Raw genomic sequence first — 57,402 nt, forward strand, 5'->3', positions numbered from 1 at the left:
CTGCACTGGTGCGCTTTCTGATCGCAGAAACCGAACATCAGGTGGTGGTGGTCGATAAACTCAGCTACGCCGGAAATCTGGCGTCACTCGCCAGCGTTGCCGACTCGCCCCGCTTTCATTTTGAGCAGGTCGATATCTGCGATCGCCCGGCACTTGATCAGGTGTTTACCCGTCATCAGCCAGACTGTGTGATGCATCTTGCGGCTGAAAGCCATGTGGATCGTTCGATTGACGGGCCGGTAGCCTTTATCGAGACCAATATTGTCGGGACTTATCAGTTGCTGGAAGCCGCGCGTTTTTACTGGCAAAACCTGGATAACGCGCGCAAAACCGCCTTTCTGTTCCACCATATCTCGACAGATGAAGTCTTTGGCGATCTGCACGACAGCCAGGCTTACTTCACCGAAACCACACCCTATGCGCCAAGCAGTCCTTACGCCGCCAGCAAGGCCAGCAGCGACCATTTAGTGCGAGCCTGGCTGCGCACTTACGGTCTGCCCACGCTGGTCACCAACTGTTCAAATAACTACGGCCTCTGCCATTTCCCGGAGAAGCTGATCCCGCTGACCATCATCAATGCGCTGGCCGGAAAAGCCTTACCGGTTTACGGCAACGGACAGCAGATTCGTGACTGGCTCTACGTCGAAGATCACGCCCGCGCACTCTATCAGGTGGTCAGCCATGGCAAGCCAGGCGAAACTTATAATATTGGCGGCCATAACGAGCGACGCAATATTGAGGTGGTTGAAACTATCTGCAGCCTGCTTGAAGAGCTGGCCGCAGAGCAGAAACCTGCCGGGCTGGCGCATTACCGCGACCTGATTACCTATGTCACTGACCGCCCCGGTCACGATCAGCGCTATGCCATTGATGCCAGTAAAATCGCGCATGAACTTGGCTGGGTACCTCAGGAAACCTTTGAAAGCGGCATGCGTAAAACCGTGGCATGGTATCTGGCCAATCCCACCTGGTGGCAGGCTATTCTGGATGGCCGCTATCAGGGCGAACGCCTTGGCTTATCGCAATAAACCCGCGTAAGGAGCAGCGATGAAAGGCATCATTTTAGCGGGAGGGTCGGGCACGCGGTTACACCCGATAACCCGTGCAGTATCAAAGCAACTTCTGCCGGTTTACGACAAACCGATGATCTACTATCCGCTCTCCGTGCTGATGCTGGCGGGTATTCGCGACATCCTGTTAATTACCACGCCGGAAGATCGGGCGCAGTTTGAACGGCTGCTGGGCGATGGCAGTGAATTTGGGATACGCCTCAGCTATGCGGTGCAGCCAAGTCCCGATGGGCTGGCGCAGGCCTTTATCATCGGCGAATCCTTTATCGGCGAGGATAATTGCTGCCTGGTTCTGGGTGATAACCTCTATTTTGGCCAGGGCTTCAGCCCCAAGCTCCGCAAAGTTGTTGAACAGAATCGTGGCGCAACGGTGTTCGGCTATCAGGTCATGGACCCGGAACGTTTCGGCGTGGTGGAGTTTGACGATAACTTCAAGGCGATCTCGATTGAAGAGAAACCACAGCAGCCGAAATCGCGCTGGGCAGTAACCGGGCTCTATTTTTATGACAATCAGGTTATTGAATTCGCGAAACAGGTGAAACCCTCAGCGCGGGGCGAGCTGGAAATCACGGCCATTAACCAGATGTATCTGGAGCGTGGTGAGCTGACGGTCGAACTGCTGGGACGAGGTTTTGCCTGGCTGGATACCGGCACGCACGACAGCCTGGTGGAAGCCAGCATGTTTGTGCAGACGGTGGAAAAACGTCAGGGCTTTAAAATTGCCTGCCTGGAAGAGATTGCCTGGCGCAACAGCTGGCTGAGTGATGACCAGCTGCGGGCCGCGGGTGAAGCGCTGACAAAAACCGGCTACGGCCAATACCTGCTGGATTTATTACATGCCCGTCCACGTCAATATTAATCCCCTTAGCTGGGAGAGCGCATTCTTCGGTGTTGATACCGTGCGGCTGGAGCCGCAAGGTGACATTCCGCTGGAACAGGCGCTGCGTCATCCCTGTGCGCTGATGCAGATAAAAGTCGCTGCCAGCGAGACGGCACTGATTGATACGCTGCAGCAGCATCAGTTCCGGCTGGCAGAAGGCGAAGCAGATCTGACGCTGGCGCTGAAACAGACTGAACGGCAGGCGGGAATTCGCATTGCGCGCGAAGCCCAGATCCCGCTACTGCGCGATGCTGCCTCACAGCTCTTCAGCCAGAGTCGTTTTCGCGCGCCCTGGTATGCGCCGGACGCCAGCGGACGCTTCTATGCGCAGTGGATTGAAAATGCGGTACGCGGGGCGTTTGACGATCAGTGTCTGGTGGCAAGCGATGCCGCGGGTCAGCTGCAGGGATTTGTTTCGCTGCGCGCGGTGGATGGCGATGCCCGCATTGGCCTGCTGGGCGTACTGCCCGACGCGCAGGGCCAGGGGCTGGGTCAGCGACTGATGCTGGCAGCAGCAGACTGGGCGCGGGTACGACAGCTGGCTCAGCTTCGGGTTGCTACCCAGCTCAGCAATCTCACGGCGATGCGCCTCTATTTACGCAGCGGTGCCCGGCTCGACAGCACCGCGTACTGGTTTTACAGGAAAGGTCATGATTCCATTTAATGCGCCCCCGATTGTGGGCACAGAAATTGAGTATATGCAGTCGGCGATGAACAGCGGCAAGCTGTGCGGCGATGGTGGATTTACCCGTCGCTGTCAGCAGTGGATGGAGCAGCGTTTTGGCAGCAAAAAAGTGCTGCTGACCCCCTCCTGTACCGCTTCGCTGGAGATGGCGGCGCTGTTAATCGATCTGCAGCCCGGCGATGAAGTGATTATGCCGAGCTACACCTTTGTCTCTACCGCCAACGCCTTTGTGCTGCGCGGCGCCCGCATTGTGTTTGTCGATGTACGCCCGGACACCATGAACATTGATGAAACGCTGATCGAAGCGGCCATCACTGAAAAAACCCGCGCCATTGTGCCGGTCCATTACGCAGGCGTGGCCTGTGAAATGGACACCATTATGGCGGTGGCGGCAAAGCATAAGCTGTTTGTGATTGAAGATGCGGCGCAGGGCGTGATGTCACGCTACAAAGGTCGTGCGCTCGGCACCATCGGTCATATTGGCTGCTTCAGTTTCCACGAAACCAAGAACTACACCGCCGGCGGCGAAGGTGGCGCGACGCTCATTAACGACGCCAGCCTGGTCGAGCGCGCCGAGATCGTGCGGGAAAAAGGCACCAACCGCAGCCAGTTCTTCCGGGGTCAGGTCGATAAATACACGTGGCGCGATATGGGATCGAGCTATCTGATGGCCGATCTGCAGGCAGCCTATCTCTGGGCGCAGCTGGAAGCCGCTGAACGTATTAACCAGCAGCGGTTACGCATCTGGCAGCGTTATTACGATGCGCTGCAGCCGCTGGCGGCTCAGGGACGCATCAGCCTGCCGGTGATCCCCGCCAGCTGTGAACACAATGCGCACATGTTCTACATCAAACTGCGCGATCAGGACGATCGTCAGGCGCTGATAAACTGGATGAAAGAAGCCGAGATACTGACGGTGTTTCACTATATTCCGCTGCACAGTTCGCCCGCCGGTGAGCGGTTCTCGCAGTTTGTCGGCGACGATCGCTTTACCACGCGGGAAAGTGAACGCCTGCTGCGTCTGCCGCTGTTTTATAACCTGTCGGATAATAACCAGAGCACGGTTATCAGCTCACTGCTGAGCTTCTTTTCCTGATGTCATTAGCCAGAGCCTCAGTGTGGACCGCATCGTCCACGCTGGTAAAAATTGTGGCCGGCCTGCTGGTCGTCAAACTGCTGGCGGTCAGCTTCGGACCCGAGGGTGTCGGCCAGGCGGGGAACTTCCGTCAGTTGATCACCGTGCTGGGTGTGCTGGCGGGCGCAGGCATCTTTAATGGCGTCACCACCTATGTGGCGCAGTATCAGCAGCAGCCCGAGCAATTGCGGGCGATGGTGGGCACGGCATCAACCATGGTACTGGGCTTTTCCGGTGTGCTGGCGCTGCTGTTTCTGCTGGCGGCGGCACCCATCAGCATCGCGCTGTTTGGTCACGACCGCTATCAGGGCGTCATCCGCGTGGTGGCCTTTCTTCAGCTCGGCATCGCCTGGGCCAACTTTACCCTTGCACTGCTGAAGGGCTATCGCGACGCGCGCGGTAATGCGCTGGCGCTGATTCTCGGCAGCCTGATTGGCGTGGCGGGCTATCTGCTCTGCTGGTGGCTGGGCGGCTATCAGGGTGCGCTGACCGGGCTGGCGCTGGTACCGGCTTTGCTGCTGCTGCCTGCACTCCTGATGCTGAAACGCCGTGCGCCGCTGCCGCTTAGCTGGCTGCGTCCGCAATGGCATCCTGAGCTGGCCCGTAATCTGGCAAAATATACGCTGATGGCGCTGATCACTGCCGTGACCCTGCCGGTCGCCTGGGTGCTGATGCGTAATCTGCTGGCGGAGCAGCAGGGCTGGGCACAGGTCGGATTGTGGCAGGGCGTCACCAGCATTTCCGATGCCTATCTGCAGTTTATTACCGCGACGTTTAGCGTCTGGCTGCTGCCGACGCTGGCGCGGCTGGATAACAAACGCGACATCGCGCGCGAGATTGGCCGTGCACTGCGCTTTGTCCTGCCCGCCGTGGCGGTTGCCAGCCTGGGTGTCTGGGTACTGCGCGATTTCGCCATCAGCCTGCTGTTCTCTGAAGCGTTTCGCGGGATGCGCGATCTCTTTGTCTGGCAGCTGTGCGGCGATGTTTTTAAGGTCGGCGCCTATGTTTTCGGATATCTGGTTATCGCCAAAGCCTCGCTGCGCTTTTATGTTCTGACTGAGATCAGCCAGTTCCTGTTGCTGACCCTGTTTTCACGCTGGTTGATCCCGTTACATGGCGCGACGGGTGCGGCGCAGGCCTATATGTTTACCTATATGGCTTACTTTGCCCTGTGTTGTGGCGCTTTTATTGTTTACTGCCGGAAAAAATGACTTTAATTCACGTTTTGGGATCGGACATTCCCCACCACAATCTTACGGTGCTGCGCTTTTTCAACGACGTACTCAGCGTTGAGCAGCCTGCGGCTGCGCCACGTCATTTTATGGTGGTGACGCAGCAGCCTGAGAGCCTGGCGCCGTTCAGTGCGTTGCAGATCGAGTGCTTTACCAGCAAGAAAGTGCTGGCGCAGGCGGTACTGCAACGGGCCAGAAATCGTCAGCAGCGTTTTTTCTGCCACGGACAGTTTAACCCGTGGATCTGGCTGGCGTTACTCAGCGGTAAGCTGCGTCGTTCACAGCTCTTCTGGCACGTCTGGGGCGCCGATCTTTATGAAGATTCGCGCAGCCTGAAGTTCCGTCTGTTCTATCTGGTCCGCCGGATAGCGCAGGGGCGGGTTGCACAGGTTTTTGCGACCCGGGGCGACCTGCATCACTATCAGCAGCGCCATCGGCGCGTACCCGGTTCACTGCTCTATTTTCCCACCAGAATGCCCGCCGCAGCCGTTGAATCTGTCCCGTCGGAGCCTTTTACGCTGTTGCTGGGCAACTCGGGCGATCCGAGTAACCGGCATATCGAAGGTTTAAAAGCGATTCACGCGCAGTTTGGCGAGCAGGTGCGTATCGAGGTCCCTTTGGGCTATCCGCCAGGTAATGAGGCTTATATCAGCCAGATTCAGGCCGCTGCCGATGCGCTGTTCCCGAACGGGCAGGTGAGTCTGATGCGTGAAAACCTGGCGTTTGATGATTACTTAGCCCTGCTGGCGCGCTGCCATGTCGGCTATTTTATGTTTGAACGTCAGCAAGGGGTGGGAACACTCTGCCTGCTGATTCAGGCCAACGTGCCGTTTGTCCTGACCCGCAAAAATCCATTCTGGCGTGATGTGGCAGAGCAGCAGCTTCCGGTATTGTTCAGTGAAGATACGCTGTCGCCTGCGGTGATCGCCGAGGCACGTCGTCAGCTGATGAGCTGTGATAAACAGGCTATCGCCTTTTTTGCGCCGGGTTATCTGGCGGGCTGGCGGGCCGCGTTACAGCTCAGCGAAGGGGAGTTGTCATGAGTCTTATGCAGTTTGGCGGCCTGCTGGTGGTCTATTTGCTGTCGCTGGTTTTTATCCTGACCCTGACCTGGCGGGAGTTTAAGCGCGTCCGTTTTAACTTTCATCTGTTCTTCACGCTGCTGTTCTTACTGACCTTTTACTTCGGCTTCCCGCTGACCTCCGTGCTGGTGTTTCGCTTTAATGTCGAAGTGGTGCCGGTTGAGAACCTGCTGGAGGCGCTGCTGTCGGCCACGGCGTTTTACGCCATTTATTACGTCAGCTATAAAGTGCGGCTGAAACCCGCCAGCGCGTCTCCGGCGAAGCCCTGGCTGCAGATGAATCGCGTCGAAACCCATCTGACCTGCGTGATCCTGGCGCTGGTGGCGCTGGGTACGGTGACGGTGTTCTTCATAAATAACGGTTTTCTGCTGTTCCGCCTGACTGCCTATAACCAGATTTTCTCCAGTGAAGTGTCGGGTGTAGCGCTTAAGCGCTTCTTCTATTTCTTTATTCCGGCGATGCTGATCCCCTACTTTTTGAGCCCGACGCGCCGCAACTGGCTGCTGTTCCTGGTGGTGACCGTTGCCTTTGGTTTACTGACCTACGCGCTGGTGGGCGGTACCCGCGCCAATATCATTATTGCGTTTGCCCTGTTCCTGTTTATCGGGATTACCCGTGGCTGGATCACTTTGTGGATGCTGGCAACGGCGGGCGTGCTGGCGATTGCAGGAATGTTCTGGCTGGCACTGCGCCGCTATAACCTCGACGTTATGGGCGATGAAGCATTTTATACTTTCCTCTATCTGACGCGTGATACCTTCTCGCCGTGGGAGAATCTCGCCTTGCTGCTGGATAACTACGCCAGAATTGAGTTTCAGGGGCTGGCACCGCTGTGGCGTGATTTCTACGTTTTCATTCCGACCTGGCTCTGGCCGGATCGGCCGCTGGCAGTGTTAAACAGTGCTAACTACTTCACCTGGGAAGTGCTGAACAACCATTCTGGCCTGGCAATTTCACCCACGCTGATAGGGTCGCTGGTGGTGATGGGCGGCGTCTGGGCGATTCCGATCGGTGCGGTCGCGGTAGGGATGATTATAAAAGCCTTTGATGCGATCTATCAGCGTGGCTGCCTTGAGACCAACCGTTACACCGGCGCCATCCTGCAAAGCTTCTGTTTTGGCGCGGTCTTTAACATGATCGTGCTGGCACGCGAAGGCCTTGATGCGTTCGGTTCACGCGTGGTGTTTTTCTGCATCATTTTTGCTGCCTGTCTGGGCATGGCTAAATTACTTTTCTGGTTACTGGATCGCGCAGGTTTGATTCGCGACCGCAGCAGGCGGGTGTTGCACAGCCCGCTCTGAGTAGCCTCTGGGATTGACGGAAGATATGACAAAGTTAACTGAGACGCCGCAGTACCGGATCCGCGGCGTTGAGTTGTATGGCTTCGAAAACATGCCGTCGGCGGTGAATTTTCTGATGCCGCCGCAGAGCGTACGCAGCGGTATTTTAGTGGCGATTAATGCGGAGAAGATCCTGACCGCTGAGCGGGATGAGGGATTACGCACGCTGTTAGCGCAGGCGGAGTATGCGTACGCCGATGGCATCAGCATTGTGCGCTCGATTCGTAAAAAGTATCCACACGCGTCGGTGCAGCGCATTGCGGGTGCTGATTTATGGGAAGCGCTGATGGAACGCGCCGGGCGGGAAGGGACGCCTGTATTTCTTATCGGCGGTCGTCAGCAGGTGCTGGATGAAACCTGCGATAAGCTACGTCGTCAGTGGAATGTGAATATTGTCGGGGCGCAGGACGGCTATTTTGCGCCAGCCGATCAGGATGCGCTTTTTGCCCGGATTGCGGCCAGCGGCGCGAAGCTGGTGACTGTAGCGCTGGGGTCGCCCCGTCAGGAGCTGTTGATGCTGGCGTGCCGTGCGCACTGGCCTGATGCGCTCTATATGGGCGTGGGTGGAACGTACGATGTTTTCACCGGCCATGTGAAGCGAGCGCCTGAGATCTGGCAGCGGTTGGGGCTGGAGTGGCTCTATCGTCTGATTCGGCAGCCTGGCCGCCTGCGCCGGCAATTAAAACTGCTTAAATATTTGCGCTATCACTGGCGTGGCGATCTCTGATATTGCTGATAAATGCCGCATTTTTACGCGTTGTGAGAGTGGAAATGCACTATTTGTCGACAAAATGCACAAAGCGTAATCAAACGCGTCTTTTTATTTAAAAAGCACTAGACACGATGGGCGCTTATCTCTAGTATGCACATCCGCAACGGCGCTACGCGCCCGTAGCTCAGCTGGATAGAGCGCTGCCCTCCGGAGGCAGAGGTCTCAGGTTCGAATCCTGTCGGGCGCGCCATATCGTTTGTGCGCATGAGCTTCGGTGGTTGATTTACCGCGGTTGGCAGTAGAGATTTAAATGCTGCAGGTTTTTAACTTGTGACATTAAGTATTGTGGTGGCTATAGCTCAGTTGGTAGAGCCCTGGATTGTGATTCCAGTTGTCGTGGGTTCGAGTCCCATTAGCCACCCCAGATTTTGCTGGGAAACGCGAAGGTGGCGGAATTGGTAGACGCGCTAGCTTCAGGTGTTAGTGTCTTAACGGACGTGAGGGTTCAAGTCCCTCTCTTCGCACCAGGCAAAACAGTTAAAAAAATCGGCGAGTAGCGCAGCTTGGTAGCGCAACTGGTTTGGGACCAGTGGGTCGGAGGTTCGAATCCTCTCTCGCCGACCATTTTAGAAACCTGTCTGAAAAGACAGGTTTTTTTTCGTCTGCAGAAAAGAGGATGAGGACCTCGGAAGGAGGTTTAGGTGGGTACAGCTAAATAAGTTTGCTGTAAATCCGAGCCTGCGAAGGGAACATGGTCAGATCGGAAAGTCGCTTAAGCCATCCATGGCCGCTCGGCCCACGCCGTCCCTGGCGTGGGACGCTTTCCTCTTCTGACCATGCTCCCTGCGCGTTGAGCTTATGCGCTGTGGTCAGATGCATCCGGGTTTAGATCTGTCATTTGTCTGAAGCGTCCTTGTAAGTATCAGATGCGTCTGCCATACGTGAAGCGAAGGGAGCATACGCCTGTAGCAAAGCATCGCGCCGCCCGGATAAAAACGCCAGGAGCGTTTTTGAACAACGCAAAGCGTTGGCCCGACTACGGGCGCACCTCAGGGATGAGGTGCGTAATCGCCCGCGCTGAGGATGGCGTCTTTTGACGTCTTTGCGTAAGGCGTATGCCTCCCTGAAGCCCGCACAGCAGTGAGAGCGGGCTGCTTGTTAGCTAATCCTTTGATGCCAGCTCACCCTTGATTTCGCCAGTTGTCAGATAAAGTTGCTTAAACAGGAGCAACAGCGTCGTGAATTGCCGACAAATAAGTCATTGTTATTGTTGATTTCACAGAGAGATTTGCCTTGCTGTCTCCATTCAGAGACAGAGAAAATGCCAGCTGTCGCTGGATACCGACATTTCCCGAAAGGCCTGTTGAATGAAGTTTTGAGCTAATTATTTAACCTGCTGATTTATTGTGATTTTAAAAATAATCATAAACCTGGCACGGTTTGTGCAATACTTCTGCTGTAGATGCTCATTCCACCTCTTATGTCTGCTGATGCTACATAAACCTGGGAATGATGCAGAGCCAATTTTAGGTACCTGTTGTCTGCCTGCCTGTATCGCGAAAGCCTTACAGGGTTAACAGACACCACGTTGAGTCAGGTACCTCCCGGTTGTCTTACCGACCTGATCTTACACCTGCCACTGGCAGGTGTTTTTTTTTGCCTGCGAAAGCGTGCTGGCAGATTGCGGGCACAAAAAAGCCGGGCAAGCCCGGCTTTATCAGGTATGAAAAGAGGATCAGGCGTTGGGATTGTTCTTCAAGGTGAGCAACAACCCTTCACGACGCATCTTCGCCGCTTCTTCCGGGCGACGCAGACGATCATAAACATCCGCCAGCCATGCATAATCAAACGCGTCAGGACGCTGTGCCAGCGCCTGCTGCAGTGACTCAGCAGCCTGCTGCCATTCACCATGACGCATCAGCAACTGCCCCAGCGTACTGTGCAGCAGCGGTGTTGCGCCGTGTTGTTTGATTTGCTGGCGCAATACTTTCTCCAGCGCTTCCGGATTACCGCTTTTGATGCGAGGCATCAACAGTACCAGACGATCGTCATAATGACGCTTGAGGCCCTCCAGCACGATCGATTGCGCGGTGTCGTGATCGTTGCATTCAATCAAATGATCCGCCATGGCCACCTGCAGCGTCGTTTCCTGACGGGTTTTGCGGCTCAGATCGTTCCACCAGCGCTTCAGCCCATCGCTGCCCTGGTCGGCCATCGCCTGATTCATCAGACCCAGCCAGGCCTGCTGCTGTAATGCATCACGATGCAGCTCATCGCCGACCTGCGCCTTCTGCATGGCGGGCAGAATATCCAGCAATGCACTCCAGGCACCAGTACGGACATACGCCTGTTCGGCCAGGCGCAGCACTTCAGGATGACGCGGTGCCACTTCCAGCAGACGGTCAATGCTATGACGCGCAGCATGATCTTCGTTACGTGCCAGCTGAATACGTGCGCGGGCAATTTCTACCGGAATGGTGTTGCTCTCCGACAGCTCTGCAGCACGTTCAAGATGCTGATTGGCACGGATTTCATCACCACGCTGTTGCGCAGCTTCTGCTGCCAGCAGGTAGTTCGCCACTGGCACATCAGCGTGATCGGCATCTTTAGAAAGCAGTTTTTCCACCTGACGGTGATCGCCTTCTGCCAGCTTCATCAGTGCCGACTGAGTATGACGCTGGGCGCGACGGCGTTTACGTCCGGTAAACCAGCCACGGGTACGCGCGCCGGTGTGCAGCACGCGGCGCAGCAGCCATTCCACGGCCAGAATCACCAGCAGGCTGAGGATGAGGATAATGACCAGGCCGGTGACGCTGGTTTCGATGTTCCAGTTATCGGTCTGAATCAGCACGTAACCCTGATGACCGGCAATCATCGGTCCCAGCACCACGCCAGCAATCAGCAGGATAAAGAGGATAAATACCTTAAGCATGCTTAGCCTCCCTGCTGATTAGCAGCGGCAGAAGGTTGCGCTAACAGGTTCCGGACGCGGGTCTGCATCAGCTGTTCCAGCAACGGCTGACTTTCCAGGTTATCCGGCAGATCCATATTGATGTTCTGCTGGCTCAGCTCATCCAACTGGGCAAGGAAGGCTTTGGTAGCGGCATCATTGGTGTCGTACCAGGCGCGAACCCACGCGGACACGGTGTCGATAGATTGTTTATAAATCTCATCCTGATGACGCGGTACCGCCTGAGCAGCAATCAGCAGACGCGAGCGGATATTCTCACGCAGGTAAACATCCTGATTAGGTGCCAGCAGCGGCTGGGCGGTGTTATCGCGGCGGCGGATGGTAATAAAATCATCCATAAAGTTATGCCAGCTTTTCACCAGATTCTGACGCCATTCGCGCACGGAACCTGACAGTTCACCGCCATCGCTGTCCATCGGCGCATCATCGCTGTCATTATCGGCCAGACGCAGATTATCAACGTTGTTCGACAGCTGGTTCAGTTTGAGGATCACGCCGTCATAATCGACCTGCGTAACCGAAGAGAGGTTACTGATATCCTGGGTCAGCGCACGACGCACATTCATGACGCTGGGATCGTTCATGTCGGCCAGGCTGGCATCGGCGCTTTTCAGCAGTGCAGCGGCGGTGGTGACATCCTGGTCGCTCCAGAGTTTGCGGCCAGCCAGTTTCACCAGATAGTCCGCCTGTGCCAGCAACCAGCTGCGCACGTCGTTGCCAGAAATCACGGCCACTTTTTCACGCAGGGTTTCCAGCTCTTTTGCTGACGCGTTCTGCTGTGTCTGGGCTGTCTGCAACGCGGTTTCAGCGCCGCTCAGTTGCTGAGTCAGCTGCTGTTTGTCGCTGCTGGCCTGCTGTTGCAACGCGCTTAATTGTTCGCTCAGCTTCTGATTGGTTTGTGCCTGTAAATCAGCCTGATGTTTCCCGTTAAGGTATAAACCCGCACCAATCGCCAGCGCAATGACAATCGCAACTGCACCCAGCACCATGCCACCATTTTTCGCATTACGCGGTGGTGTGCTGTTGCTGGAAGGAGAGCGGTCGACCGCTGGGGTGGTTTCTTCAACCATGGCGGAGGAGTCTTTTTGTTCCGTCATATGTGGCACATCCCATTGTTAAAGTTCAGCGTAACGCGCGCAGCAGCGCATCGTTATCGGCACCATAGGCTACCTGAATATCCTGCCAACCCAATCCTGCGGCCAGGGTAGCCAAACGTTCACTGACGACAACCAGTCGGCAGTTGAGCAGCCATTCCTCGCGATCAACTGCGGGGAACAGCGAAAAAAGCTGTTGTAACATTTCACCGCTGGTCACCACCAGCACGGAGACACCGCGATCGCGCCAGCGGCGTCCTTCAACGGGTCCATCATAATACTTCTGGCAGCGCTGATAACAGGCTGCAAACGACACCTCAGCACCTCGCCAGGTTAGCGTCTGAGCCAGCAACTCGCGTCCAGGATCGCCACGCAGGATCAGCGCACGTTTACCCGCAACCTGCTGAAGGGTATTCAGCTGGATCAATTCTTCACTGGTTTCATGTGCATGAGGCCAGGTTACCTGCTGTCCGCTGGCGGTATGAAACGCCAGGGCGGTGCTGCGACCAATTGCATAATAGTCCAGCTCAGCGGGCCATGCTGTGACGGTGTGTTGTGCGTAATGTATAACCTGCTGAGAAAGGATAAAAACCAGGTCGCCAGGGCGAAGTGCGGCGAGCTTTTGTGGCAGAGAGGTGAGATCAGCGCCCGGCGCAAATTCGATCAGCGGCAGGCTCCACGCCTGTTTGCCAAGGGCATGCAGGCGTGACACCAGCTCTGCCGCTGCGGGTTCCGGGCGCGTCACCAGAATGGTCATGCCGGCGGCTGCCCCTGGTAAACTTCTTTCAGGATTTCACGCGCGCCGCCATTCAGCAGTTCATCGGCCAGTGAAATACCCATCTGTTCAGCCTGAGCGCGGGGACCACGGCGTTCGCCGCTGACCATGACCCGGCCATCCGGTGCGCCGACCATGCCGCGCAGCCAGAGGTCATCGCCTTCCAGCACCGCGAAACTGCCGATTGGCACCTGGCAGCCACCCTCTAAACGGGTATTCATGGCGCGCTCCGCTCGGACACAGACTTCGGTGTCATCGTGATTCAGCGCCTGCAACAGGCCAATTAAGGTGGTGTCGTCCAGACGGCATTCAATGCCGACCGCACCCTGACCCACGGCGGGCAGGGAAACTTCGGCAGGCATCGCCTGACGAATGCGATCTTCCAGTCCCAGGCGTTTCAGCCCGGCGACAGCAAGAATAATCGCGTCATACTCTCCGGCATCAAGCTTGCCGAGGCGGGTGCCGACATTGCCCCGCAGCGAGCGGATCACCAGGTCCGGACGGCGCGCACTAATCTGGCACTGACGGCGCAGGCTGGACGTGCCGACAATGGCACCCTGTGGCAGCGCGTCGATGGAGTCATAATGATGAGAAACGAACGCATCGCGCGGATCGTCGCGCTCGCAGATGGTTACCAGGCCCAGACCTTCCGGGAAATTGACCGGCACATCCTTCATCGAGTGCACCGCCATATCGGCACGGCCATCCTGCATCGCCAGCTCAAGCTCTTTGACAAACAGCCCTTTGCCACCCACTTTTGCCAGCGGCGTATCAAGGATGATGTCACCTTTCGTGACCATAGGCACCAGCTCAACGCGCAGTCCCGGATGGGCACTCATGAGTCGTTGCTGTACATAATGTGCCTGCCATAATGCGAGCGGGCTTTGTCTTGTAGCAATTCTGAAAATTTTGTCTAACATGCTGTTAACCATTTTTATCGTTCACTGAATATCCTATCATCTCTGGGTGAAGACTGTCAGTTTCAACGGATTGAAAACGGCCTGCGTGCGGTTTCAGGCCGGTTTATTAAGCCATAACGTGGGAACCAGAGCTGAAAAGGCGGGAAGCTGGTAAGAACGTGCTAAACTGTCAGGTAGCGCAACTTTCTTTACGGTCAATCTGCAGGGTGTTAGATTGATCACGTTTCCAGCAATTATCTGCCCACTTTTTTACTTTATAAGCGGCAGAGTGTGGAAACAGGGTGCTTAAACACTGGGACAATCAGGCGAAACGTCTTGTACCTCTACATTGAGACACTGAAACAGAGACTGGATGCAATCAACCAGCTGCGCGTTGATCGTGCGCTGGCTGCTATGGGACCCGCTTTTCAGCGCGTCTACAGTCTGCTGCCAACCTTATTACATTATCAACATCCGCAGATGCCGGGTTACCTTGAAGGTAGCGTTCCACATGGCATCAGCTTCTTCACGCCTGATGAAAATCAGCGTCAGCTGCTGGCCGATCTCACCGGCGACAGCGATCTGCGTCATGCCGATGCGCCGAAAGGCGAAATGCCGATTACGGCGATCTATTCTATGGGCAGCACCTCATCTGTCGGCCAGAACAGCGTCTCGGATCTCGATATCTGGGTCTGCCATCAATCCTGGCTTGATAATGAAGAGCGTCTGAATCTGCAGCGCAAATGTACGCTGCTGCAGAAGTGGTGCGTTTCAATGGGCGTAGAGGTGAGTTTCTTTCTGATTGATGAAAACCGCTTCCGCCACAACGAAAGCGGCAGTCTGGGCGGTGAAGATTGCGGTTCAACACAACACATTTTACTGCTGGATGAGTTCTACCGTACGGCAGTTCGTATGGCGGGTAAACGCATCCTGTGGAATATGGTGCCGGGCGAAGAAGAGCACAATTACGACGACTACGTAATGTCGCTCTACGCCAAAGGCGTGCTGACCCCTAATGAGTGGCTCGATCTTGGCGGCCTCGGCACGCTGTCGGCGGAAGAGTATTTCGGCGCCAGCCTGTGGCAGCTCTATAAAAGCATCGACTCCCCGTATAAAGCCGTACTGAAAACGCTGCTGCTGGAAGCCTACAGCTGGGAATACCCGAATACGCAGCTACTGGCGATGGATATCAAACAGCGCCTGCATGACGGTGAAATCATCTGCTTCGGGCTTGATCCTTACTGCATGATGCTGGAGCGCGTTACGCACTATCTCACCAGCGTTGACGATCAGCCGCGTCTCGACCTGGTGCGTCGCTGTTTCTACCTCAAAGTGTGTGAAAAGCTCAGCACCGAAGATCATCAGCACCGCACCGGCTGGCGTCGCGAAATTTTATCGCAGCTGGTCAAAGAGTGGGGCTGGAACGAAGAGAAGATTGCCATTCTGGATAATCGCGCTGAGTGGAAAATCGAGCGGGTGCGCGAAGCCCATAATGAATTGCTGGATGCGATGATGCAGAGTTATCGCAATCTGATCCGCTTTGCCCGTCGCAATAACTTAAGCGTCAGCGCCAGCCCGCAGGATATCGGTGTGTTGACCCGTAAACTGTATGCCGCGTTTGAAGCGCTGCCGGGCAAAGTGACGCTGGTGAATCCGCAGATTTCGCCCGATCTCTCCGAACCCAATCTGACCTTTATTCATGTGCCGCCTGGCCGTGCCAACCGTTCCGGCTGGTATCTCTATAACCAGGCGCCGGACATGGATTCGATTATCAGCCATCAGCCGCTGGAATATAACCGCTACCTGAACAAGCTGGTGGCGTGGGCGTGGTTCAATGGACTGCTGACCCGTAAAACCCGGCTGCATATTAAAGGCAATGAGGTTTGCGATCTGGCGCGTCTGCAGGAGCTGGTTAACGATGTTTCCAGCCACTTCCCGCTGCGTCTGCCCTCGCCGACGCCAAAAGCGCTCTACAGTCCATGCGAAATCCGGCACCTTGCGATTATTGTTAACCTTGAACACGATCCGACGGCGGCCTTCCGCAATCAGGTGGTGCACTTCGACTTCCGTAAGCTGGATGTCTTTAGTTTTGGTCAGCAGCAGCAGTGCCTGATTGGCAGCATCGATCTGCTCTATCGCAACTCCTGGAATGAGGTGCGTACGCTGCACTTCAGCGGCGAACAGGCGATGATCGAAGGGCTGAAAACCATTCTCGGCAAGATGCATCAGGATGCTGCACCGCCCGATACGGTGGAAGTGTTCTGCTACAGCCAGCATCTGCGCGGTCTGATCCGGACGCGGGTACAGCAGCTGGTCTCAGAATGCATTGAGCTTCGCCTCTCCAGCACACGTCAGGAGCCGGGTCGCTTTAAAGCGCTGCGTATGGCGGGCGAGACCTGGGGCCTGTTCTTTGAACGCATGAGCGTTTCAGTGCAGAAGCTGGAAAACGCGGTTGAGTTTTATGGCGCGATCTCCAACAACAAGCTGCACGGACTGTCGATCAAAGTCGAAACGAATCAGACGCCGCTGCCACCGGTGGTCAATGGGTATGCCAGCGAAGGCATTATTCAGTTCTTCTTTGAAAACACCACCGATGAGCGCGGCTTCAATATCTACATCCTCGATGAGACCAATCGGGTTGAGGTCTATCATCACTGTGAAGGCAGTAAAGAGGAGCTGGTGCGCGATGTCAGCCGGTTCTACTCCTCATCGCACGATCGCTTTACCTATGGTTCAAGCTTTATCAACTTCAACCTGCCGCAGTTCTACCAGATTGTGAACACCGGTGAGCGATTCCAGGTGATTCCGTTCCGTAGCCAGACGCTGACGCAGCTGTGTACCTCGCAGCCTGACAACGACAACAGCGACTATCAGCCACGCTATCAGGTGCACTGATGCTGACGGGCTGCCTGCGCTCTGCAGGTGGCCGTTATCTTCCCGGCTTGTCACCCGCTTCACGCTATTTGCGGGCATTTCCTGTTGCTTTTCCACCTTCAACTGCGATGATAAGCATCCAGGTAAAGGACATGAAGAGCATAAAGAATGAAGAAAGTAATAAGCCTGTTGGCCATGACACTGGCAGTAATCAGCCTTGCAGGTTGTGGTCTGAAAGGACCGCTCTACTTCCCGCCGAAGGATCAGCCGAAGAAACAACAAGCCCCAACCGACCGCCAGAAAGCGGATGCCTCTAAAGCCGATGTCGGCGGGCTGGTTACCGGCAATTCAGGCGTAAAAGCGAACTAATCTGATGGCTTATCCGGCGGAGCAAAAAATGCAGTTCTCCAAAATGCACGGTCTCGGCAACGATTTTATGGTTGTGGATGCGGTGACACAAAACGTCTTCTTTTCGCCGGAATTGATCCGCCGGCTGGCCGATCGTCATCTGGGGATCGGTTTTGATCAACTGCTGATTGTTGAACCGCCTTACGATCCCGATCTCGATTTCCACTATCGCATTTTCAACGCTGACGGCAGTGAAGTCGCACAGTGCGGCAACGGCGCGCGCTGCTTTGCCCGCTTTGTTCAGCTGAAAGGGCTGACCAACAAAAGTGACATCCGGGTCAGTACGCAGAATGGCCGCATGGTGTTGACCGTCACGCCTGACGACCAGGTGCGCGTGAACATGGGCGAGCCAAACTTTGAGCCTCAGCAGGTGCCGTTCCGCGCCAACAAGGCCGAAAATCTCTATCTGCTGCGCGTGGCCGAACAGACGGTGATGCTGGGTGCGGTGTCGATGGGCAACCCGCACTGCGTTATCCAGGTCGAAAGTGTCAAAACCGCGCAGGTTGAACTGCTGGGTCCGATTCTGGAGAGTCATGAACGCTTCCCGGATCGCGTCAATGTCGGTTTTATGGAGATCATCAATCCCGAACATATCCGCCTGCGCGTCTACGAACGCGGAGCGGGTGAAACGCAGGCGTGCGGCAGCGGCGCCTGTGCTGCCGTTGCATGTGGCATTCAGCAGGGCATTCTGGCACCCAAAGTCCGTGTCGACCTGCCTGGCGGAACGCTGCACATCACCTGGAAAGGCGCCGGTCAGCCGCTCTATATGACCGGGCCTGCGACACACGTCTACGATGGGTTTATTCATCTATGAAAAATATCGAAGAGCAGGCTGACAGTTCGGTTCTGCTGGACGATCAGGCCGTCAGTGATTATCTGCGGCAGAATCCCGATTTCTTTATCCGCAATGCCCGTGCAGTTGAACAGATGGCCGTGCCGCATCCGGTGCGTGGCAGCGTCTCTCTGGTCGAATGGCATATGGCGCGGCAACGCAACCATATTCAGCGGCTGGAAGAAGAGATCACGCTGCTGATGGAGCAGGCCAGCGCTAACCACGAACTGTTTGACCGTCTGCTGTCGCTGGAGAGCCATCTGGCCGCGGCTGACTCGCTGCAGGATATGCTCAACCGTCTGCATCGCTGGGCGCGTGAGCTGGGCCTGGCGGGTGCCAATGTGCGGCTGTTCAGTGATAAATGGCTGCTGGGCGCGCCCTCCGATTTCTTTCAGCTGAGCCTCTCGCGTCAGGCGTTTGAACCGCTGCGTATTCAGCGCTTCGGTAACCAGCATCACTATCTTGGCAACATTAACGGGCCGGAACTGCTGCTGCTGTTGCCGCAGGCCAAAGCGATCGGGTCGGTTGCCATGTCGCTGATGGGTGAGGAGGGCGATCTCGGCGTGCTGGTGTTCAGCAGTCGTGACAGCCAGCACTATCAATCGGGCATGGGGACACTGCTGTTGCAGCATCTGTCGCAGATGATGCCTGATCTGCTCTCCCGCTGGGTTGAACGCGCATGAGCAGCGCGCTGCAGGAGGCCGTCGACGGATTTCTGCGCTACCTGAAAGTGGAGCGCCAGCTCAGTCCGTTAACCCAGAGCAGCTATGCGCGACAGCTTGCCGCGCTGGTGGCGATTGCTGATGAGATGAAGCTCAGCAGCTGGGCACAGCTGGAACCGGCGCAGGTGCGCAGCATGGCGGCGCGCAGCCGTCGCGCCGGACTGGCCGCCAGCAGCCTCGCGTTGCGGCTCTCCGCCCTGCGCAGTTTTCTCGACTGGCAGGTGAGCCAGGGTTTGCTTTCTGCCAACCCGGCCAAAGGGGTGATGACGCCGCGTAAAGCACGCCATCTGCCTAAAAACATTGATGTTGATGAAGTAAATCAGCTGCTGGAGATCGACCTTAGCGATCCGCTGGCGGTGCGCGATCGGGCGATGCTGGAAGTGATGTATGGCGGCGGTTTGCGTCTCTCTGAACTGGTGAATATGGATTGTCGCCACGTCGATCTCGATTCAGGCGAAGTGTGGGTAGTCGGTAAGGGCAGCAAAGAGCGCCGGATACCGATTGGTCGCACGGCGGTCGCCTGGATCCAGCACTGGCTGCCGCTGCGTGAAACCTTTGGCGGCCAGGATGATGCGCTGTTTCTTTCGACGCGCGGCAACCGCATCTCGCCACGCAACGTGCAGAAACGCTTTGCCGAATGGGGCATCCGACAGGGCGTGGCCAGCCATATCCATCCGCATAAGCTACGACACTCATTTGCCACGCATCTGCTGGAATCCAGCGGTGACCTGCGCGCCGTGCAGGAGTTGCTGGGCCATGCAAACCTGTCGACGACCCAGATCTATACCCATCTCGATTTCCAGCATCTGGCTTCGGTGTATGACGCTGCGCATCCCCGCGCCAAACGAGGAAAGAACGAATGAAGTTTTATCGTCCGCTGTCGGCCATAAAAGCCATGACCTTCGACCTTGATGACACACTCTACGATAACTACCCGGTCATCCGTCGTACCACCCTGGAGTCCCATGCCGCGTTACAGGCTTTTCATCCGGCGCTGCGTGACTTCACGCCGCAGGATTATCAGCAGTTGCGCGATGAGCTGCTGCAGCGCGAACCTGATATCTATCATGATGTTTCGGAGTGGCGACGCCGTTCGGTTGAGCTGGCGATGCTGAATATCGGCCTCTCTGCCGCTGAAGCCTCCGCGGGTGCGGCAGAAGTAATGGCGGTCTTCCATCAGTGGCGGAGTCAGGTCGAGATGCCGGATGAGACGCACCAGACGCTGAAAGCCCTGGCGGAGAAAATCCCGCTGGTGGCGGTCACCAACGGCAACGCCTGCCCGGAAAAAATGGGCATTGCCGAATACTTCCGCTTCACACTGCGGGCCGGCCCGGACGGGCGCGCCAAGCCGTGGCAGGATATGTATCAGCTTGCCGCGCAACGCCTTGATATCGCGCCACACCATATTGTGCACGTGGGTGATGACCTGACCACCGACGTGGCGGGCTCACTGCGCTGCGGGCTGCAGGCCTGCTGGATTAACCTGCGGCAGGGCAATCTGATGCATATCCCGGATGCGCGCCTGTTGCCGCATGTCGAAATTTCGCGGTTGGCATCACTCACCTCACTGCTATAATGGCTGTAAATTTATCCAGTCGTCTCCACTTTTGTTTTGCCGCCGTCCCTTATCCGGCGTCTGTGGCGCCGCCTGACTGGCAGCGATAATGCCCTGCGGCAGGCGGAATAATCAGTGTGACGACGGCGTTTTTTTCTTTGGTAATCGGTGCTTATGGACGTTTCTGAACTGCTCGATGGTTTGAATGACAATCAGCGCGCTGCCGTTGCGGCACCGCGCAGTAACCTGCTGGTGCTGGCAGGCGCGGGCAGTGGTAAAACGCGGGTGCTGGTGCATCGCATTGCCTGGCTGATGTCGGTGGAGAACTGCTCGCCCTATTCGATTATGGCGGTGACCTTTACCAACAAAGCGGCAGCGGAGATGCGTCACCGTATCGAGCATCTGATCGGCACCAGTCAGGGCGGAATGTGGATCGGAACCTTCCACGGTCTGGCGCACCGCTTACTGCGCGCCCACCATCTTGACGCCGGTCTGCCACAGGATTTTCAGATCCTCGACAGCGAAGATCAGCTACGTCTGCTCAAGCGCCTGATCAAATCAATGAACCTTGATGACAAACAGTGGCCTGCGCGTCAGGGCATGTGGTACATCAATGGCAAAAAAGATGAAGGCCTGCGACCAAAGCATATCGAAAGCTACGGCAATCTGATTGAGCAGACATGGCTGCGCATCTATCAGGCCTATCAGGAAGCCTGTGATCGCGCCGGTTTAGTCGACTTTGCCGAGCTGTTGCTGCGCGCCCATGAGTTATGGCTCAACAAGCCACACATTCTTAATCACTACCGCGAACGCTTTACCAACGTGCTGGTGGATGAGTTCCAGGATACCAACAACATTCAGTATGCCTGGATTCGGATGCTGGCGGGCGACAGCGGCCGGGTGATCATCGTGGGCGATGATGACCAGTCGATCTACGGCTGGCGCGGCGCACAGGTCGAGAATATTCAGCGCTTTCTGCAGGATTTCCCCGGCGCGGAAACGATCCGTCTGGAGCAGAACTACCGCTCAACCAATAACATCCTGAAAGCCGCCAACGCCCTGATCGCTAACAACAATGGTCGCCTGGGGAAAGAGCTCTGGACCGAAGGCAGCGATGGCGAACCGATCTCGATCTACTGCGCCTTTAATGAGCTGGATGAAGCACGCTTCGTGGTCAACCGCATCAAAGTCTGGATGGAGAACGGCGGCGCGCTTAACGACTGCGCCATTCTCTATCGCAGCAACGCCCAGTCGCGTGTGCTGGAAGAGGCGCTGCTGCAGAGCAGCATGCCGTACCGTATTTATGGCGGCATGCGCTTCTTCGAACGTCAGGAGATCAAAGATGCGCTCTCCTATCTGCGTCTGATGGCGAACCGCAATGACGACGCGGCATTTGAACGCGTGGTGAATACCCCGACCCGCGGCGTGGGCGATCGCACGCTCGACGTGGTGCGTCAGACGGCCCGTGAACGTCAGATGACGCTGTGGCAGGCTACGCGTGAACTGCTGCAAAGCCGTGCGCTGGCTGGCCGGGCCGCGTCTGCGCTGCAACGCTTCTGTGAACTGGTTGATTCACTGGCAACCGAAACCGCCGAGTTACCGCTGCATGTTCAGACCGACCGGGTCATCAAAGACTCTGGCCTGTGGCTGATGTATGAGCAGGAAAAAGGTGAGAAGGGTCAGGCGCGTATCGAAAACCTTGAGGAGCTGGTGACCGCTACGCGGCAATTCAGCTATCAGGATGAAGATGAAGATCTGATGCCACTGCAGGCCTTTTTATCCCACGCCGCGCTGGAAGCGGGCGAAGGCCAGGCAGACAAATGGCAGGATGCGGTTCAGCTGATGACGCTCCACTCGGCAAAAGGGCTGGAGTTCAGCCAGGTGTTTATCGTCGGCATGGAAGAGGGCATGTTCCCGAGCCAGATGTCACTGGATGAAGGTGGCCGGCTGGAGGAGGAGCGTCGTCTGGCTTATGTCGGCGTGACCCGTGCGATGCTCAAGCTGACGCTGACCTACGCCGAAACCCGCCGACTCTATGGTAAGGAAGTGTATCACCGTCCGTCCCGTTTTATCGGCGAACTGCCCGAAGCGTGCATAGAAGAAGTGCGTCTGCGCGCCAGCGTCAGCCGTCCGGTAAACCATCAGCGGATGGGTGCCCCGGTGACCAAAAATGACAGTGGATTCGCGCTGGGTCAGCGTGTTCATCACGCAAAATTTGGCGAAGGCACCATCATTAATCTGGAAGGCAGCGGCGAGCATAGCCGTCTTCAGGTGGCGTTTCAGGGGCAGGGAATCAAGTGGCTGGTGGCGGCTTACGCGAAGCTTGAAACGCTTTAGCGTGCGGTTGACGGCTTTTTCGTCTCAGCGTAACATGCGCCCACTATTATCATGAGAGGACAATGCCTTGGACACGCCCAGTCGATGCTGGCTCAATGACCTGGATTCCAGGAATAACATCTAAGGCTACCTCTTTACGCGGGTAGCCTTAGCGGTTATCAGCGACCTCCCTTTTTGATTCCGTCGCGAGTCAGCACTGATTTATCTCTGAAACTCTGTTTCCGTGTTCAGGCTGCCCGTTCCATGTTGAGGAACGGCGGACTGCCTTGTCCCATTTAGTCTGCAATGGGGAGTATTGCTATGCTGAGCGCATTTAAACTGGATCACAGCCGCCTGACGCGACTGGAGCTGGAAGACGAAAACGACAAACTGACGACCTCTGTCTGGGTCGATCTGATCGAGCCGGAAGAGGGCGAACGTGATCGCGTGCAATCTGAGCTGGGCCAGAGTCTGGCAACACGGCCTGAGCTGGAGGATATCGAGGCCTCGGCACGCTTCTTCGAAGATGAAGATGGTCTGCATATCCACTCCTTCTTCTTCTATGAAGATGCTGACGATCACGCCGGTAACTCCACCGTGGCGTTCACCATCCGTGAAGGCCGTCTCTACACGCTGCGCGAACGTGAGCTGCCTGCGTTCCGTCTCTATCGCATGCGCGCCCGTAATCAGACCCTGATCGACGGCAATGCCTTTGAGCTGCTGCTTGACCTGTTTGAAACCAAAATCGAACAGCTGGCGGACGAAATCGAGAACATCTACAGCGCACTGGAGAAACTCAGCCGGGTGATCATGGAAGGTCAGCAGGGCGAAGAGTACGATCAGGCGCTGTCGCGACTAGCGGAACTGGAAGATATCGGCTGGAAGGTGCGTCTCTGTCTGATGGATACCCAGCGCGCCCTGAACTTCCTGGTACGCAAAGCACGTTTGCCGGGCAATCAGCTGGAGCAGGCGCGTGAAATTCTGCGCGATATCGAATCGCTGCTGCCGCATAACGAATCACTGTTTCAGAAGGTCAACTTCCTGATGCAGGCGGCGATGGGTTTCATCAACATCGAGCAGAACCGCATCATCAAGATCTTCTCGGTGGTCTCCGTGGTGTTTCTGCCGCCGACGCTGGTGGCCTCCAGCTATGGGATGAACTTTGAGTTTATGCCGGAACTGAAGTGGAGCTTTGGTTATCCGGCCGCGATCGGCCTGATGATTCTGGCCGGACTGGCGCCTTATCTCTATTTCAAACGTAAAAACTGGCTTTAAAATAAGAACGGGCCATCTGAGATGGCCCGTTCTGCTGGCTCCTGTCCCCATTTCTGCGTAATCTTACCCTCCTGTTTTTACAAATTATTAACTTCTTATGGACGCTTTTTCGTTGCGCGCGCAGTGGACGCTGCTGCTGCTGATCTCGGTATTGCTGGGCGCGGTGCTGCACTATTTTCATGTGCCCGCTGCGCTGTTACTGGGGCCGATGATTGTGGGTGTAGTGATGGGGCTGTCGGGTGCCACGCTGCGAATTGATAAACGGCTGTTCCTGCTCGCTCAGGCCGTACTGGGCTGCATGATTGCGCAGAGTCTGTCGCCTTCGATTCTGGCCCCGCTGATCCAGGACTGGCCGATCGTGCTGGCGGTGCTGCTGCTGACGCTGGCGGCCAGCGGCCTGTCAGGTTTTCTGCTGGTGCGCTTCAGTCATCTGCCTGGCCCGACCGGCGCATGGGGATCGTCGCCGGGCGGTGCAACGGCCATGGTGGCGATGGCGGGTGACTTTGGCGCTGACGTGCGGCTGGTCGCATTCATGCAATATCTGCGGGTGCTGTTTGTCGCCTCGGCGGCCGCACTGGTGGCACGCATCGGGCTGGGTGATGAGGCGCACAGCGTCTCGCTGCTCTGGTTTCCGCCGCTGAATCAGGGCTTTGTTATCACCCTGGTGGTGATGCTGACGGGCGCGTGGCTGGGCACCCGACTGCGCATTCCTTCTGGCGCGCTGCTGCTGCCTGCGCTGGCGGGCGCAGCACTGCACAGTAGCGACATCGCGGTGTTACAGGTGCCGGAATGGCTGCTGGCTGTGGCCTATGCACTGATTGGCTGGAGCGTGGGATTACGTTTCACCCGCCCGATTTTTCTGCTGGCACTGCGCACGCTGCCGCAGATGCTGGCCTCGATCTTCGGGCTGATGCTGTTGTGTGGCGGGCTGGCGTGGATGCTGACGCGAATGCTGGATATCGATCTGATGACGGCCTATCTCGCCACCAGTCCAGGCGGGCTGGACACGGTGGCGATCATTGCGGCAGGAACCCAGGTCAACATGGCGTTTGTGATGGCGTTGCAGACGTTGCGTCTGTTTACCATCCTGCTGACCGGCCCGGCTTTAGCGCGCTTTATTTCACGCTATGCGCGAACGGGAACGGAATGAAAACGCCACCGCATCGCAGACAAATACCAGCAGCGCCAGCCAGATGAAGCCAAAGGTCACCATCTTGTCTGGCGTGATGGTCTCACCGTAAAACGCGACCGCCAGCACAAACATCAGCGTCGGGCCGAGATACTGAAAGAAGCCTACGGTGGAAAGTCGCAGACGACTGCAGGCTGCCGCAAACAGCATCAGCGGAATGGTGGTCACAATGCCCGCCGCTATCAGCTTCAGGTTGAGACTCAGTGGGTTGGCGGATAAGTGGCTGGTGGCGCTGTCGGCAAAGCCAAACAGGTAAATCGCCGCCAGCGGAAACAGCCACAGAGTTTCAATCAGCATGCCGCTCTGCGCATCGACCTGAATCTTTTTACGCACCAGGCCATACAGGGCAAAACTCAGCGCCAGGCCCAGCGCGATGATCGGTAACGAGCCAAACTGCCACAGCTGCACCAGCACACCGACGGTGGCCAGCAGCACGGCGAGCCACTGCAAGCGGCGAAACCGTTCGCGCAAAAACAGCATGCCGAACACCACGTTGATCAGCGGGTTAATAAAGTAGCCCAGGCTGGCTTCCAGCATATGCTGATTGTTGACTGCCCAGATAAACAGCAGCCAGTTGCCGCCGATAGTCACGGCCGTCAGCGCCAGCAGCAGCACTTTTTTAGGCTGGCGCAACACGCTGCGAACGCCGGGCCAGCTGCGGCTCAGGGTAATCAGTAACAGCATAAACAGTGCAGACCAGATCACCCGGTGCGTCATGATTTCCGTGGCGGGAACCTGCTTTACCAGTTTGAAATAAGCGGGCGCAATGCCCCAGATAAAGTAAGCGCCCAGTGCAAAGCCAACGCCCTGGCGGGTTTGTTGCGTATCCATATGCGATCCATTCAATGGCGTGGTTAGCCGATAAGATAGGTGGCGGTAGCCGTGGCGATATAATCGCCCTGTTGATTGTGCAGTTCCACGCGCGCCACGGCGACTTTGTTACCGGCGCGCAGCAGGCTGCTGGTGGCGGTGAAGCGTTCGCCGCGTCCGGGACGCAGATAGTCGACGCGCATATCAATGGTACCCATGCGTGACAGACGCTGGCGCAGATCCGCTTCGCTGATGCTTTCCTGACGGGTTAACGCATTACTGACGCAGACCATGCCCGCCGCCACATCCAGTACCGACGCGATAACGCCGCCGTGCAGAATCTGCTGCGCCTGGTTGCCCACCAGCATGGTTTTGTTATTGAAGCTGATCTCTGCGTAGTCTGCGTCAAGGCGCATCAGTTCCAGGCCCAGCGCCTGATTAAACGGCATGTGATAAACGAAAATTTCGCCGACCAGCTGGCGAGCGTCCTGCTGTGTCAGCACGGGTGATGACATGATGATGTGTCCTGAAAAAATCGGGCCAGAGGGGCGCGGAACAAGAATGAGTTGTGTATTCTATGCCGCCTGCGAGGGTGTTTCCAGTTTAAGAAATCAGCACTCATGCTCACTGCCATTTGCGTGTAGAATGGCCTGCTTTTTACGACACCCTTTCAGTTACTTTGATACGCAGCTGCTCACCGGAGAATTTTATGCGTAAGCATCGCGCCTTGCTGGCGGCAATGTTGATATTTCCTGCGCTGGCGCAGGCGGATGAAGCCCATATTAAAGAGGTTCATGACGCGCCACAGGTTCAGGGCAGCATTATTGCTAACCTGCTGGAGAAGCATGACAACCCGTTTGTTCTCTATCCTTACGAGAACAACTATCTGCTTTATACCTATACCAGCGACCTCAATAAAGAGGCGATCTCCTCCTATAATTGGGGAGAGAATGCCCGCAAAGATGAAGTGAAATTCCAGCTCAGCCTGGCGTTTCCGCTGTGGCGCGGTATTCTGGGCGACAACTCGGTGCTGGCAGCCTCTTACACCCAGCGTTCCTGGTGGCAGCTGTCGAATAGCGCTGAGTCATCGCCATTCCGTGAGACCAACTATGAGCCGCAGATTTTCCTGGGCTGGGCGACCGACTATTCGCTGGCGGGCTGGACACTGCGTGATGTCGAAGTGGGTCTGAATCACCAATCCAACGGACGAAGCGATCCCACCTCGCGCAGCTGGAACCGCGTCTATGCGCGTCTGATGGCAGAGAATGGTAACTTCCTGGCGGAAATCAAACCCTGGTATCGTATCCCTGAAGGGGCGAACAGCGATGATAATCCTGATATCACCAAATACATGGGTTACTACCGCACCCGTCTGGGCTATAAGCTCGGCGACAATATCTTCAGCGTAGAGGGCAACTATAACTGGAACAGCGGTTATGGCGGCGCGACCCTGGGCTGGAGCTACCCTATCACTGAGCACGTTCGCTTCTATACTCAGGTGTTTAGCGGTTACGGTGAATCACTGATCGATTACAACCATCGCCAGACGCGTCTGGGTGTGGGTGTAACACTTAACGACTTGTTCTAATCCATAACGAAAGACAGGAATCGCGTGGCAACCTCGGCAGTTCTTAATCAGGAAGCGCTGGCGCAGCAGGTATTGCAGGATACCTTCGGCTACCAGCATTTTCGTCCCGGTCAGCAGACGATCATCAATGAGGCGCTGAGCGGGCGCGATTGTCTGGTGGTGATGCCCACCGGCGGTGGTAAATCGCTCTGTTATCAGATCCCTGCGCTGGTGCGCGAGGGGCTGACGCTGGTGGTGTCGCCGCTGATCTCGCTGATGAAAGATCAGGTCGATCAGCTGCTGGCGAACGGCGTGGCGGCGGCGTATCTCAACTCCACCATGACGCGCGATCAGCAGCAGACGGTGATGGCCGACTGCCGAACCGGTCGGGTTAAGCTGCTCTACATCGCCCCGGAACGCCTGATGATGGATAACTTCCTGGACAGTCTGGCGCACTGGCAACCGGCGATGCTGGCGGTGGATGAAGCGCACTGTATTTCCCAGTGGGGCCACGATTTCCGTCCGGAATATGGCGCACTCGGCAAGATGCGTCAGCGCTTCCCGGAATTACCGGTAATGGCGCTGACCGCTACCGCGGATGAAACCACCCGCAACGACATCGTTAACCTGCTGCATATGCAGGATCCGCTGATCCAGATCAGCAGTTTTGACCGCCCCAATATTCGCTACACGCTGGTGGAGAAATTTAAACCCACCGATCAGCTGCTGCGTTACGTTCAGGATCAGCGCGGCAAGTGCGGCATTATCTACTGCAACAGCCGGGCGAAGGTGGAAGACACCGCCGCGCGACTGCAAAGCCGGGGGTTCAGCGTCGGGGCATACCACGCCGGTATCGACAGCGAGCAGCGTGGCCGGGTGCAGGAAGCGTTTCAGCGTGACGATCTGCAAATCGTGGTGGCGACGGTGGCCTTTGGCATGGGCATCAACAAGCCCAACGTCCGTTTTGTGGTCCACTTCGATATTCCGCGCAACATCGAGTCCTATTATCAGGAAACCGGGCGAGCCGGACGTGATGGTCTGCCTGCCGAAGCGATGATGCTTTACGACCCGGCCGATATGGCCTGGCTGCGTAAATGTCTGGAAGAGAAAGTGCCCGGACCGCTGCAGGATATTGAGCGTCACAAACTCAACGCCATGGGCGCGTTTGCTGAAGCGCAGACCTGCCGCCGTCTGGTATTGCTGAACTATTTTGGCGAGGGCCGCCAGCAGCCGTGCGATAACTGCGATATCTGTCTCGACCCGCCTAAACGTTATGACGGCCTGGTTGAAGCGCAAAAAGCGCTCTCCGGTATCTACCGCGTGGGTCAGCGTTTTGGTATGGGCTATATCGTTGAGGTGCTGCGCGGGTCCAACAATCAGCGTATCCGTGAGCAGGGTCATGACAAACTGCCGGTCTATGGACTGGGCAAAGATCAGAGCCACGAACATTGGGTGAGCGTGTTACGTCAGCTAATCCATCTGGGGCTGGTGACGCAGAACATCGCTATGCATTCGGCTCTGCAGCTCACCGAAGCGGCGCGGCCGGTGCTGCGTGGTGAAGTGCCACTGATGCTGGCGGTGCCGCGTTTGATCACCGCAAAAACAAAAAGCAGCAGTCCGGCGAAGTTTCACGGTGGCAACTACGATCGCAAACTGTTCGCCAAGCTGCGTAAGCTGCGAAAAGCGATCGCCGATGAAGAGAATATTCCGCCTTACGTGGTGTTCAATGACGCCACACTGATAGAGATGGCAGAACAGATGCCGGTCAGCGCGTCCGAGATGCTCAGCGTCAACGGCGTGGGTCACCGCAAACTGGAGCGCTTTGGCAAACCTTTCCTGGTGATGATCAAAGAGCATCTTGATGATGAAGAGTAAAGGACACTGATTATGCTGATGTTATTTGCCACTGTGGCGCTGGTGCATCTGGTGGCACTGATGAGCCCCGGCCCCGATTTCTTTTTCGTGTCACAGACTGCCGCCAGCCGCTCGCGCAAAGAGGCGATGATGGGTGTACTGGGCATTACGCTGGGCATTGTGGTCTGGGCGGGTGTGGCGCTGATGGGGCTGCATCTGATTCTGGAAAAAATGGCCTGGCTGCATCAGATCATCATGGTCGGCGGTGGACTTTATCTGTTGTGGATGGGCTGGCAGCTGATGTGCTCGGCACGTCAGCGTCACAAACAGCCGCAGCAGGATGAGCCGGTGGTTGCGTTGCCGAAACGCGGCATGAGCTTTCTCAAAGGCCTGCTGACGAATCTGTCGAATCCTAAAGCCATTATCTACTTCGGCAGCGTCTTCTCGCTATTTGTTGGCGACGATGTCGGTTCGGCGGAGCGCTGGGGTCTGTTCCTGCTGATTGTCGGTGAAACTTTTGCCTGGTTTACCCTGGTGGCGGCGATTTTTGCGCTGCCTTGGATCCGCGCTAAGTATCAGCGACTGGCGAAATGGGTCGATGGCATGGCCGGCGTACTGTTTGCCGGTTTTGGTATCCACCTGATTCTTTCGCGTTAATCTCCGTTTCAGCCCTTATGCCGGCGTGCGCGTTGCGCCTCCGGCAGAAACCTCCCTTGCTGTCGCTTCCTCCAGAGAGTTCGCTTGTGTGACGGATGTCACATTCCAGGGTTCAGGGAGTTTTGCTGTTGCAACCGCAGATAAATCGTCACTCTTTATTAATCATTCATATCCATATCTCCATTAAAGTCGGGAAGCAGGCGCAACGTTTATGGAGAGGATGATGAGAGTGAAGTTCATATTACTGGTGTTGATGACGGCCTGTATCAGCGCCTGCGTCTCGCCTGATGCCGCCCGAAACCCTGCGCCAGAGCCGGGCCAGACCGATGAGGTTACCTCGATCCTGATGCAGACGCTGCCCGATGTCGATCAGACGCAGGGCGAAAGGATTAGCCGGATCTCTGCGACGTTTCTCGGGACACCCTATGAAGCGGATACGCTGATCGGTTCTCCCACGCGTCCGGAAGCGCTGGTGATCAATTTCAACGGTGTGGATTGTTACACGCTGCTTGATTATGTGCAGGCGCTGAGCCGCAGCCACGATCGTGCCAGCTTTGAGGCTAACCTGATTCGGACCCGCTACGCTGGCGGTGAGGTAAGCTACCGGAATCGTCGCCACTTTTTCTCCGACTGGTTTGCCGATAGCCCGCGCAATGCCGATGACGTGACCCGCACTCTTAGCCCGGATACGGTGACGGTGGTGAAGCACCTGAATCGTCAGGCCAGCGGAGCAGAACAGGTGCCCGGTCTGGGTGTGATTGCACGTCCTGTCACTTACATTCCGGCCCGGGCGATCACACCGCAGGTGCTGAAGCAAATTCAGACCGGCGATTACGTGGGGGTTTACGCCACCAGTCAGAGCCTGGATGTTACGCATGTGGGGATTGCTGTCCGGCATGATGGCCGCTTGTGGTTCAGGAACGCCTCTTCGCTGGCCGTTAATCGAAAAGTTGTCGATGCGCCGTTCAGGGAATATATGCGCTCGAAGCCGGGCATCATTGTGTTGCGTGCGGTTCCACTGACAGCGCCGTAGCGGGGCCAGGGAAGAAGGGATAATCTTTCGCGCCGAATTCGGCGCGTCAGACGTTAAGCGATTTTTCTGGCGCTGGCCAGCAGCGCGCCTACTGCCATAAACAGCCCGCCAAAAATGCGGTTCATTAACTTCATCTGTTTTGGTCCCTTAATCCAGCCCGCAATCCGCGTTGCCAGCGTGGCGTAGCCAATCATCACGATGATATCGACCACAACGGTGGTGACGCCCAGCACCAGATACTGCATAAATAGCGGCTGATGTGGCTGAATAAATTGCGGGAACAGGGCGGCGAGGAAGACGATACTTTTCGGGTTGGTCAGGTTAACCAGCACGGCGCGTTTGAACAGGCGACGACGCGGCATCGCTCTGGCGACTGCATCCAGATCAATGCCACCCGCTGAGCGCCACTGCTGAATACCCAGCCAGACCAGATAGGCCGCACCGGCCCATTTCAGAATCTCAAACGCCAGCAGCGACTGAGAAAACAGCGCGCCCAGACCGATGCCGACCAGCACGATATGCAGCGCCAGGCCGACCTGCAAACCGGAGATAGAGGCCACCGTGCCGCGATAGCCGTGGCTGATACCGGTACTCATGGTGTTGATTGCGCCGGAACCGGGCGACAGGCTGAGAATTGTAGTGGTAAGCAGATAGGTCAGCCACCATTCGATGGTCATGGGTCAGGCTCTCTTTAGTAGCGGAATTGTGACACAATACGCCAGAAATAAGCGCGGCGCTACGGCCTGCGCATGGCATTCAGGACTCTTTATCCGGTCATCAGGAGGGCGAATGAATCAACACAAAGCCAGCTGGCTGCGACGAGAAAAAGCCTTTGCTGCCTTCGCTACCGGGCCACTGCTCGATTTCTGGCACAGCCGCGAAGAGCTTGAGTTTACCGGCGTGGGTAATCTGACGCTGCGCTACGTCCGCTTCACATCACCGCAACACAAGCGTGTGATCCTGATTGTGCCGGGACGCATCGAGAGTTACATAAAATATCCTGAGCTGGCGTACGATCTGTTTCACTGCGGATTTGATGTGGTGATCCTTGACCATCGCGGTCAGGGGCGTTCCGATCGCCTGCTGGAAGATTCACACCGCGGTCACGTGGCGGAATTTACCCATTATGTCGACGACCTTGAAACGCTCTATCTGAAAGAGATTATCAGCGGTCACTACCAGCAGCGCTATGCGCTGGCTCACTCCATGGGCGGCGCAATCTTAACGCTGTTTCTGGCGCGTCAGCCGCAGGCGTTTCATGCGGTCGCGCTGGTGGCGCCGATGTTTGGCATTGCTTTACCGTTGCCCTCTTTTCTGGCCCATCGGATCCTGGACTGGGCGGAGAAGCGTCCGGCGATGCGCGATGGCTATGCGCTCGGCACCGGCCGCTGGCGTGCGCATCCGTTTGGCATTAACCGGCTGACGCACAGCACCGAGCGTTACCGGCGAAATCTGCGCTTTTATGCGGACGATCCGGCGATTCGCGTTGGCGGGCCAACCTACCATTGGGTACGTGAAGGCATCCATGCAGGTCGCAACATTATCAGTCAGGTCGATAAGATCACCACACCACTGCTACTGTTACAGGCCAGCGATGATCGGGTGGTCGACAATCGTTCGCAGGACCTTTTTTGTGCCGCGATGGCAGCGGCGGGTCATCCGTGTGAGGGCAATAAGCCACGGGTGATCGACGGTGCGCGTCATGAGATCCTGTTTGAAAAGGATGAGATGCGCGCCGAAGCACTCAATGCAGTGGTCGACTTCTTTTCCTCGCACCACTGACGTTATTTATCCGACCGGTTAAGGCCGGCAGAACCAGATACCCGAGGTTTTCATGTATCACATCGTTGCATCCGATCTGGATGGCACGCTGCTTTCTCCCGAACATCGTCTGACCCCTTTTGCGCGTGAAACGCTGCAGCAGCTGGTCGCGAAAGATATTCACTTTATATTCGCCACCGGCCGTCATCATATCGATGTCGGACAGATGCGCGACAGCCTGGCGATTCCGGCCTATATGATCACCTCAAACGGCGCGCGCGTGCACAACGCCGAGGGCGAACTGGTGTTCAGTCATAATCTGGATGAGGATATCGCCAGCGATCTGTTTGGCCTGCAATATCATCACAGCGATATCCTGACCCACGTTTACCGCGACGATGAGTGGTTTGTCAGCCGCTCAAGCCCGGCTGAGCAGGACTATTTCCGCGAGTCGGTGTTCAACTATCAGGTCTATGAGCCGGGTCTGCTGCCAACCGATAATATCAGCAAGGTCTTTTTCACCTGCGAAAATCCCGAGCATCTGATCCCGATGGAACAGGCGATTGAAGCGCGCTGGGGCGATCGGGTTAACGTCAGTTTCTCACTGCCTACCTGTCTGGAAGTGATGGCGGGCGGCGTGTCGAAAGGGCATGCGCTGGAAGCGGTCGCGAAAACGCTGGGCCATTCACTGGAAAGCTGTATCGCCTTTGGCGACGGCATGAACGATGTGGAGATGCTGAGCATGGCGGGTAAGGGCTTTATCATGCAGAACGCCCATCAGCGGTTGAAAGATACGCTGCCGGAGCTGGATGTGATCGGTTCAAATGCCGATGATGCCGTGCCGCAGACGCTGCGCACGCTCTATCTTGCTTAAGCCGTCAGCGCAAAAAAAGGGCCGGATATCCGGCCCTTTTTTATTGCCGTCAGGCAGGGGTCTTTTTGTGTTTGTGTTCGCTGACCATGGTCAGTAACAGCAGGATAACCGCCAGCACACAGCCAGCAATCATCACCATGAAGCCGCCGTCCCAGCCGAAGTAATCGACGGTGTAACCGACAATGGCGCTGGCCGCCACCGATCCACCCAGATAGCCGAACAGGCCGGTGAAGCCCGCCGCCGTCCCCGCCGCTTTTTTCGGGGCCAGCTCCAGCGCGTGCAGACCAATCAGCATCACCGGACCGTAGATCAGGAAGCCAATCACAATCATACAGGCCATATCGACGCCAGGATTGCCCGCCGGGTTAAGCCAGTAGATCACGGTCGCGATGGTTACCAGCGTCATAAAGAACACCCCGGTCGCACCACGATTACCGCGGAACACTTTGTCCGACATCCAGCCGCACAGCAGCGTTCCGGGGATCCCCGCATACTCATACAGGAAGTAAGCCCACGACGATTTATCCAGCGTGAAGTGTTTTACTTCTCTGAGATAGGTCGGCGACCAGTCGAGAATGCCGTAGCGCAGCAGATAAACAAACACGTTGGCCAGCGCGATGTACCACAGCAGCTTGTTCGGCAGCACATATTTCATGAAGATCTGTTTAGCCGTCAGCTCCTCTTCGTGGCTGGCATCATAGTCGGGCGGATAGTCGTTTTTGTACTCTTCAATCGGTGGCAGACCACAGGATTGCGGCGTATCGCGCATCAGCGCAAAGGCCAGAATCGCAATGGCGATGGCGCCAAATGCCGGCATATAGAGTGCCGCTTTCCAGTCGTTGAACCACGCCATACCGAGCAGGAACAGCAGAGGCGGAATACCGCCGCCGACATTATGGGCGCAGTTCCAGACCGAAACGATCCTGCCGCGCTCTTTCTGCGACCACCAGTGAACCATGGTACGTCCACAAGGTGGCCAGCCCATGCCCTGGAACCAGCCGCAGATAAACAGCAGCACGAACATCACCATAATGCTGGAGGTGGCCCAGGGAACGAATCCCATGATCAGCATCACTGTCGCAGCCAGAATCAGGCCTGCCGGTAAGAAGACGCGCGGGTTTGAGCGGTCAGAGACCGATCCCATGATGAATTTTGAAAAGCCGTAGGCGATGGATATGCCGGATAAGGCAAAACCGAGATCGCCACGTGAAAAACCCTCCTCTACCAGGTAGGGCATGGCGAGTGCGAAGTTTTTTCTGACCAGATAGTAGGCGGCGTAACCAAAGAAGATCCCGATGAAAATTTGCCAGCGCAGACGACGGTAGAGCGGATCAACGTGATCCTCCGCCACCTGCGGCTGACGTGGTGCAGGTTTAAAAATGCTCAGCATCAGTGAGGCCCTCCAGGGCACATTATGGTTTTTAATTCCCAGCAGGTTGGGGCAGGAAAAGAGCAGAAGAAAATGGACGCAGAATGTTCCATTTCGCGCAAAGAATAGTGTTAGTTGCGCAACGTTACTGTGATGAATGACACATTTGTTACACTTTTATTACATTCTGGAGCGGAAGTGATCATGCGATGGATCATTTCGCGCATTTTATCTGGCTGAAAGATCTTTATGCAGACAGTTATGTCAGGAAGCGAAAGCCCTTTTCCGATGGCTATTCTGATCGCCTGGTTTGTAATCAGATGTCAACCAGATTTCACAGCCTGATGGCAGCACATTGTTTACACTGACGGCCTGTTAATTTCGGGGTCGTCACCGTGTTTTTATTGATTATTACCACCATTCTGTGGGCCTTTTCGTTCAGTCTGATTGGCGAATACCTTGCCGGGCAGGTGGACAGTTGGTTCTCTGTACTGATGCGACTGGCGCTGGCTGCGCTGGTATTTTTACCTTTCCTGCGCTGGCGTGGTCATCGCCCTTCAACGCTGTTGCTTTACATGCTGGTCGGGATGCTGCAGCTGGGCGTGATGTATCTGCTGAGTTTCGAAGCCTATCTCTACCTTAGCGTGTCGGAATTCCTGCTGTTCACGGTGATGACGCCGCTTTATGTGACGCTGATTTACGATCTGATCAGCCGTCGTCCACTGCGCATGGGTTATATCTTCAGTGCACTGCTGGCTGTGGCAGGTGCGGCCATTATTCGCTATGACAAAGTCAGCGATCATTTCTGGTTTGGTCTGCTGTTAGTGCAACTGGCAAATATCTGCTTTGCGGTGGGAATGGTGGGCTATAAGCGTCTGCAGGAGACCCGCCCGATGCCGCAGCACACGGCCTTCTCCTGGTTCTATCTGGGTGCAGTGTTGATTGCGGTGATCGCCTGGTGTGCCTGGGGCAATCCACAGAAGTTGCCGACCACCTCATTGCAGTGGGGCATTCTGGTCTGGCTGGGCATTGCGGCTTCCGGTCTCGGCTATTTTATGTGGAATTATGGTGCGACCCAGGTCGATGCCGGCACGCTGGGCATTATGAATAACATGCACGTTCCTGCCGGGCTGCTGGTGAATCTGGCTATCTGGCAGGAGAAACCGCACTGGCCAAGCTTTATTGCGGGCGCACTGGTGATCCTCGCCTCGTTGTGGGTGCATAAGCGCTGGGTGGTGGGACGCGGTGACCGATCATAAACAGGGCTGCAACAGGGGTGCGGCCTCCCGGGCTGGCGCGTCCGATCGCGAAGGAATCTCACATCCCTGTGGATCGGCCGGGCCATCCCTGGCCCGGACGCTTCGCTCTTCAGACGCGCCAGCCCTGGAGACTTAACAGCATCATCGCGATTATTAATGGCTCAGAGCGAATATGAAGGAGGGGATGGAGCGCTGAAACGTAGAGCATTCGCGATGGAGCTGGCGTATGCGATCGCGAAGGAATCTTACAGGATGGTTCAGAAATGCCCCCGGCGCTTTTTCCCCTGCGACGAACGCTCCACCGATGACCCGCTTTCACTCCCCAGGGCTGGCCTGGTGTTGCTGATTAAAAAGCCATGAAGAAGCTTGAGGGAAGAGGTGGCGCAACTGAGGAGCAAAGCGTCCGAGCCAGGGATGGCGAGGCCGTGCTGCATGGATGCAGGCTTTCTTTGCGATCAGATGCGCCACTTCTGACCACGCAGGTACCCGAAGCAATCAGCCACAGACGTTAAGCAGGCTTCTCACTCTTAGGACGCTGAATCATCGCCAGCCCTTTCAGGAAGTTACGCAGAATCTGATCGCCGCATTCGCGGTAGTTCTTATGATCAGGTTTGCGGAAAATCGCACCAATCTCAGCCTGTGAAACGGTAAAATTCACGCGTTTCAGTACATCAGGAATGTCGGTGGTTTTCAGATCAAAAGCGATACGCAGCTTTCTCATGAAGATGTTATTGGTCATCTTGCGCTCAATCGACGGCGCGGGCGCATCTTCACTTTTGCCGCGACGGTAGAAGATCAGGCCATTCAGGAAATAACCCATCAGCACATCGGGGCAGGGACGGAACGCAGCATCGTCATCTTTTTTCAGCCACGCCTGAATATCCGCCAGCGGCACGTCACATTGCGCCAGCGCAAAAATCTCCACCATTTTGGCATCGCTCAGGTTGAGCATATAGCGCACGCTGCGCAGAATATCATTGTTAGTCATGGTGAAATCTTCTCGTGGTCAGTCGACAGGCTGCGCATTATAGGGGATTTTGCCCGACTTCGCGCAGGTTTGTGCCCGCCAGATTATCGCTGCAACACCGCACCGGGCAGCGCGGCGTCGCGCACAAAAGGCAGATGCTCACAGGCGTGCTGACGGGCAAAGCGGATAAACGCTTCCAGCACCGGCTGACGTTGCTCCCCTTCGCGCACGGCCGCATAAAGACGGCTCCACAGGCCATCGCCCAGCGTGCGGGTGACCACCAGACCCTGCTTCTCAAAACTCTCCACCACCCAGTGCGGCAGCGCGGCAATCCCCATACGTGCCGAGACCATCTGAATCATCAGCAGGGTGTTATCCACACTTTTCAGTGCCGGACTGACGCCTGCGGGCTGCAGGAAGTGACGCCAGATATCCAGACGCTGACGCTGCACCGGATAGATCATCAACACCTCATCGGCTAGATCTTCCGGCGAAATCTGCTCAACCTGCGCCAGCGGGTGATCCGTTGCCAGCACCAGCCGCACTTCATAATCAAACATCGGGGAGTAGAACAGACCCGAGCGCGCCAGGATATCGGAGGTCAGCACCACATCCAGCTCACCCTGTTGCAGGGCGGGTTGAGGATCAAAGGTCACGCCCGATTTGAAATCCATCACCACCTGCGGCCAGCTCTGACGGAATTTATCCAGCGCGGGGGTCAGCCACTGAATGCAGCTATGGCACTCTATTGCCACCCGCAGCGTGGTCTGATGTGGCTCATGGCAGGCCTGCAATGCCTGCTGAATCTGCGGCAGCACCTGCTCTGCCAGCTGCAGCAGAATATCGCCCTGCGGCGTAAAGCGCAGCGGCTGACTTTTACGCACGAACAGGCGGAATCCCAGCCGCTGCTCCAGATCGCTGAACTGATGAGACAACGCCGATTGCGTCTGATGAAGCTGGGCCGCCGCCGCCGCCAGCGAGCCCGTATTGCGCAGAGCCTGAAGCGTCCGCAGGTGCTTGAGTTCGATCATGAGAGTCCTTCACATCGAAAATGAACATATTGCGCTTGAGCAATATACAGTACCCGCAGAGTATAGCAGTGTAAACATCTGGACGGCTAAACATCTTTGGCTGCCCATTTCAGCCAAAGTGAAAGATTATCTGGAGAACAGCACATGACTATCCTGAACCATACCCTCGGCTTTCCCCGTATTGGCCTGCGCCGTGAACTGAAAAAAGCGCTGGAGAGTTACTGGGCTGGCGACAGCACGCAGCAGGCGTTACTGGCGACGGGCCGTGAGCTGCGTGCGCGACACTGGCAACAACAGAAAGAGGCGGGCGTCGATCTGCTGCCGGTCGGCGATTTCGCCTGGTATGACCATGTGCTGACCACCAGCCTAATGCTGGGTAACGTGCCCGCGCGTCATCAGAACAAAGCCGGCACAGTGGATCTCGACACCCTGTTCCGCCTGGGACGCGGTCGTGCGCCGACCGGTGAGCCTGCGGCGGCGGCAGAAATGACCAAATGGTTTAACACCAACTATCACTACATGGTGCCGGAATTTACCCAGGGTCAGACGTTTAAACTGACCTGGACCCAACTGCTGGACGAGGTGGATGAGGCACTGGCGCTGGGACACAACATCAAGCCAGTGCTGCTGGGGCCGGTGACGTATCTGTGGCTGGGTAAAGTGAAGGGTGAGCCGTTTGAACGTCTGTCGCTGCTGGAGGGAATTCTGCCGGTCTATCAGCAGGTGCTGGCGGAACTGGCTAAGCGCGGCATCGAATGGGTACAGATTGATGAACCCGCTCTGGCACTGGAGCTGCCGCAGACGTGGCGCGAAGCCTTCCAGCCGGCGTATGACGCACTGCAGGGTCACAGCAAACTGCTGCTGACCACCTATTTTGACAGCATCGGTCAGAACATTGATGTGATTCGTGCGCTGCCGGTGCAGGGGCTGCATGTCGATCTGGTCCATGGTCGTGATGATATTCAGCAACTGAATCAGCAACTGCCCGCCAGCTGGCTGCTGTCGCTCGGCGTGATCAACGGACGCAACGTCTGGCGCGCCGATCTGAGCCGCTGGTTCAGCCGCTTGCAACCGCTGACCAGAGCGCGTGAACAGGTGTGGATCGGCTCCTCCTGCTCGCTGCTGCATAGCCCTATCGACCTGAGCGTCGAGACCCGTCTGGATGATGAAGTCAAAAGCTGGTTCGCCTTTGCGCTGCAGAAATGTGCCGAGCTATCACTGCTGAGTCAGGCACTCAACAACAACGATGCGACGGCGCTGGAAGCCTGGAGCGCACCGGTACACGCCCGCGCTCACTCCCGCCGCGTGCATAATGCGGCGGTGGGCCAGCGTCTGCAGGCCATTACCTCACAGCACAGTGAACGCCAGAGCGCTTATCCGGTGCGGGCTGTCCTGCAGCGTCAGCGTTTTAATCTGCCAGCCTGGCCTACCACCACCATCGGCTCTTTTCCGCAGACCACTGAAATTCGCGGCCTGCGCCTCGACTTTAAACAGGGCCGGCTCGACAGCAACCATTACCGCACCGGCATCGCGGAGCACATTAAGCAGGCGATTCTCGAACAGGAGCGGCTGGGGCTGGATGTGCTGGTGCACGGTGAAGCGGAACGTAACGACATGGTTGAGTACTTCGGCGAACATCTGGAGGGGTTTGTCTTTACACAGAATGGCTGGGTTCAGAGCTACGGTTCACGCTGTGTGAAACCGCCTGTCATCATCGGCGATGTCAGTCGTCCGGAGGCGATCACCGTTGAGTGGGCCAGATATGCCCAGTCGCTGACCAACAAGCCGGTAAAAGGGATGCTGACCGGTCCGGTAACCATCCTCTGCTGGTCATTCCCGCGTGAAGATGTGTCACGCGAAACCATCGCGAAACAAATCGCGCTGGCGCTGCGTGATGAAGTCGAAGACCTGGAGAAGGCGGGCATCGGGATTATCCAGATTGATGAGCCTGCGCTGCGTGAAGGTCTGCCACTGCACCAGTCTGAATGGGCCGCCTACCTGAACTGGGCGGTGGAGGCCTTCCGACTGAATGCGGCGGTGGCGCGGGATGAAACCCAGATTCACACCCATATGTGTTACTGCGAATTTAACGACATTATGGACGCTATCGCGGCGCTGGATGCCGATGTGATCACCATCGAAACCTCGCGATCTGACATGGACCTGCTGGAGGCGTTTGAGAACTTCGACTACCCGAATGAAATCGGTCCCGGCGTCTACGACATCCATTCGCCTAACGTCCCCAGCGTGGAGTGGATAGAAGCACTGTTGCTAAAGGCGGCGAAACGCATTCCGGAAGCGCGTCTGTGGGTGAACCCGGACTGCGGTTTGAAAACACGGGGCTGGACGGAAACGCGTCAGGCGCTGGCGAACATGGTGACGGCAGCGAAGAAATTGCGTGGAGAAACGGCGTAGGGAATCGGGTCTGGTGGGGCGAAAAAATCAGGGGCGCATAAGCGCCCCTTTTTCATTTACTGCGATGCAACACCATACTGCCTGAACCAGGCCAGCATCCGCTGCCAGCCATCATTGGCAGATTCAGCATGGTAGCTTGCACGATAGTCAGCATTAAAGGCATGGCCCGCTTCGGGATAGACGATGATCTCTGCGGTTGCATTGGCGGCATGCAGTGCCTGACGCATCTGCTCGACGCTCTCCAGCGGGATACCCTCATCCTGGCCACCATACAAACCTAATACCGGCGCATTCAGATCGACCGCAATATCAATAGGATGCTTCTGCTGCTTCAGCGTGCGCTCACCGGTCAGCCGTCCATACCACGCCACGGCGGCGCGCAGTTGCGGGTTATGCGCGGCGTAGAGCCAGCTGATGCGGCCACCCCAGCAAAAACCGGTGATGCCCATGCGACGAATATCGCCGCCGTTGCGTGCGGCCCAGTTGGCGGCATGATCGAGATCGGCCAGCACCTGGCTGTCAGGCACTTTGCTGACCAGCTCGCTGAACAGCGTGGGGATATCGTTATACTCAGCGGGATCGCCCTCGCGGAAATAGAGCTCAGGCGCAATCGCCAGATAGCCTTCCAGCGCCAGGCGGCGGCAGATATCCCGGATGTGTTCATGCACACCAAAGATCTCCTGCACGACCAGCACGACAGGCCACGGGCCTTCCGCTGACTGGGGTTTTGCAAAGAATGCCGGCATGTTTTCGCCCTGACTGGGCACTGAGGTTTCACCCGCCTGAATCGCCGGGCTGTCGGTAATGATGGTGGTGGAGGCGGTGGGCTGCACGGCAGGGGCAAAGCCGCCCGTCGCCGGTTTTTGTGCCATATTATCACTGGGTTTCATTATTCTCTCCGTGCAAGCATTTGCGCAATCACGTAACTATAGCCTGGCCGGAAAGCGTATGCGCCAGGTGTCGGGTCACAGAATCAGCAGCGAATAAAATCATCCTCCTCTTTAACATTGCGCTGACCCTGACACAGCCCCACCGAGAGCTATCCGCACCAGGAAGATGCTATTGTGTGATTGTTGTCACAATTTATCTTTCGGGAAATGTAACTTTCATTTTCTTAAGTGAATGTTGTCACATATTTATTGGGCGTGCTGGCGTAGAGTGGCGCGCTACCTTCCCTTAACAGGAGTCTGAAAATGACACAGTCTGACGTTTTCCATCTTGGCCTGACTAAAGCCGATCTGCAGGGCGCCACCCTGGCGATTGTGCCGGGCGATCCGGAGCGCGTGAAGAAAATTGCCGGACTGATGGAAGATGCCACGCATCTCGCCTCACACCGTGAATTTACCTCCTGGCTGGCAAAAATTGATGGTAAGCCGGTCGTGGTCTGCTCAACCGGCATTGGCGGTCCGTCTACCTCGATTGCGGTCGAAGAGCTGGCGCAGCTTGGCGTACGTACCTTCCTGCGTGTCGGTACCACGGGCGCTATCCAGCCGCATATCAATGTCGGCGATGTGCTGGTGACCACTGCGTCTGTTCGCCTGGACGGGGCCAGCCTGCATTTTGCGCCGATGGAGTTCCCGGCAGTGGCTGATTTCGCCTGCACCACCGCGCTGGTTGCCGCCGCAGAAGCTTGTGGCGCGAAAACGCATATCGGCATCACCGCCTCTTCTGACACCTTCTATCCGGGTCAGGAGCGCTACGACACCGTCTCGGGCCGCGTAGTCAGTCGCTTCAGGGGATCGATGAAAGAGTGGCAGGAGATGGGCGTTCTCAACTATGAGATGGAATCCGCTACACTGTTAACCATGTGCGCCAGCCAGGGTCTGCGAGCCGGCATGGTGGCGGGCGTGATTGTGAACCGCACGCAGAAAGAGATCCCGGATGCGGTCACCATGAAACAGACAGAAAGTAACGCAGTGAAGATTGTGGTCGAAGCGGCGCGTCGCTTACTATAACGACCGCGTCTGGCAGCAGGTTTTTTGTCCAGACTCAAAACCTGCTGCCGGTAGTAAACGGCGCGTAACATCAGTGAAACCTGAGAGTTTTTATGCGCAATACGATTCCCGTCCGACGTCCTGCCCCTGGTGCTAATCCGGCCGCACTCAAAGCCATGCTGGAACGCAGTGCCGAACGTTTCCGTGCCGCCATGCAACAGGGCGACTATGCGCTGGCCGCTCAATGCTGTGAAGAGGTATTGCGCACGATGCCCAATCAGATGCAGGTGCTGAGCGACTACGCGCTCTGCCTGCTGCGTCTGGGTCAGTACAATAAATCGTACAAAATCTACCAGAAGATTTATCAGTCGCCGCCCGCTGTGCAGGCTACCGCCTCTGAAACCTGGCTGGATGGCTTAACCGAAGTGTGTGGCTGGCTGGATAAAAAGGACGAGGTAGCGCGTCATGGGCTGGCCTCGCTGATGCGCTCTGATGCGCGTTTCAGTCAGGGGCAGCGCGCCACGTTTCCCGCTCCGCAACCGGAGCCTGTCGATCTCACTCATCCGCACCAGAATGTCATCGCTTTCTGCCTCTATGGCGATCAGCCGCGCTACTGTGAAACCTTAATCAAAAACGTTGAAGTGGCGCCTGAGCTCTATCCCGGCTGGGTCTGCCGCATCTATCTCGATGACAGCGTGCCGCAGCATGTCTGGCAGCGCCTTGACCAGCCGCACGTCCAGCTGATCGATATGTCTCACGAGAAAACGCTGTTTCCGACCCTGTGGCGTTTCCTGGTAATGGACGATCCGGGCGTGAAGCGTTTTATTGTGCGTGATGCCGACTCGCTGCTCTCGGAGCGCGAAGCGGCAGCGGTAAACGCCTGGCTGGCGTCGCCTTACTGGTTCCACCATATGCGTGACTACTTCTCCCATACTGAGCTGCTGCTGGCAGGGATGTGGGGCGGCTGTCACGGCGTCTTCCGGGATGTGGAACAGGCGATGCGCGATTTCATTGCGCAGTATCAGGGCAGCCAGCGCTTCACCGATCAATATTTCCTCAAGGTGGCGTTGTGGCCGACGGTGCGTGAAAGCCTCCTGAGCCACGATGAACTGTTTCATTTTCATCAGGCCCAGCCGTGGCCTGACCATGCCCCCGTGCGCTGGCAGACGCCGCATTTCCATGTGGGCAGCAATGCCGGTTTTGCCAGTATGACCGGCAAATCCAGCGCCGCTGAGGGAAGCAGACAGCGCGTCGCGATCACCTCGGGCGGGACAACCTGGCACTATCTGGCGCAGGTTAAAAAGGGTGAATGGCTATTGCCCATGCCGTTTTTCCTGATTGATGAGTGGCAGGCTGGCAAGCTCACGGTGGCGGCGCTGTAAGGCGCTGAATCCTGCTAAAATTATCTGGACATTCATACAGTGCGACTCTACCTTTCCCTCAGCAGCCTGAGTCGCGGGGGAAATCATGGATCAGCACATCATTATCAGCGCCTGTCTGGCGCTTGCCGGGTTAGGGATTGGCTGGATGCTGGCACAGTTACGTGCCGGCCATCAGGTCGCCAGTTTCCAGACCGAGCGCCGTCTGCAGGAAGAGGCGCAACAGCGTCAGCAGCAGCAGATCGAACAGCTTCAGCAGCAGACGCAGCAGCGTGAGCAGGAGCTTCGTCAGCTGCACGGCGCGATGAGCGGTGCCAATGAGCGGCTGCAACAGCTTGATTACTGGCGTAATGAAAGTGAGCAGCTTAATCGTGAACTGCGCAATCAGCTGGAGGTCAACAGCGCACAGGAGGCGGAGCTGCGCGAGGTGACCATTCGCCTTGAAGAGACCCGTTTCGCCGCAGAAGAGAAACAGCGCCTGCTGACCAACAGCGAACAACGCCTTAGCGCCCAGTTTGAAAACCTCGCCAACCGTATTTTCGAAAACAGCGGCCGTCGCGTCGATGAACAGAACCGGCAAAGTCTGGACGGGCTGATTGGTCCGTTGCGTGAACAGCTTGATGGCTTCCGTCGTCAGGTTCATGAAAGCTTTGGCGCAGAAGCGCGTGAGCGACATACCCTGACCCATGAAATCCGGCAGTTACAGCAGCTGAATGCGCAGATGGCGCAGGAGGCGCTTAACCTGACCAAAGCGCTGAAGGGCGATAATAAAATCCAGGGTAACTGGGGTGAAGTGGTGCTGAGCCGGGTACTGGAAGCTTCCGGACTGCGTGAAGGCTACGAATATGAAACCCAGGTGAGCATTCAGTCAGAACAGCAGGGCAGGATGCAGCCGGATGTGATTGTGCGCCTGCCGCAGGGCAAAGATGTTGTGGTGGACGCCAAAATGACGCTTGTGGCCTATGAGCGCTACTTCAATGCGGATGATGAGATCGAGCGAGAGCAGGCTATTCAGGAACATGTCGCTGCCATGCGGGCGCACATCCGCCTGCTGGGACGAAAAGATTATCAACAATTGCCCGGGTTACGATCGCTGGATTATGTGCTGATGTTTATCCCGGTGGAGCCCGCCTTTTTGCTGGCCATTGACCGCCAGCCTGAGCTGATTGGTGAGGCGCTGCAGCAGAACATTATGCTGGTCAGCCCTACCACGCTGCTGGTGGCGTTGCGTACCATTAATAATCTGTGGCGCTATGAGCATCAGAGCCGCAATGCGCAGCGTATTGCCGATCGGGCAACGCGGCTCTATGACAAGATGCGGCTGTTTGTCGATGACATGAGCGGCATTGGTCACAGCCTGGATAAAGCACAGAACAGCTATCGCGAGGCGATGAAAAAGCTGTCGGAAGGGCGCGGCAATCTGATTGCGCAGACTGAAGGATTTCGAGCGCTGGGCGTGGAGATCAAACGACCAATCAATCCTCAGCTGGCCGAACGTGCCATGCCGGAAAACCGGGCGGCTGATGATGCAGATGATGACAGTGATGCGGATGAGAGTGAGATGCATGTGAGGCGCCTCCACGAATAGTATGGGCGCAGCGTGCCTGACTTCCGTGACTCTGATACACTTCGGGAAGTATTGTTTGTGGAGCAGGTAAAACCGATGGCAGATGAATCACAGCAGGAAACTACCCATTTTGGCTTTCAGACGGTCGCCAAAAGCGAAAAAGCTGACAAAGTCGCGGACGTGTTTCACTCCGTAGCGGCAAAATATGACCTGATGAACGATTTGATGTCGTTTGGCGTCCATCGTATCTGGAAGCGTTTTACCATTGACAGCAGCGGCGTACGTCGCGGTCAGCGCGTGTTAGATCTGGCGGGGGGTACCGGCGATCTGACGGCTAAATTTTCTCGCCTGGTGGGCGAAACGGGTCAGGTGGTACTGGCCGATATCAACAGTTCCATGCTGAAGATGGGCCGCGAAAAGCTGCGCAATCAGGGCGTGGTCGGCAACGTGAGTTACGTACAGGCCAATGCCGAAGCCCTGCCTTTCCCCGATAACTATTTCGACTGCATTACCATCTCTTTTGGCCTGCGTAACGTTACGGAAAAAGAGAAGGCGCTGGCCTCTATGTTCCGGGTACTCAAGCCGGGCGGACGCCTGCTGGTGCTGGAGTTCTCTAAACCCGTTCTGGATCCGCTGAGCAAAGCGTATGACGCCTACTCGTTCCACATTCTGCCGCGTATCGGACAGCTGGTGGCGCAGGATGCAGAGAGCTATCGCTATCTGGCCGAATCGATCCGCATGCATCCCGATCAGGAGACCCTGAAAGCGATGATGAACGATGTTGGTTTTGAAAATACCACTTACTCCAATATGACCGGCGGCATTGTGGCGCTGCATCGTGGATTTAAGTTCTGAGTGAGATGGTAATGAACCTGACGCCCTTGATTACCGCGGGCCTGGAAACGGCGCTGAACCGTATTCTCTATCGCGATCGTGGCCTGAAACCGGCGCGGCAACGCCTGAATGGCAAAGTGCTGACGCTGCGCCTGAATGAGTTCTCTCATCCGCTGGTGCTGGTCTTCAGTGAACAGCAGGTCGATGTGTTGGCTGACTGGCAGGATCGCAGTGACTGCACGGTGATCACCTCGCTGAAAACCCTGCCGAAGCTGCGCGATCGCCAGCAGCTGACGCCGCTGATCCGTAGCGGTGAACTGCAGGTTGAAGGTGATCTGCAGGTGGTGCAGCAGTTCTCTGCGCTGATGGATCTGGCTGAGCTGGATCCGGCAGAATATCTGGCTCCCTGGGTCGGCGATATCGCCGCACAGGGGATCAGCCAGCGCTCACAACAGGCATTACGCTTTTTCAAAGGTGAAGTGCAGCGTCGCCAGGATTATCTCGGACAGGCCATAACCGAAGAGTGGCGTGTTGCGCCTGGCTCGCTGGAATTAGCCTGGTTTTCTGAGGAGGTCGACGCGATGGAACGTTCGCTTGAGGCGCTTGATGCGCGTCTGGCGCAGCTGGAGGCAAAATGAGTTTTGGAGAGATCCGCCGCTTATATCTGATCATGAAGGTGTTTCTGACCTATGGCCTTGATGAACTGATTCCTCAGACACGCCTCACTTTCCTGTTCCGCCTGTGGCGTCGCTCTGTTTTCTGGATCCCTAATCTGCATCAGCATGAACCGATCGGCGCACGTATGCGCATGGCGATGGAGCAGCTGGGTCCGGTCTGGATCAAGTTTGGCCAGATGCTGTCGACCCGTCGTGATCTCTTCCCGCCGCTGATTGCCGATCAACTGGCGATCCTGCAGGACCGTGTTGCGCCGTTCGATGGCGTCAAAGCCAAAGCGCAGATTGAAGCTTCAATGGGCGCGCCGATTGAAACCTGGTTTGATGATTTTGATATCAAGCCACTGGCTTCGGCATCCATTGCGCAGGTGCACACCGCCACGCTGAAATCAACTGGCAAGAAAGTGGTGATCAAAGTGATTCGCCCCGATATTTTGCCGGTGATTCGGGCGGACATGAAGCTGATCTATCGCCTGGCCCGCTGGGTCCCGCGCCTGTTGCCGGATGGCCGTCGTCTGCGTCCGGTCGAAGTGGTGCGCGATTATGAGAAAACCCTGCTTGATGAGCTGAATCTGTTACGTGAAGCGGCCAACGCCATTCAGTTGCGCCGGAATTTTGAAGATAGCCGCATGCTCTATGTGCCGGAAGTCTATTCCGACTACTGCAGCGAAACCATGATGGTGATGGAGCGCATCTACGGCATTCCGATTTCAGATGTTGCCACGCTGGAGCGTCATGGCGTTAATATGAAGCTGCTGGCAGAACGTGGCGTGCAGGTCTTCTTCACCCAGGTCTTCCGCGACAGCTTCTTCCATGCGGATATGCATCCTGGCAATATTTTTGTCAGCTATGAACATCCCGAAGATCCACAATATATCGGCATCGATTGCGGTATCGTGGGTTCACTGAACAAAGAAGATAAGCGCTATCTGGCTGAAAACTTTATCGCCTTCTTCAACCGTGACTACCGTAAGGTCGCGGAGTTGCACGTTGACTCAGGCTGGGTGCCGCCCGATACCAACGTAGAAGATTTCGAGTTTGCGATTCGTACGGTCTGCGAGCCGATTTTTGAAAAACCGCTGGCTGAAATCTCCTTCGGGCATGTGCTGCTGAACCTGTTCAACACCGCACGCCGCTTTAATATGGAAGTGCAGCCGCAGCTGGTCCTGCTGCAAAAAACGCTGCTCTATGTTGAAGGCATCGGCCGTCAGCTCTATCCGCAGCTCGACCTGTGGAAGACAGCCAAGCCCTTCCTGGAAGAGTGGATCAAAGATCAGGTGGGATTACCGGCTATTATCCGTGCGGTAAAAGAGAAAGCGCCATTCTGGGCTGAGAAACTCCCTGAGCTGCCGGAGCTGTTTTACGACAGCATGCGCCAGCACAAACTTTTGCGGCACAGCGTCGATAAATTAGTGGGCGATATGAATGCGCAGCGCGTCCGGCACCATCAGGCGCGTTACCTGTTCGGCGTCGGTGCAACGTTGCTGTTAAGCGGAACGGCTGTGCTGCTCACCCGACCGGATTGGGACTTTTTCCCGGCGGTGTTGATGGCAGCAGGAATTGTCTCCTGGTTAATCGGCTGGCGTAAGACAAACTGATTGTCACGTCCGTCTAAAAAAAGGTAATGTCGCTGGCTCAGGCCCGGTTGAAAAGGGCACTCTGTGGTGCATTACCTCATCGTTTTCACAGAATATTAGAGGCTATCTCATGGGCGGTATCAGTATCTGGCAATTGTTAATCATTGCCGTGATTGTTGTACTTCTGTTCGGTACCAACAAATTACGTAATCTGGGTTCAGATTTGGGTTCTTCGATTCGTGGCTTCAAAAAAGCCATGAGTGACGAGGACGACAAAAAGGATCAACCGAAAGAGCAGGACGCTGACTTCGCTGCCAAAACGCTGGCGGACAAACAGCAAACTTCGGCTAACAAAGAAGAAGCCAAGAACGACAAGCAGGTGTAAACCGTGTTTGATATTGGTTTTAGTGAACTGGTATTGGTGTTCGTGATCGGGCTGATTGTACTCGGCCCGCAACGTTTACCGGTTGCGGTGAAAACCGTGGTCGGCTGGATCAGGGCGATTCGTTCGCTGGCAGCCAATGTACAACATGAACTGGCGCAGGAGCTCAAGCTGCAGGAGTTGCAGGAGAGCCTGAAAAAGGTGGAAGAAGCGGGCCGTGGCACGCTCTCACCCGAGCTGAAAGAGTCGATGGAAGAGCTGCGTAAAACTGCGGATTCAATGAAACGCTCGGTCAGTCAGAGCATCGACATTGAAAAAGAGGAAGACGAGGCTAACACCATCCATTCGGCACAGCACAGGCCCGCACCGGCTCCGGCTGAGCCTTCGGCGACACCGGCTACAGCAGAACACCAGGCCAGTGCCCCGGCACAGACACCGTCTGAGGTTTCAGACTCAGGTCCGGCGGTGCAATCCTCTGCCGCACCTTCTGCCGTCGCCACTGCTCCGGCACCGGCTTCTTCAGCGGTTTCATCAGGTCCGGCGGTGCAGTCCTCTGCCGCACCAACCGCTGTGGCCAGCGCACCGGCACAGGCACCCGCTGGCGACGTCGCCAGGCCAGCCGATCCTGCGCGTCAGTCCGCTACCCCCTCTTCTGCAAGTGATGAACGATAATGGCCGTTGAAGATACCCAACCGCTCATCAGTCATCTGATTGAGCTGCGTAAGCGACTACTGAACTGCATCATTGCCGTATTAGCGATTTTCCTGGTGCTGGTTTATTTCGCCAACGACATCTACCAGCTGGTCGCGGCACCGCTAATCAGCCAGATGCCGGTGGGCTCCAGCATGATCGCGACCGATGTGGCCTCACCGTTTTTCACCCCGATTAAGCTGACCATTATAGTGTCGGTGTTTCTTGCGGTGCCGGTGATCCTCTATCAGGTCTGGGCATTTGTCGCCCCGGCGCTTTACCGTCATGAGCGCAGGCTGGTTATGCCGCTGCTGTTTTCCAGCACCTTCCTGTTCTACTTCGGCGTGGCCTTTGCCTATTTCGTGGTCTTCCCGCTGGCATTTGGTTTTTTCACCAAGACAGCGCCGATCGGCGTGACTGTAGCAACGGATATCTCCAAATACCTCGATTTTGTCATGACGCTGTTTATGGCATTTGGCGTGGCGTTTGAAGTGCCGGTGGCGATTGTGTTGCTGTGCTGGACCGGTATCACCAGCCCGGAAGAGTTGAAGAAGAAACGTCCCTATATTCTGGTGGGCGCCTTCGTGGTCGGGATGTTGCTCACACCGCCGGATGTTTTTTCCCAAACTTTGCTCGCTATTCCGATGTACTGCCTGTTTGAAGTCGGCGTATTCTTTTCCCGTTACTATGTGGGTAAAGGCCGCCGGTTACAGGATGAAGAAGAGAATACCGACTCCTGATGCGGACAGCTTTACCCGCACTGGCGGGAAGCGATTAATCCAAACCGCCCTGATGGGCGGTTTTTGTTTATAAACTGTGGGAAAAATTATGTTTGATATCGGTGTAAACCTGACCAGCACGCAATTCGCCTCCGACCGGCAAAAGGTGGTTAAACGCGCGCGTGATGCGGGCGTCACCGGCATGCTTATTACCGGCACTAACGCGCTGGAGAGCCAGCAGGCTCAGCGACTGGCTGAAGATCAAGCGGGCTTCTGTTGGTCTACCGCGGGCGTCCATCCTCATCATGCCAGCGAATGGTCAACGGAAATTGCCAGCACCCTGCGTCGCCTGGCTGAAAAACCGGAAGTGGTTGCCATCGGTGAGTGCGGACTCGATTTCAATCGCAATCTGTCGGCTCATGAGCAGCAGGAGTATGCGTTTGATGCGCAGCTGGCTCTGGCGGCAGAACTCAATATGCCGGTCTTTCTGCACTGCCGCGAAGCCCATACGCGTTTCGCCGCAGTACTGGCGCCCTGGCTGCCAAAACTGCCTGGCGCGGTGATCCACTGCTTTACCGGCACGCGTGATGAACTGGAAGCCTGTCTGGGCATGGGGTTATCGGTAGGGATTACGGGCTGGGTATGCGATGAGCGCCGTGGTCTGGAGTTGCGCGAGCTGCTGCCACTGATTCCGGCCGACCGCCTGCTGCTGGAAACGGATGCCCCATATCTGCTGCCGCGCGACATGCGTCCACGCCCGACTTCGCGCCGTAATGAACCCTGCTTTTTACCGCATATTGTGCACCAGGTGGCGACATGGCGTGGTGAGAGTGCTGAGGAACTGGCGACCCGCATCGACCATAATGCGCGGACGTTATTCAGACTGGCTTAAATCTTGCGGAACTGCTTGTTGTCGACGCTGCGCATTACCTGCTTGTTCAGCAAATTAAGCAACAGAATTGAGCGCGTTTCACCATCCGGCTCGGCAAAGATAGCGCGCAGCCCTTCAAACGTCCCGTCGGTGATGACCACTTCATCACCGCTTTGCGGCGTTTCAGGGTCAAGCAGGATTTGCGGGACGTCTGTTTCCAGCGCTTCAATAACGGCTGAAGGCACTGTCGCGGGCGTCGTGCCAAAGCGCACGAAGTGGCTGACGCCACGGGTGCTGCTGATCGTCGTGGTGTGAATGGCTTCTGGATCAAACTCGATAAACAGATAATTCGGGAACAGTGGCTCACTCACGGTGGTGCGTTTACCGCGCACGATCTTTTCCAGAGCGATCATCGGGCTGAGGCAATGCACTTCCTGCCGCTCCAGATGCTCCTTCGCGCGCAGTAGCTGTCCACGTTTGCAATAGAGTAAGTACCAGGATTCCATAACTGCTCCCATTGAATGGACGCTAAGAATAGCAAACCTGCTGCCAGAGTTATAGCGCAGGGGCAGGGTAAAGCGTCCCGCAAAGAAAATAAACTGAGACTTTTCTTAAGATGCCCGATGGCAGTAGAAAAGGTGACTGAAAATTGACGTCTGCTATTGCTCTGTATCAGACTCAATGTCCATCACATCTGCAAAAGGATCCTCTGATGGAACTCTTTCTGTTGAGCAACGGCAAGCTGGCGGATGATGCGCCGCTGCTGGGCTATGCGCAGCCGCAGCTGCACGCCATGATCGCCCGACGCGCTATCCGCTCGGCGGTACTGATCCCCTATGCGATTATTCGTGGCGATCAGCAGCAACGCGCCGCCGAACTCAGTGCCTCACTGGGCATTCAGGTTGAGCGGGTTCAGGCATTCGCCTCACCGGCTGAAGCGATTGCGCAGGCAGAGCTGATTTTAGTCAGCGGCGGCAACACGTGGTTCCTGAATCAGATGCTGCATGAGCAGGGTCTGATCGGGGCGATTCAGCGCGCGGTGCGGGAGCGGCAGGTACCTTATGTCGGCTGGAGCGCAGGCTGCAACGTGGCGACGCCCTCAATCCGTACCACGAACGATATGCCGGTGCGCAGCAGCGTGGTGCTGCCTGCGCTGGGACTCTTTCCGGTGCAGATTAATCCCCACTATCTGGATGCCAGCGTCAGCAGTCATATGGGCGAAACCCGTGACGAACGGCTGGCAGAGTTCTGTGCAGTTAATCCGACTGAGTCGGTGATTGCACTGCGTGAAGGCAGTTTTCTGCACGTTCACGACAATCAGCTGCGCTATCACAGCGTGCGAAACGAAGATTTTAAACTGTTTCGCCACGGCGAGCCGATTCAGGGGTATCACGATGCCCGCGCGTTACAACCGCTGGTTCCCTTTCAGTGCGTATGACGCTGCCATATAAACCTCAGCATAACCGCTTAATCAGACCTATAATGGCCGATTCACTCTGGCCGGAAAGCTAAAGCCGCATGAAATATCACGATTTAAGAGACTTTCTCGCGCTGCTCGAACAGCGCGGTGAGCTAAAGCGCATTACCCAGTCGATCGATCCTGAACTGGAAATGACCGAAATCGCCGACCGCACTCTGCGTGCCGGTGGCCCGGCTCTGCTGTTTGAAAACCCGAAAGGGTACGACATGCCGGTGCTGTGCAATCTGTTCGGCACACCAAAGCGTGTGGCAATGGGCATGGGCCAGGAAGAGGTCAGCGCACTGCGTGAAGTGGGTAAACTGCTGGCCTTCCTGAAAGAGCCGGAGCCGCCAAAAGGCTTCCGCGATCTGTTCGATAAGATGCCGCAGTTTAAGCAGGTCCTGAACATGCCGACCAAACGCCTGCGCAATGCACCTTGTCAGGAAGAGGTGTTCAGCGGCGATGAAGTCGATCTGACGCGGATTCCGGTGATGAAGTGCTGGCCGGGCGATGCGGCCCCGCTGATTACGTGGGGGCTGACCGTGACGCGCGGCCCGCACAAAGAGCGGCAGAATCTCGGTATCTACCGGCAGCAGGTGATCGGCAAAAATCGGCTGATCATGCGCTGGCTGTCGCACCGTGGCGGTGCGCTCGATTATCTGGAGTGGACGAAAGCGCATCCGGGTGAGCGTTTTCCGGTCTCGGTGGCGCTGGGTGCCGATCCTGCCACTATCCTTGGGGCCGTAACGCCGGTGCCTGATACGCTGTCAGAATATGCGTTTGCCGGTTTACTGCGCGGCAATAAAACCGAAGTAGTGAAATGCCTCTCGAACGATCTCGAAGTTCCCGCCAGCGCGGAAATCGTGCTGGAAGGGTATATCGAAGCGGGCGATATGGCGCCGGAAGGACCTTACGGCGACCACACCGGCTACTACAATGAAGTAGATAGCTTCCCGGTGTTTACCGTTACGCATATTACGCAGCGCCATAAGCCTATCTATCACTCCACCTATACCGGCCGTCCGCCAGATGAACCTGCGGTGCTGGGTGTGGCGCTGAATGAAGTGCTGGTGCCGATTCTGGTGAAGCAGTTCCCGGAGATCGTGGACTTCTATCTGCCGCCAGAAGGATGTTCATACCGGCTGGCGGTCGTGACGATTAAAAAGCAGTACGCGGGGCATGCCAAACGTGTCATGTTTGGCGTCTGGTCGTTTCTGCGGCAGTTCATGTACACCAAATTTGTTATTGTGTGTGACGATGACGTTAATGCGCGTGACTGGAACGACGTGATCTGGGCGATCACTACGCGTATGGATCCGGCCCGCGATACGGTATTAGTGGAAAATACCCCAATCGATTATCTCGATTTCGCTTCGCCCGTTTCCGGGCTGGGATCGAAGATGGGGATGGATGCGACCAATAAGTGGCCAGGTGAAACGCAGCGCGAATGGGGTACACCTATCGTCAAAGATCCTGCGGTCACCGCGCGCATTGATGCTATCTGGGATGAGCTAGGTATTTTTGATCAGCCGCCACAGCGTTGATGGCGAGCACAACCATAAAGACGACCCGACAGAGGGAACGCATGACAACGTTAAGCTGTAAAGTAACTTCGGTTGAGGCGATTACCGACACGGTCTATCGCGTTCGCCTGATCCCTGAAGCGGAATTCAGTTTTCGCGCGGGACAGTATCTGATGGTGGTGATGGACGAGCGTGACAAGCGTCCGTTCTCACTGGCCTCAACGCCGATGGAAAAAGATATCATTGAGCTGCATATCGGCGCGTCCGATCTGAACCTCTATGCCATGGCCGTCATGGATCGCATCCGTAACGATCGCCAGATTACGGTTGATATGCCGCACGGCGATGCCTGGCTGCGTGAAGAGAGCAGCAAGCCGCTGATTCTGATTGCAGGCGGCACCGGTTTCTCCTATGCCCGTTCGATTCTGCTCACTGCACTGGCGGAACAGCCAGAGCGCGATATCGCCATTTACTGGGGCGGACGTGAGCTCAAGCATCTGTACGATCTGGAAGAGCTGGATGCGCTGGCGGTGAAGCACCCGAATCTGAAGGTGATCCCGGTTGTCGAGCAACCTGAAGCGGGCTGGCAGGGCCGTTCAGGCACGGTACTGACGGCAGTAATGCAGGATTTCAGTACGCTGAGCGAGCATGAGATCTACATCGCCGGACGTTTTGAGATGGCGAAGATTGCCCGCGATCGTTTCTGTGCCGAGCGTGGCGCGGTGGAGTCACAGATGTACGGCGATGCGTTTGCCTTTATCTGATTCCCTGTAGCAGCCTGTAGCAGACAGAAAAAACCCGCCGATTTACTGGCGGGTAAATCTGACAAAGTAAGACTCAACGTATTACAGACGCTCGAATACGGTCGCAATGCCCTGACCCAGTCCGATACACATGGTGGCGAGGCCAAAACGGGCGTCGCGTCGCTCCATAATATTCAGCAACGTTGTGCTGATGCGTGCGCCGGAGCAGCCCAGCGGATGGCCTAACGCAATCGCGCCGCCATTCAGATTGACCTTATCATCTATCCGTTCCAGCAAACCTAAGTCCTTGATGCAGGGCAGCGTCTGCGCGGCAAAGGCTTCGTTCAGCTCAAACACATCGATATCACTGACGCTCAGTCCCGCCCGTTTCAATGCCAGTTTGCTGGCCGGTACCGGTCCATAGCCCATTATCGAAGGATCACAGCCCACCACCGCCATGCTGCGGATGCGCGCGCGCGGTGTCAGCCCCAGCTCACGGGCGCGTGATTCACTCATGACCAGCATGGCGGCCGCGCCATCTGACAACGCCGACGATGTACCCGCCGTGACGGTGCCGTTAACCGGATCGAAGGCGGGTTTGAGTGCCGCCAGTCCTTCGGCGCTGGTCTCCTCGCGAATCACCTCATCGAAGTCATAGCGTTTAAGAATGCCGTCGCTGTCGTGACCATAGGTGGCGACAATCTCTGTTGCAAAGTCCCCACGCTGGGTGGCCTGCCAGGCCCGCTGATGCGAACGCAGGGCAAATGCATCCTGCTGCTCACGGCTGATATGATGCATTCGCGCCAGCATTTCAGCCGTTAAGCCCATCATGCCTGCTGCTTTTGCCACAGTACGGCCCAGACCGGGATGAAAGTCGACGCCGTGATTCATCGGCACATGTCCCATATGCTCCACGCCACCGATCAGACAGCACTGCGCATCGCCGACCATAATGGCGCGGGCCGCATCATGCAGCGCCTGCATTGAAGAGCCACACAGTCGGTTGACGGTGGTGGCCGGCACTGAATGCGGGATTTCGGCCAGCAGCGCGGCGTTACGCGCGATATTAAATCCCTGTTCCAGCGTCTGCTGTACGCAGCCCCAGACGATATCGTCCAGTGATGTCGGGTTCACCGCCGGGTTGCGGCTCAGGAGTTCGCGCATCAGGTGCGCAGAGAGATCTTCAGCGCGCACGTGACGAAAGGCGCCGCCTTTTGAACGTCCCATTGGCGTGCGCACCGCATCAATAATCACCACATTTTCCATCTTTTTGCCCTCAGGCGCTTTTCAGCGCGGCTTCATCAATCGGTTTGGCGGCGGGATACCAGCTTTCATGCTGATGGGCTTTCTGCACCAGCAGCGCAGGCAGGGCATATAAGCCACCGAGCGCGCTATAACGCCGGGCCTGATCCACCACATTGCTGTTGCCCAGGGTATCGAGATAGCGGAAAGCGCCGCCACGGAAAGGCGGGAAGCCGAGACCATAGACCAGCGCCATATCCGCTTCCGCTGGCGAGGCAATAATCTTCTCTTCCAGGCAGCGCACTACTTCATTCAGCATTGGCAGCATCATACGATTCAGGATCTCTTCGTCGCTGAAGACCCGCTTAGGCTGGCAGACCTGCTCCAGCAGCGTATCCACTTCGGTATCAGCCACTTTTGTCAGTTTGCCCTTTTTATCTTCTTCCCAGCGCCAGAAGCCTTTGCCATTTTTCTGGCCAAAACGACCGGCATCAAACAGCAGATCGATCGCATCACGATAGTCATGCTTCATACGATCCGGGAAACCGTCAGCCATGACGCTTTGCGCGTGGTGCGCGGTATCGATGCCGACCACATCCAGCAGCCATGAGGGGCCCATCGGCCAGCCAAACTGTTTTTCCATCACTTTATCAATCTGACGGAAATCGGCGCCGTCGCGCAGCAGCAGGCTGAAAGCGGCGAAGTAAGGGAACAGCACCCGGTTAACAAAGAAGCCCGGACAGTCATTCACTACGATCGGGGTTTTGCCCATTTTGCTGGCCCAGGCCACCACTTTGCTCAGGGTCGCTTCACTGGTTTTCTCGCCACGAACCACCTCTACCAGCGGCATACGCGGTACCGGATTGAAGAAGTGCATGCCGCAGAAGTTTTCCGGACGCTGCAGCGCCTGCGCCAGCTGGCTGATGGGAATGGTCGAGGTATTGGAGGCCAGAATCGCATCCTCACGCAGATGCTGTTCGGTTTCCGCCAGCACTTTTGCCTTGATCAGCGGATTCTCTACTACCGCTTCAACCACCACATCAGCCTGTTCAAAACCGGCGTAATCCAGCGTGGGCTGGATAGTGGCGATCACACTGGCGAGTTTGTTGCCGTCGATTTTGCCGCGTTCCAGCAGCTTATTGAGCAGCTTGCTGGCTTCGTTCAT

53 protein-coding genes and 4 tRNA genes (2 of these 57 only partly in view) are annotated in these 57,402 nt (G+C 56.4%); 43 read left to right on the top strand and 14 right to left on the bottom strand.

Annotated elements, in window-relative coordinates:
- The 12 genes from rfbB to ACO6VX_RS18460 form a co-directional block, all read left to right on the top strand.
- Positions 1-1,028, top strand: the 3' portion of a protein-coding gene (gene rfbB, locus ACO6VX_RS18405; protein WP_167433275.1) for a dTDP-glucose 4,6-dehydratase. Its footprint begins 43 nt before the window's first position; the window shows 1,028 of its 1,071 coding nt (coding positions 44-1,071); its start codon lies off the left edge, out of view; its stop codon occupies positions 1,026-1,028.
- Positions 1,029-1,047: 19 nt separating this feature from the next.
- Positions 1,048-1,929, top strand: a complete 882-nt coding sequence (gene rfbA, locus ACO6VX_RS18410; protein WP_010257356.1) for a glucose-1-phosphate thymidylyltransferase RfbA — start codon at positions 1,048-1,050, stop codon at positions 1,927-1,929.
- Positions 1,907-2,614: a dTDP-4-amino-4,6-dideoxy-D-galactose acyltransferase gene (gene rffC / locus ACO6VX_RS18415; RefSeq protein WP_010257353.1), complete on the top strand. Its 708-nt coding sequence runs from the start codon at positions 1,907-1,909 to the stop codon at positions 2,612-2,614. Before rfbA ends, rffC begins: the two co-directional genes overlap by 23 nt.
- Positions 2,601-3,731, top strand: a complete 1,131-nt coding sequence (gene rffA, locus ACO6VX_RS18420) for a dTDP-4-amino-4,6-dideoxygalactose transaminase (RefSeq protein ID WP_422458253.1) — start codon at positions 2,601-2,603, stop codon at positions 3,729-3,731. Before rffC ends, rffA begins: the two co-directional genes overlap by 14 nt.
- Complete coding sequence (wzxE, locus tag ACO6VX_RS18425) at positions 3,731-4,981, top strand: lipid III flippase WzxE (RefSeq protein ID WP_010257347.1); 1,251 nt, start codon at positions 3,731-3,733, stop codon at positions 4,979-4,981. Before rffA ends, wzxE begins: the two co-directional genes overlap by 1 nt.
- Complete coding sequence (locus tag ACO6VX_RS18430; protein WP_122889801.1) at positions 4,978-6,045, top strand: TDP-N-acetylfucosamine:lipid II N-acetylfucosaminyltransferase; 1,068 nt, start codon at positions 4,978-4,980, stop codon at positions 6,043-6,045. The genes wzxE and ACO6VX_RS18430 overlap by 4 nt, the downstream gene beginning before the upstream one ends.
- Complete coding sequence (gene wzyE, locus ACO6VX_RS18435; protein WP_050680438.1) at positions 6,042-7,385, top strand: ECA oligosaccharide polymerase; 1,344 nt, start codon at positions 6,042-6,044, stop codon at positions 7,383-7,385. The genes ACO6VX_RS18430 and wzyE overlap by 4 nt, the downstream gene beginning before the upstream one ends.
- A gap of 25 nt (positions 7,386-7,410) precedes the next feature.
- Complete coding sequence (wecG, locus tag ACO6VX_RS18440) at positions 7,411-8,151, top strand: lipopolysaccharide N-acetylmannosaminouronosyltransferase (RefSeq protein ID WP_031292610.1); 741 nt, start codon at positions 7,411-7,413, stop codon at positions 8,149-8,151.
- Positions 8,152-8,309: 158 nt separating this feature from the next.
- Positions 8,310-8,386: transfer RNA gene (locus ACO6VX_RS18445), tRNA-Arg, on the top strand.
- A gap of 98 nt (positions 8,387-8,484) precedes the next feature.
- Positions 8,485-8,560 (top strand) — tRNA-His (locus tag ACO6VX_RS18450).
- Positions 8,561-8,576: 16 nt separating this feature from the next.
- A tRNA-Leu gene (locus ACO6VX_RS18455) sits at positions 8,577-8,663 on the top strand.
- Between the two features lie 20 nt (positions 8,664-8,683).
- Positions 8,684-8,760 (top strand) — tRNA-Pro (locus ACO6VX_RS18460).
- Positions 8,761-9,871: 1,111 nt separating this feature from the next.
- Here the strand turns inward: ACO6VX_RS18460 and hemY are convergent.
- From hemY to hemC, 4 genes are read right to left on the bottom strand one after another with little or no spacing between them, the layout of a single operon-like run.
- Positions 9,872-11,068, bottom strand: coding sequence for a protoheme IX biogenesis protein HemY (gene hemY / locus ACO6VX_RS18465; protein ID WP_422458254.1), 1,197 nt, complete (start codon positions 11,066-11,068; stop codon positions 9,872-9,874).
- A 2-nt stretch (positions 11,069-11,070) separates the two neighbouring features.
- Positions 11,071-12,204 carry a uroporphyrinogen-III C-methyltransferase gene (hemX, locus tag ACO6VX_RS18470; protein WP_010257336.1) on the bottom strand — a complete coding sequence of 378 codons (1,134 nt, stop codon included), beginning with the start codon at positions 12,202-12,204 and terminating at the stop codon, positions 11,071-11,073.
- Positions 12,205-12,229: 25 nt separating this feature from the next.
- Positions 12,230-12,958: a uroporphyrinogen-III synthase gene (hemD, locus tag ACO6VX_RS18475; RefSeq protein WP_422458255.1), complete on the bottom strand. Its 729-nt coding sequence runs from the start codon at positions 12,956-12,958 to the stop codon at positions 12,230-12,232.
- Positions 12,955-13,896: a hydroxymethylbilane synthase gene (gene hemC, locus ACO6VX_RS18480; RefSeq protein ID WP_033780891.1), complete on the bottom strand. Its 942-nt coding sequence runs from the start codon at positions 13,894-13,896 to the stop codon at positions 12,955-12,957. Before hemC ends, hemD begins: the two co-directional genes overlap by 4 nt.
- A 315-nt stretch (positions 13,897-14,211) precedes the next feature.
- On the opposite strand from hemC, the gene ACO6VX_RS18485 reads away from it, so the two are divergent.
- The 10 genes from ACO6VX_RS18485 (at position 14,212) to ACO6VX_RS18530 (ending at position 25,007) form a co-directional block, all read left to right on the top strand.
- Positions 14,212-16,770 carry a class I adenylate cyclase gene (locus ACO6VX_RS18485; protein ID WP_010257330.1) on the top strand — a complete coding sequence of 853 codons (2,559 nt, stop codon included), beginning with the start codon at positions 14,212-14,214 and terminating at the stop codon, positions 16,768-16,770.
- 147 nt (positions 16,771-16,917) lie between these two features.
- Positions 16,918-17,118 carry an LPS translocon maturation chaperone LptM gene (lptM, locus tag ACO6VX_RS18490; protein ID WP_010257328.1) on the top strand — a complete coding sequence of 67 codons (201 nt, stop codon included), beginning with the start codon at positions 16,918-16,920 and terminating at the stop codon, positions 17,116-17,118.
- Between the two features lie 28 nt (positions 17,119-17,146).
- Positions 17,147-17,971 carry a diaminopimelate epimerase gene (dapF, locus tag ACO6VX_RS18495; RefSeq protein WP_010257326.1) on the top strand — a complete coding sequence of 275 codons (825 nt, stop codon included), beginning with the start codon at positions 17,147-17,149 and terminating at the stop codon, positions 17,969-17,971.
- Positions 17,968-18,672, top strand: coding sequence for a DUF484 domain-containing protein (locus tag ACO6VX_RS18500; RefSeq protein WP_010257324.1), 705 nt, complete (start codon positions 17,968-17,970; stop codon positions 18,670-18,672). The genes dapF and ACO6VX_RS18500 overlap by 4 nt, the downstream gene beginning before the upstream one ends.
- Positions 18,669-19,574, top strand: a complete 906-nt coding sequence (xerC, locus tag ACO6VX_RS18505) for a tyrosine recombinase XerC (RefSeq protein WP_010671674.1) — start codon at positions 18,669-18,671, stop codon at positions 19,572-19,574. Before ACO6VX_RS18500 ends, xerC begins: the two co-directional genes overlap by 4 nt.
- Positions 19,571-20,287: a 5-amino-6-(5-phospho-D-ribitylamino)uracil phosphatase YigB gene (gene yigB / locus ACO6VX_RS18510; protein WP_422458256.1), complete on the top strand. Its 717-nt coding sequence runs from the start codon at positions 19,571-19,573 to the stop codon at positions 20,285-20,287. The genes xerC and yigB overlap by 4 nt, the downstream gene beginning before the upstream one ends.
- A 153-nt stretch (positions 20,288-20,440) precedes the next feature.
- Positions 20,441-22,603 carry a DNA helicase II gene (gene uvrD / locus ACO6VX_RS18515; RefSeq protein ID WP_422458257.1) on the top strand — a complete coding sequence of 721 codons (2,163 nt, stop codon included), beginning with the start codon at positions 20,441-20,443 and terminating at the stop codon, positions 22,601-22,603.
- Between the two features lie 67 nt (positions 22,604-22,670).
- Positions 22,671-22,727, top strand: a complete 57-nt coding sequence (ysgD, locus tag ACO6VX_RS18520) for a YsgD/CorL family protein (protein ID WP_353748370.1) — start codon at positions 22,671-22,673, stop codon at positions 22,725-22,727.
- 176 nt (positions 22,728-22,903) lie between these two features.
- Entirely contained in the window at positions 22,904-23,857 is a 954-nt protein-coding gene (gene corA / locus ACO6VX_RS18525) for a magnesium/cobalt transporter CorA (protein WP_003854370.1), read from the top strand.
- 97 nt (positions 23,858-23,954) lie between these two features.
- Positions 23,955-25,007 carry an AbrB family transcriptional regulator gene (locus ACO6VX_RS18530; protein WP_122889802.1) on the top strand — a complete coding sequence of 351 codons (1,053 nt, stop codon included), beginning with the start codon at positions 23,955-23,957 and terminating at the stop codon, positions 25,005-25,007.
- On the opposite strand, the gene rarD is transcribed toward ACO6VX_RS18530, so the two are convergent.
- Both rarD and ACO6VX_RS18540 read right to left on the bottom strand, forming a co-directional pair.
- Complete coding sequence (gene rarD / locus ACO6VX_RS18535) at positions 24,978-25,877, bottom strand: EamA family transporter RarD (protein WP_010257306.1); 900 nt, start codon at positions 25,875-25,877, stop codon at positions 24,978-24,980. The two genes, ACO6VX_RS18530 and rarD, sit on opposite strands and share 30 nt — an antisense overlap.
- A gap of 23 nt (positions 25,878-25,900) precedes the next feature.
- The gene (locus ACO6VX_RS18540; RefSeq protein WP_010257304.1) at positions 25,901-26,371 is read right to left on the bottom strand and encodes a thioesterase family protein; all 471 of its coding nucleotides are present in this window, start codon (positions 26,369-26,371) and stop codon (positions 25,901-25,903) included.
- 194 nt (positions 26,372-26,565) lie between these two features.
- Between ACO6VX_RS18540 and pldA the strand changes: the two genes are divergently transcribed.
- The 4 genes from pldA (at position 26,566) to ACO6VX_RS18560 (ending at position 30,967) form a co-directional block, all read left to right on the top strand.
- On the top strand, positions 26,566-27,444 hold the full coding sequence (pldA, locus tag ACO6VX_RS18545; RefSeq protein ID WP_010257301.1) for a phospholipase A: 879 nt from the start codon (positions 26,566-26,568) through the stop codon (positions 27,442-27,444).
- Positions 27,445-27,468: 24 nt separating this feature from the next.
- Positions 27,469-29,298, top strand: coding sequence for an ATP-dependent DNA helicase RecQ (gene recQ, locus ACO6VX_RS18550; protein WP_010257299.1), 1,830 nt, complete (start codon positions 27,469-27,471; stop codon positions 29,296-29,298).
- A 12-nt stretch (positions 29,299-29,310) separates the two neighbouring features.
- The gene (gene rhtC, locus ACO6VX_RS18555; protein WP_010257296.1) at positions 29,311-29,934 is read left to right on the top strand and encodes a threonine export protein RhtC; all 624 of its coding nucleotides are present in this window, start codon (positions 29,311-29,313) and stop codon (positions 29,932-29,934) included.
- Positions 29,935-30,157: 223 nt separating this feature from the next.
- A complete protein-coding gene (locus ACO6VX_RS18560) occupies positions 30,158-30,967 on the top strand; it encodes a DUF1460 domain-containing protein (protein ID WP_191919412.1) in 810 nt (269 codons plus the stop codon).
- A 53-nt stretch (positions 30,968-31,020) separates the two neighbouring features.
- Here ACO6VX_RS18560 and rhtB read toward each other — a convergent pair whose 3' ends face one another.
- Positions 31,021-31,644: a homoserine/homoserine lactone efflux protein gene (rhtB, locus tag ACO6VX_RS18565; RefSeq protein WP_010257290.1), complete on the bottom strand. Its 624-nt coding sequence runs from the start codon at positions 31,642-31,644 to the stop codon at positions 31,021-31,023.
- 112 nt (positions 31,645-31,756) lie between these two features.
- On the opposite strand from rhtB, the gene pldB reads away from it, so the two are divergent.
- Positions 31,757-32,749, top strand: a complete 993-nt coding sequence (gene pldB / locus ACO6VX_RS18570) for a lysophospholipase L2 (protein ID WP_010257288.1) — start codon at positions 31,757-31,759, stop codon at positions 32,747-32,749.
- Positions 32,750-32,801: 52 nt separating this feature from the next.
- Positions 32,802-33,602, top strand: coding sequence for a sugar/pyridoxal phosphate phosphatase YigL (yigL, locus tag ACO6VX_RS18575; RefSeq protein WP_010257286.1), 801 nt, complete (start codon positions 32,802-32,804; stop codon positions 33,600-33,602).
- A 49-nt stretch (positions 33,603-33,651) separates the two neighbouring features.
- Here the strand turns inward: yigL and glpT are convergent, their stop codons facing one another.
- A complete protein-coding gene (gene glpT, locus ACO6VX_RS18580; RefSeq protein ID WP_422458258.1) occupies positions 33,652-34,992 on the bottom strand; it encodes a glycerol-3-phosphate transporter in 1,341 nt (446 codons plus the stop codon).
- A gap of 374 nt (positions 34,993-35,366) precedes the next feature.
- On the opposite strand from glpT, the gene ACO6VX_RS18585 reads away from it, so the two are divergent.
- The gene (locus tag ACO6VX_RS18585) at positions 35,367-36,230 is read left to right on the top strand and encodes a carboxylate/amino acid/amine transporter (RefSeq protein WP_422458259.1); all 864 of its coding nucleotides are present in this window, start codon (positions 35,367-35,369) and stop codon (positions 36,228-36,230) included.
- 508 nt (positions 36,231-36,738) lie between these two features.
- Here ACO6VX_RS18585 and ACO6VX_RS18590 read toward each other — a convergent pair.
- Positions 36,739-37,218 carry a DUF1456 family protein gene (locus ACO6VX_RS18590; RefSeq protein ID WP_010257278.1) on the bottom strand — a complete coding sequence of 160 codons (480 nt, stop codon included), beginning with the start codon at positions 37,216-37,218 and terminating at the stop codon, positions 36,739-36,741.
- An 83-nt stretch (positions 37,219-37,301) separates the two neighbouring features.
- Complete coding sequence (gene metR, locus ACO6VX_RS18595) at positions 37,302-38,228, bottom strand: HTH-type transcriptional regulator MetR (protein ID WP_003854400.1); 927 nt, start codon at positions 38,226-38,228, stop codon at positions 37,302-37,304.
- A gap of 144 nt (positions 38,229-38,372) precedes the next feature.
- Between metR and metE the strand changes: the two genes are divergently transcribed.
- Positions 38,373-40,643, top strand: coding sequence for a 5-methyltetrahydropteroyltriglutamate--homocysteine S-methyltransferase (gene metE, locus ACO6VX_RS18600; RefSeq protein ID WP_124890407.1), 2,271 nt, complete (start codon positions 38,373-38,375; stop codon positions 40,641-40,643).
- A 56-nt stretch (positions 40,644-40,699) separates the two neighbouring features.
- Here the strand turns inward: metE and ACO6VX_RS18605 are convergent, their stop codons facing one another.
- On the bottom strand, positions 40,700-41,533 hold the full coding sequence (locus ACO6VX_RS18605; protein ID WP_010257269.1) for a dienelactone hydrolase family protein: 834 nt from the start codon (positions 41,531-41,533) through the stop codon (positions 40,700-40,702).
- 303 nt (positions 41,534-41,836) lie between these two features.
- Here ACO6VX_RS18605 and udp point away from each other — a divergent pair, with 303 nt between their 5' ends.
- From udp to tatD, 10 genes are all read left to right on the top strand, one after another.
- Positions 41,837-42,598: a uridine phosphorylase gene (gene udp, locus ACO6VX_RS18610; protein WP_422458260.1), complete on the top strand. Its 762-nt coding sequence runs from the start codon at positions 41,837-41,839 to the stop codon at positions 42,596-42,598.
- A gap of 92 nt (positions 42,599-42,690) precedes the next feature.
- A complete protein-coding gene (locus ACO6VX_RS18615) occupies positions 42,691-43,959 on the top strand; it encodes a tetratricopeptide repeat protein (RefSeq protein WP_132499511.1) in 1,269 nt (422 codons plus the stop codon).
- Positions 43,960-44,044: 85 nt separating this feature from the next.
- Entirely contained in the window at positions 44,045-45,544 is a 1,500-nt protein-coding gene (gene rmuC, locus ACO6VX_RS18620) for a DNA recombination protein RmuC (RefSeq protein WP_422458261.1), read from the top strand.
- Positions 45,545-45,619: 75 nt separating this feature from the next.
- Complete coding sequence (gene ubiE / locus ACO6VX_RS18625; protein WP_008926452.1) at positions 45,620-46,378, top strand: bifunctional demethylmenaquinone methyltransferase/2-methoxy-6-polyprenyl-1,4-benzoquinol methylase UbiE; 759 nt, start codon at positions 45,620-45,622, stop codon at positions 46,376-46,378.
- 11 nt (positions 46,379-46,389) lie between these two features.
- Positions 46,390-46,995: a ubiquinone biosynthesis protein UbiJ gene (ubiJ, locus tag ACO6VX_RS18630; RefSeq protein WP_010257253.1), complete on the top strand. Its 606-nt coding sequence runs from the start codon at positions 46,390-46,392 to the stop codon at positions 46,993-46,995.
- On the top strand, positions 46,992-48,629 hold the full coding sequence (ubiB, locus tag ACO6VX_RS18635; RefSeq protein ID WP_010257248.1) for a ubiquinone biosynthesis regulatory protein kinase UbiB: 1,638 nt from the start codon (positions 46,992-46,994) through the stop codon (positions 48,627-48,629). Before ubiJ ends, ubiB begins: the two co-directional genes overlap by 4 nt.
- Positions 48,630-48,738: 109 nt before the next feature.
- Positions 48,739-48,993, top strand: coding sequence for a Sec-independent protein translocase subunit TatA (gene tatA / locus ACO6VX_RS18640; protein WP_009088506.1), 255 nt, complete (start codon positions 48,739-48,741; stop codon positions 48,991-48,993).
- 3 nt (positions 48,994-48,996) lie between these two features.
- Positions 48,997-49,662, top strand: a complete 666-nt coding sequence (tatB, locus tag ACO6VX_RS18645; RefSeq protein WP_223566277.1) for a Sec-independent protein translocase protein TatB — start codon at positions 48,997-48,999, stop codon at positions 49,660-49,662.
- Positions 49,662-50,420, top strand: coding sequence for a Sec-independent protein translocase subunit TatC (gene tatC / locus ACO6VX_RS18650; protein ID WP_010257238.1), 759 nt, complete (start codon positions 49,662-49,664; stop codon positions 50,418-50,420). The genes tatB and tatC overlap by 1 nt, the downstream gene beginning before the upstream one ends.
- A gap of 88 nt (positions 50,421-50,508) precedes the next feature.
- A complete protein-coding gene (tatD, locus tag ACO6VX_RS18655) occupies positions 50,509-51,291 on the top strand; it encodes a 3'-5' ssDNA/RNA exonuclease TatD (protein ID WP_154210630.1) in 783 nt (260 codons plus the stop codon).
- Here tatD and rfaH read toward each other — a convergent pair.
- Positions 51,288-51,776 (bottom strand): transcription/translation regulatory transformer protein RfaH, encoded by a 489-nt coding sequence (gene rfaH / locus ACO6VX_RS18660; RefSeq protein WP_010257230.1) that lies wholly within the window; start codon positions 51,774-51,776, stop codon positions 51,288-51,290. The genes tatD and rfaH overlap by 4 nt on opposite strands.
- Positions 51,777-51,982: 206 nt before the next feature.
- Here rfaH and pepE point away from each other — a divergent pair, with 206 nt between their 5' ends.
- The 3 genes from pepE to fre all read left to right on the top strand — a co-directional run bounded on the left by pepE (position 51,983) and on the right by fre (position 55,016).
- A complete protein-coding gene (gene pepE / locus ACO6VX_RS18665) occupies positions 51,983-52,708 on the top strand; it encodes a dipeptidase PepE (protein WP_022624874.1) in 726 nt (241 codons plus the stop codon).
- 80 nt (positions 52,709-52,788) lie between these two features.
- Positions 52,789-54,273, top strand: a complete 1,485-nt coding sequence (gene ubiD / locus ACO6VX_RS18670; protein WP_010257222.1) for a 4-hydroxy-3-polyprenylbenzoate decarboxylase — start codon at positions 52,789-52,791, stop codon at positions 54,271-54,273.
- A gap of 41 nt (positions 54,274-54,314) precedes the next feature.
- Positions 54,315-55,016 (top strand): NAD(P)H-flavin reductase, encoded by a 702-nt coding sequence (fre, locus tag ACO6VX_RS18675; RefSeq protein WP_010257219.1) that lies wholly within the window; start codon positions 54,315-54,317, stop codon positions 55,014-55,016.
- 81 nt (positions 55,017-55,097) lie between these two features.
- Here fre and fadA read toward each other — a convergent pair whose 3' ends face one another.
- Together fadA and fadB are read right to left on the bottom strand one after the other, a co-directional pair.
- Positions 55,098-56,261, bottom strand: coding sequence for an acetyl-CoA C-acyltransferase FadA (gene fadA / locus ACO6VX_RS18680; protein ID WP_064690483.1), 1,164 nt, complete (start codon positions 56,259-56,261; stop codon positions 55,098-55,100).
- 10 nt (positions 56,262-56,271) lie between these two features.
- Positions 56,272-57,402 carry the 3' portion of a fatty acid oxidation complex subunit alpha FadB gene (gene fadB / locus ACO6VX_RS18685; protein ID WP_033767553.1) on the bottom strand. It continues 1,053 nt past the right edge of the window, so 1,131 of the gene's 2,184 nt are visible here — the last part of the coding sequence; the start codon falls outside the window, past its right edge; it ends in the stop codon at positions 56,272-56,274.

This window comes from Pantoea sp. BJFS-204 (assembly GCF_049310725.1).
In the GTDB taxonomy this organism is placed as follows: Bacteria; Pseudomonadota; Gammaproteobacteria; order Enterobacterales; family Enterobacteriaceae; genus Pantoea; species Pantoea agglomerans.

Excerpts from the sequence above, each read along its gene's own strand:
- fre (WP_010257219.1), top strand. The coding sequence starts at position 54,315 with ATGACAACGTTAAGCTGTAAAGTAACTTCGGTTGAGGCGATTACCGAC.
- pldA (WP_010257301.1), top strand. The coding sequence starts at position 26,566 with ATGCGTAAGCATCGCGCCTTGCTGGCGGCAATGTTGATATTTCCTGCG.
- metE (WP_124890407.1), top strand. The coding sequence starts at position 38,373 with ATGACTATCCTGAACCATACCCTCGGCTTTCCCCGTATTGGCCTGCGC.
- metR (WP_003854400.1), bottom strand. The coding sequence starts at position 38,228 with ATGATCGAACTCAAGCACCTGCGGACGCTTCAGGCTCTGCGCAATACG.
- rmuC (WP_422458261.1), top strand. The coding sequence starts at position 44,045 with ATGGATCAGCACATCATTATCAGCGCCTGTCTGGCGCTTGCCGGGTTA.
- udp (WP_422458260.1), top strand. The coding sequence starts at position 41,837 with ATGACACAGTCTGACGTTTTCCATCTTGGCCTGACTAAAGCCGATCTG.
- tatA (WP_009088506.1), top strand. The coding sequence starts at position 48,739 with ATGGGCGGTATCAGTATCTGGCAATTGTTAATCATTGCCGTGATTGTT.
- ubiJ (WP_010257253.1), top strand. The coding sequence starts at position 46,390 with ATGAACCTGACGCCCTTGATTACCGCGGGCCTGGAAACGGCGCTGAAC.
- ACO6VX_RS18605 (WP_010257269.1), bottom strand. The coding sequence starts at position 41,533 with ATGAAACCCAGTGATAATATGGCACAAAAACCGGCGACGGGCGGCTTT.
- yigL (WP_010257286.1), top strand. The coding sequence starts at position 32,802 with ATGTATCACATCGTTGCATCCGATCTGGATGGCACGCTGCTTTCTCCC.
- rffA (WP_422458253.1), top strand. The coding sequence starts at position 2,601 with ATGATTCCATTTAATGCGCCCCCGATTGTGGGCACAGAAATTGAGTAT.
- rhtB (WP_010257290.1), bottom strand. The coding sequence starts at position 31,644 with ATGACCATCGAATGGTGGCTGACCTATCTGCTTACCACTACAATTCTC.
- hemD (WP_422458255.1), bottom strand. The coding sequence starts at position 12,958 with ATGACCATTCTGGTGACGCGCCCGGAACCCGCAGCGGCAGAGCTGGTG.
- hemC (WP_033780891.1), bottom strand. The coding sequence starts at position 13,896 with ATGTTAGACAAAATTTTCAGAATTGCTACAAGACAAAGCCCGCTCGCA.
- ACO6VX_RS18615 (WP_132499511.1), top strand. The coding sequence starts at position 42,691 with ATGCGCAATACGATTCCCGTCCGACGTCCTGCCCCTGGTGCTAATCCG.
- lptM (WP_010257328.1), top strand. The coding sequence starts at position 16,918 with ATGAAGAAAGTAATAAGCCTGTTGGCCATGACACTGGCAGTAATCAGC.
- wzxE (WP_010257347.1), top strand. The coding sequence starts at position 3,731 with ATGTCATTAGCCAGAGCCTCAGTGTGGACCGCATCGTCCACGCTGGTA.
- yigB (WP_422458256.1), top strand. The coding sequence starts at position 19,571 with ATGAAGTTTTATCGTCCGCTGTCGGCCATAAAAGCCATGACCTTCGAC.
- hemY (WP_422458254.1), bottom strand. The coding sequence starts at position 11,068 with ATGCTTAAGGTATTTATCCTCTTTATCCTGCTGATTGCTGGCGTGGTG.
- corA (WP_003854370.1), top strand. The coding sequence starts at position 22,904 with ATGCTGAGCGCATTTAAACTGGATCACAGCCGCCTGACGCGACTGGAG.
- uvrD (WP_422458257.1), top strand. The coding sequence starts at position 20,441 with ATGGACGTTTCTGAACTGCTCGATGGTTTGAATGACAATCAGCGCGCT.
- tatD (WP_154210630.1), top strand. The coding sequence starts at position 50,509 with ATGTTTGATATCGGTGTAAACCTGACCAGCACGCAATTCGCCTCCGAC.
- ACO6VX_RS18530 (WP_122889802.1), top strand. The coding sequence starts at position 23,955 with ATGGACGCTTTTTCGTTGCGCGCGCAGTGGACGCTGCTGCTGCTGATC.
- ACO6VX_RS18560 (WP_191919412.1), top strand. The coding sequence starts at position 30,158 with ATGAGAGTGAAGTTCATATTACTGGTGTTGATGACGGCCTGTATCAGC.
- hemX (WP_010257336.1), bottom strand. The coding sequence starts at position 12,204 with ATGACGGAACAAAAAGACTCCTCCGCCATGGTTGAAGAAACCACCCCA.
- rfaH (WP_010257230.1), bottom strand. The coding sequence starts at position 51,776 with ATGGAATCCTGGTACTTACTCTATTGCAAACGTGGACAGCTACTGCGC.
- fadA (WP_064690483.1), bottom strand. The coding sequence starts at position 56,261 with ATGGAAAATGTGGTGATTATTGATGCGGTGCGCACGCCAATGGGACGT.
- rarD (WP_010257306.1), bottom strand. The coding sequence starts at position 25,877 with ATGGATACGCAACAAACCCGCCAGGGCGTTGGCTTTGCACTGGGCGCT.
- rffC (WP_010257353.1), top strand. The coding sequence starts at position 1,907 with ATGCCCGTCCACGTCAATATTAATCCCCTTAGCTGGGAGAGCGCATTC.
- pldB (WP_010257288.1), top strand. The coding sequence starts at position 31,757 with ATGAATCAACACAAAGCCAGCTGGCTGCGACGAGAAAAAGCCTTTGCT.
- ACO6VX_RS18500 (WP_010257324.1), top strand. The coding sequence starts at position 17,968 with ATGAAAAATATCGAAGAGCAGGCTGACAGTTCGGTTCTGCTGGACGAT.
- rfbA (WP_010257356.1), top strand. The coding sequence starts at position 1,048 with ATGAAAGGCATCATTTTAGCGGGAGGGTCGGGCACGCGGTTACACCCG.
- pepE (WP_022624874.1), top strand. The coding sequence starts at position 51,983 with ATGGAACTCTTTCTGTTGAGCAACGGCAAGCTGGCGGATGATGCGCCG.
- ubiB (WP_010257248.1), top strand. The coding sequence starts at position 46,992 with ATGAGTTTTGGAGAGATCCGCCGCTTATATCTGATCATGAAGGTGTTT.
- dapF (WP_010257326.1), top strand. The coding sequence starts at position 17,147 with ATGCAGTTCTCCAAAATGCACGGTCTCGGCAACGATTTTATGGTTGTG.
- xerC (WP_010671674.1), top strand. The coding sequence starts at position 18,669 with ATGAGCAGCGCGCTGCAGGAGGCCGTCGACGGATTTCTGCGCTACCTG.
- ACO6VX_RS18540 (WP_010257304.1), bottom strand. The coding sequence starts at position 26,371 with ATGTCATCACCCGTGCTGACACAGCAGGACGCTCGCCAGCTGGTCGGC.
- tatC (WP_010257238.1), top strand. The coding sequence starts at position 49,662 with ATGGCCGTTGAAGATACCCAACCGCTCATCAGTCATCTGATTGAGCTG.
- glpT (WP_422458258.1), bottom strand. The coding sequence starts at position 34,992 with ATGCTGAGCATTTTTAAACCTGCACCACGTCAGCCGCAGGTGGCGGAG.
- ACO6VX_RS18590 (WP_010257278.1), bottom strand. The coding sequence starts at position 37,218 with ATGACTAACAATGATATTCTGCGCAGCGTGCGCTATATGCTCAACCTG.
- ubiD (WP_010257222.1), top strand. The coding sequence starts at position 52,789 with ATGAAATATCACGATTTAAGAGACTTTCTCGCGCTGCTCGAACAGCGC.
- ubiE (WP_008926452.1), top strand. The coding sequence starts at position 45,620 with ATGGCAGATGAATCACAGCAGGAAACTACCCATTTTGGCTTTCAGACG.
- ACO6VX_RS18430 (WP_122889801.1), top strand. The coding sequence starts at position 4,978 with ATGACTTTAATTCACGTTTTGGGATCGGACATTCCCCACCACAATCTT.
- rhtC (WP_010257296.1), top strand. The coding sequence starts at position 29,311 with ATGCTGATGTTATTTGCCACTGTGGCGCTGGTGCATCTGGTGGCACTG.
- wzyE (WP_050680438.1), top strand. The coding sequence starts at position 6,042 with ATGAGTCTTATGCAGTTTGGCGGCCTGCTGGTGGTCTATTTGCTGTCG.
- wecG (WP_031292610.1), top strand. The coding sequence starts at position 7,411 with ATGACAAAGTTAACTGAGACGCCGCAGTACCGGATCCGCGGCGTTGAG.